A 57,671-nucleotide genomic window follows, 5' to 3' on the forward strand; every position below is an offset into this window, starting at 1 on the left:
GAAGGTACGGTCAAACGCATCATTCCAGATAGCCATACCGACTTTATTTTTTCGGTAGCGGCAGAAGAATATGGCATCATTCTTTGCATCATTATCATGATGCTTTTTGCATTCATCGTCATTCGTGGGCTGTCCATAGCTCTTCGTGAGCGCGATGCTTTTACACGTCTGGCCGTGTCGGGCATTGTGATCCTGTTTGGTTTCCAGTCAATTATTAACATGGCTGTCAATCTGCATCTGATGCCTGCAAAGGGTATGACGCTGCCATTTATCTCCTATGGTGGTTCATCGCTTGTTGCGATTGCGATCACGATGGGGATTTTGCTGGCTTTGACACGCCGTCGCCCGGAAGCGCGCATGACACATACGCTCAATATGGGCGCTGATATGAACAGGCGCATTCCGGTATAGAGCGCCATGCGCCCATCAGGGTGCACAAAGGTCGCTCTAACGATTTAATTATGCAGCGGTGAGGGAAATATGGGCAAAGGCGTAATCATACTGGCTGCCGGGGGGACTGGTGGTCACCTGTTTCCAGCCGAAGCGCTGGCGCATGAATTGAAGTCGCGTGATTGGGATGTGCATCTGGCAACGGATGCGCGTGCACAGCGCTTTGCCGGGGCTTTTGCGCAAGACCATGTGCATGTGATCCGTTCTGCGACCATTGCCGGGCGCAATCCGATTGCATTGGCGCGTACGCTGTGGTCGTTGTGGCAGGGCAATCTCGACAGCCGTAAACTGTTTCGCAGGCTGAAGCCGAAGCTTGTTGCTGGCTTTGGCGGTTATCCAACATTGCCGCCGCTTTATGCTGCCAGCAATATGGGTATTCCGACGATGGTGCACGAGCAGAATGCGGTCATGGGGCGTGCCAATAAGGGATTGGCTTCACGTGTTAAAGCTATTGCCGGTGGCTTTCTGCCGGAAACGGGCGGCACTTTTGCTGACAAGATTGTTGCGACCGGCAACCCGGTTCGCCCGCCAGTGCTTGCCGCCGCCAATACAGCTTACAAGCCAGCCAAAGAAGGTCAGCGTTTCCGGCTTCTGGTCTTTGGTGGCAGTCAGGGTGCACAGTTTTTTTCAAATGCAATCCCTGAAGCGATTGCGCTTTTGCCCGAAAGTGAACGTGCAAGACTGTTGATTACCCAGCAAGCGCGCAAAGAAGATGAAGCGGCTGTTCGTGCAGCCTATCAGAAGCTTCGCATTCTGGCAGATGTTGCGCCGTTCTTTAACGATATGCCAGCACGCATTGCCGATGCACATTTTGTTATTTCGCGTTCGGGGGCTTCGACCGTTTCGGAAATTGCAGCCATTGGCCGCCCGGCAATGCTGGTGCCTTTTCCCCATGCGCTGGATCATGATCAGGCGGCAAATGCAGAAGCTCTTGCGAGCGCTGGTGGTTGCGAAGTTGTGCGACAGGCAGAGCTTACCCCTCAGCGGCTGGCCGAGATCATCAGTGCCGCAATCAGGGAACCGGAACGGCTCGAACAGCAAGCGAAAGCTGCAAAAAGCGTTGGTAAGCCTGATGCTGCACGGTTGCTTGCCGATCTGGCAGAGGCTATTGCAGCGGGTAAATCAGTTCAGGAATTCAAAGAAGGAAATCGGCCATGAAAATGCCGCTCAATATCGGGCTTGTCCATTTTATCGGGATTGGTGGCATTGGCATGAGCGGCATAGCGGAAGTGCTGCACAATCTTGGTTATAAGGTTCAAGGGTCGGATCAGTCTGACAGCGCCAATGTGCAGCGTCTGCGTGAGAAAGGCATTGAGGTCTTTGTTGGTCACAAGGCTGAAAACCTTGGCGATGCCGAAGTGATTGTTGTCTCGACTGCCATCAGGAAAACCAACCCGGAACTGGTGGCAGCGCGTGAAAAGCTTTTGCCGATTGTGCGCCGTGCTGAAATGCTGGCGGAGCTTATGCGCTTTCGTCATGCAGTTGCCATTGGCGGCACCCATGGCAAGACCACGACGACATCAATGGTTGCGGCATTGCTTGATGCCGGGCATCTTGATCCGACTGTGATCAATGGTGGTATTATCAATGCCTATGGCACCAATGCCCGTATGGGTGAGGGTGACTGGATGGTCGTTGAAGCGGATGAAAGCGATGGCACATTTCTGAAACTGCCAGCCGATATTGCGGTTGTAACCAATATCGACCCGGAGCATCTCGATCATTATGGCAATTTTGACAATGTGCGTGCGGCTTTTGCGCAATTTGTCGAAAATGTTCCGTTTTATGGTCTTGGTGTGATGTGTCTTGATCACCCGGAAGTGCAGGCTCTGGTCAGCCGTATCGAAGATCGTCGTATTGTGACCTATGGTCAGAATCCGCAGGCGGATGTGCGTTTTGTAAACCATCGCATGGAAGGCGCTGTCAGTGTTTTTGATGTGCTGATTCGTTCGCGCAAAGGTGAAACAACCGAAATCAAGGATCTGCGCCTGCCGATGCCGGGCTTGCACAATGTGTCCAATGCAACGGCCGCTATTGCTGTTGCGCATGAACTGGGCATTTCAGCGGATGGTATCCGCCGTGGACTTGGTGCATTCGGGGGCGTGAAGCGCCGCTTTACGCATACGGGTTCGTGGAATGGTGTAGAGATTTTCGATGATTATGGACATCATCCTGTTGAAATTCGCGCAGTGCTGCAAGCTGCGCGTGAAGCAACCAGGGGGCGAGTCATCGGTATTGTTCAGCCGCATCGCTATACACGTTTGCACAGCCTGTTTGATGAGTTTTCAGCATGTTTTAATGATGCTGATACGGTCATTGTTGCGCCTGTTTATACGGCGGGCGAAGACCCGATTGAAGGGGTGAATTCGGAAGCGCTTGTCTCGCGTATCAAGACAGCAGGTCATCGTGATGCTCGCTATGCCAGTGGGCCGGAAGTTTTGGCGCCATTGGTTGCATCCATTGCAAAGCCGGGTGATTTTGTGGTCTGTCTGGGGGCGGGTACTATTACCCAATGGGCTTATGCACTTCCGAAAGAACTGGCTGAACAGGGTAAAAAGTGATGGAAAGCGGCGAAGCGCTTCTCAAGAAGCTCGACGGCAGATTGTCGGGTCTGCGTGGCAAAATGATGCCGGATGCGGGTATGGACAAGATTACATGGTTTCGCGCCGGTGGTCCCGCACAGGTTCTGTTCCAGCCCGCTGACGAAGAAGATCTGTCCGCTTTTCTGAAAGCTGTGCCAGAAGAGATTCCTCTTATGGTTGTGGGAATTGGTTCCAATCTTCTGGTTCGTGATGGCGGGATTCCGGGTTTCGTGGTGCGATTGTCGGCCAAAGGTTTCGGCAATGTGGAACGGGTTTCTGGGACGCAGCTGAGGGCAGGGACGGCATCGCCAGACAAGCGTGTGGCGGCAGCAGCCCTTGAGGCTGGTCTTGCGGGTTTTCACTTTTATCATGGGATACCGGGAGGCATTGGTGGCGCCTTGCGCATGAATGCGGGTGCAAACGGGGTTGAAACACGCGAGCGCGTTGTGGAAGTGCGGGCGCTCGATCGTAAGGGCGAACTGCACATACTTTCCAATGCCGATATGGGCTATGCCTATCGTCATTCCTCAGTTTCGCCCGATCTGATTTTCACATCGGTGCTTTTTGAAGGGGTGCCGGGAGACCGGGAAGAAATTCAAAAAGCAATGGATGAAGTACAGAAACATCGTGAAACGGTGCAGCCTGTACGTGAAAAAACCGGTGGTTCAACTTTCAAAAACCCGGAGGGCACCTCTGCCTGGAAAGAAATCGACAAGGCAGGTTGTCGTGGTTTGCGTGTCGGTGGGGCGCAGATGTCCGAGATGCATTGCAATTTCATGATCAATACCGGGGAAGCAACCGGATATGATCTTGAAATGCTGGGTGAAACAGTTCGCGCTAAAGTTTATGAGAATTCAGGCATTCGCCTTCATTGGGAGATTAAGCGGCTTGGCTTGTTCCGTGAAGGGCAGGAAGTGAAAGAATTCATATAAAAAGTCTAATTTTAAGAAGCCCGGATTTCCCACTGAAATTCCGGGCTTTTTTGCGCTTATTGAGCGCTCGGTAAGTTGTTCCCCTTTTGATAGGGGCTTGCCATGGAATCAACTCTCTGATTCTTTAGGGTTAACCGTACAGTGATTTGATTCGTCAGGGTTTTCCTGACTTGGGTGCTTGCTGCGTAGTGTGGCCGGGCTACCCTGATTCTGTTTTTTGATTCGAGCACAGGGGATGTGCAGAGGGGATGACTGACATGGCTGGACAAGGTGCCGGAAAGCATGTTGCTGTTTTGATGGGTGGTTTCTCATCGGAACGTCCTGTCAGCCTCTCGTCTGGAGCTGCCTGTGCAAAGGCTCTCGAAGAGTGCGGCTATCGCGTTACAAGCGTTGATGTTGATCGCAATGTTGCGAGTGTTCTGGCTGAATTAAAGCCTGATGTGGCGTTTAATGCGCTGCATGGGCCGTTTGGCGAAGATGGCGCCATTCAGGGTGTGCTCGAATATCTCCAGATTCCATATACGCATTCCGGTGTGCTGGCCTCGGCGCTTGCCATGGATAAGGATCGCGCCAAAAAAGTTGCGGCTGCGGCCGGTGTTGCTGTTGCGCCTTCGCTTTTGTTAAACCGTTTTGAGATTGGCGCCGAGCATCCGATGGAGCCGCCTTATGTGGTGAAGCCAGTGCGTGAGGGGTCCAGCTTCGGTGTTGTGATCGTTAAGGAAGATCAGGCGCATCCGCCGCAAATAATCAGCTCGGCTGAGTGGAATTATGGGGCGGAAGTTCTGGTTGAAAAATATATTGCCGGTCGTGAACTGACCTGTGCTGTGGTGGGTGATCGCGCAATGGATGTGTGCGAGATCATTCCGGTAGGGCATCAGTTCTATGATTTTGATTCAAAATATGTGCCAGGTGCATCAACTCATGTGTGTCCGGCAAAAATTTTACCAAATATTTACCAAAAAATACAAACAATGGCCCTTACGGCGCATCGGGCAATCGGGTGTCGGGGCGTAAGCAGATCAGACTTCCGTTTCGATGATCGTTTTTCTGAAGAAGGCGAAGTTATCTGGCTGGAAGTGAATACCCAGCCGGGAATGACTCCTACATCGCTTGTGCCTGATATCGCGAAGGCCGCAGGTATCTCTTTTGGTGAATTGTTGAGTTGGATGGTGGAGGACGCGTCTTGTTTGCGTTAAACGGCAGATCTCATGAATACAGGCGCTCGGGCGCGATGCGTGATGCATCGGGTGCAGCCTTTGTTCTGCCGCGCTTTCTGCGCAAGCCGTTCCGCTTTGCTGTCCGTTTGTTTCAGGGCAATATCAATATTCCGCGCTATGCCGGCACAATTGGCATGCTTGGATTTCTTGGTGCAACTGGCATCTATGGCATGGTTCTTGGTGGTCATTCCGAGAATATGGTCAAGGCAACGGCTTCCACGCTTGGTTTTGCAATCGAGGAGGTAAAGGTTGTCGGTAATAACGAGACCTCCGATATTGATATTCTGGGCCAGCTTGAGCTGGATGGTGAAACGTCTCTGGTTGGTCTGAGCGCCGAGGCTGCGCGTCAGGCTATTGCTCGATTGCCATGGGTTGAAAGCGCGGAAGTGCGCAAGGTTTATCCTGGCACGCTGCTGGTGTCTCTTGAGGAGCGCAAGGCTTTTGCCATCTGGCAGAATGGTCAGGAACTGTCGTTGATCGATTCTGCCGGTGACGTCATTGTTCCGTTTCGCCGGGGACGTCATAATTCCCTGCCGCTTGTTGTGGGCGAAGGTGCCGAAAAGCGCGTTAAGGGTTTTGTGGACGAGGTTGCGGCTTATCCGGCATTGGCCGGAAAGGTTCGCGCCTATATTCGGGTCGCTGATCGTCGTTGGGATATTTTACTTGAAAACGGCGTCCGTATCATGCTGCCGGAAAATGAGCCGATGAAGGCTCTCGCCGAAGTCGAAAAGATGGATAGAGAAAAACATCTTCTTTCGCGTGACATTGTATCCGTCGATATGCGGCTTGATGATCGCGTTACAGTGCAATTGACGGCAAGCGGTATGGAGCAGCGCCAAAAATTTCTGGCCGATCGTAAAAAAGAGTTAGCCCGCACGGGGAAACGCGTATGAGTATTCTGGGCGGAAAAAGTTCATCCCAAACTGGAAGTGCAGGGCGCAAGGTGCGCCTTCTAACGGTTCTGGACGTTGGTTCGAGCAAGGTTTCCTGCGTCATTGCGCGTTTGCGTCCGCATGAAGCCGGTGTGCTGTTGCCGGGTCGCACGCATCGTATGGAAGTGCTTGGTATTGGCCATCAGCGTTCGCGCGGCGTGAAGTCCGGCGTTATTATTGATCTTGATGCGGCTGAACAATCTATCCGTCTTGCCGTTGATGCTGCCGAACGTATGGCTGGTCTGACGGTCGATAGCCTTATCGTCAATATTTCTGCGGGCCGTCTCAAGAGCGAAACTTTCAGCGCGAGTGTCAATCTCGGTGGTCATGAGGTTGAGCAGGCGGATATTCGCCGTGTTCTGGCCGCTGGCGCCAAGCAGGCATTGGCAGCAGAACGTCATCTGGTGCATTCGTTGCCGGTTGGTTATACACTTGATGGTGAGCGTGGTATTCGCGATCCGCTCGGTATGCTGGGCGACAGCCTTGGCGTTGATATGCATGTATTGACGGCGGATGCTGCGCCTTTGCGCAATCTGGAACTTTGCATCAATCGTTGCCATCTGTCGGTCGAAGCAATCGTTGCGACGCCTTATGCAAGCGGCCTTGCAGCTTTAGTGGGTGATGAAGCTGAAATGGGTGCCGCCTGCATCGATATGGGCGGTGGCACGACCACGATTTCCGTCTTTTCTGAAGGCAAGTTCATTCACGCTGATGCTGTTGCTATTGGCGGCATGCACGTTACCATGGATGTGGCGCGCGGCTTTTCAACACGTATGGAAGATGCTGAGCGTCTCAAGGTTATGTATGGTTCGGCATTGCCAAGTGCGGCTGATGACCGTGATCTTATCTCTGTTCCGCCCATTGGCGATGACGAGCGGGATGTACCAAATCAATATCCGCGTTCTGTTTTGACGCGAATCATCCGTGCACGAGTGGAAGAAACGCTGGAACTGGTTCGCGACAGGCTGAATCAGTCGGGCCTCGGACATATCGTTGGCAAGCGCGTGGTTCTGACAGGTGGTGCAAGCCAGCTGCCGGGCATGCCTGAAGCTGCCAGACGGATACTTGCAAGGAATGTGCGTATCGGGCGCCCGCTGGGTGTAGCGGGACTGCCCGAGGCGGCTAAGGGTGCGGCTTTCTCCGCGACTGTTGGACTTCTGATCTACCCACAGGTGGCAGGTATTGAAGAGCGGTCGGTGAAAGCGGCTTCCTCCGGTCTTATGACTGGTACGGGCGGGCGAATTCAACGTGTCGGCCAATGGCTGAGAGAGAGTTTTTGAGTACACATTGAGTGATTTGATTGCGTGGTGTGGGCGTAAGCATCAGCGTAACAACCAATTAGCACCGCGGCGGCGAAGCGGTGAGAGGCTTAAGAGGAACGAGAACCATGACCATTAATCTACAAAAGCCGGACATTACCGAGCTGAAGCCTCGTATCACCGTATTCGGTGTCGGTGGCGGTGGCGGCAACGCGGTCAACAACATGATCAATGCCGGTTTGCGCGGTGTGGATTTTGTCGTTGCAAATACGGATGCCCAGGCTTTGACGATGTCGAAGTCCGAGCGCATGATTCAGCTTGGTGCTGCTGTTACCGAAGGCCTTGGCGCCGGATCGCAGCCGGAAGTTGGTCGTGCGGCCGCTGAAGAGTGCATCGATGAAATCGTCGATCACCTCAATGGCACGCATATGTGCTTTGTTACTGCCGGTATGGGTGGCGGCACCGGTACGGGTGCGGCTCCTGTTGTGGCACGCGCTGCGCGCGAACGCGGTATCCTCACCGTTGGCGTCGTAACAAAGCCTTTCCATTTTGAAGGCGCTCGCCGCATGAAGACGGCTGAGCTTGGCATTGAAGAACTGCAGAAGAATGTCGATACGCTTATCGTCATTCCAAACCAGAACCTGTTCCGCATTGCCAATGACAAGACAACCTTTGCCGATGCTTTCGCTATGGCTGATCAGGTGCTCTATTCGGGTGTTGCCTGCATCACCGATCTTATGGTCAAGGAAGGTCTTATCAACCTCGACTTTGCTGACGTTCGCTCGGTTATGCGTGAAATGGGCAAGGCAATGATGGGCACTGGCGAAGCTTCGGGCGAAGGTCGTGCAATGGCTGCTGCTGAAGCTGCAATTGCCAATCCATTGCTCGACGAAACTTCAATGCGCGGTGCACGCGGCCTGTTGATCTCGATCACGGGTGGTCGCGACATGACGCTGTTTGAAGTTGACGAAGCGGCAACCCGTATTCGCGAAGAAGTCGATCAGGATGCCAATATCATCCTCGGCGCTACATTTGATGAAGGACTTGAAGGCGTTATTCGCGTCTCTGTTGTTGCCACCGGCATCGACAAGCAGATCGGAGATGCGGCGCCTGCGCCGCTGGAATTTCGCCAGCCGGTAAAGCCTGCTGCACAGACCAAGCCAATGGCTCCGCATGGCGCTCTGCGTCCTCCGGTTGCCGAACAGCCACGTCAGGTTGAACAGCCTGCTCCGGCTGCACAGTCGATGGAAAGTGACGTTTCTGCTGCCACTTCAGCGCCTGCAGCTTCTGCTGCGCCTGAATTTCGTCCGCAGAGCCGCATTTTCCAGGCACCAGCCGCAGAAAGCTTTGAACGTGCACCTGTTGCCCGTCCAGCCGCTCCTCAGCCGCAGATGATGCATAATCAGGCAGTTGCTCAGGCGATACAGCCGCAGGCTTATCAGCAGCCACAGCAGATGCATGCAGAACCGGCTCGTGAGCCTCGTCCTGCGCCGCGTATGCCAGCTGTTTCTGATTTCCCGCCTGTTGCACAGGCTGAAATCAATGCACGCCGTGCAGCACCTCAGCAGCCTGTTCAGGAAGAACGCGGACCAATGGGCCTGCTTTCCCGCCTGACACGTGGTTTGACCCGTCGTGAAGAAGAGCAGCCTGCTGCACGTCTTGAACCGGCTCAGCATCGTGAACCTGCAATGCGCCAGCCTGAACAGCGCCGCCCGATGCAGCAGGATGCTTCGATCTATGCTCCACGTCGTGGTCAGCTTGACGATCAGGGTCGTCCTCAGCCACGTGCGGCTTCGGAAGAAGATCAGCTCGAAATCCCGGCGTTCCTGCGCCGTCAGTCGAACTGATCAGCGCTGGTTATTTGAATTGAAAAGCCGCAGGGAGCTCCCTGCGGCTTTTTTATTGGGTATTTCGTGATGCTTTGTAAGAAAGCGTGATTTTGATTGGCTGAAGGCACTTATTATTTATAGCTAAATGTTTGCATGTCGATGTCTGTGTTACGCAAATTTTGATTGCTGAGATGCATGAAGCAGGGCGCAGTATCGAGCTTTTATATGAAATAGATTGGATCCGTTTTGAGCGTTTATCAAAAGACAATTGGTCGTGTGGTGACTTTATCCGGTGTTGGTGTCCATGGCGGCACGCACGCAGCGGTGACATTCATGCCGGCTGATGCCAATACGGGAATCATCTTCCAGCGTTCCGACATTGAGGATGCGCCTTCAATCCGCGCCCATGCATCAGAGATTGGCGCAACCGATCTTTGCACGGCTCTTGGGCCGAAAGAAGCCAGAATCAATACTGTTGAACATCTGATGGCTGCCATTGTTGCACTTGGTATCGACAATCTGATTATCGAAGTCGAAGGACCGGAAGTGCCAATTCTGGATGGGACTTCTGCGCGTTTTATCGATGCATTCGACGAGGCTGGCATTGTTATTCAGACCGCCAAACGCCGTTTCATTCGTATTTTGAAAACCGTTCGTGTCGAAGCAGGTGGGTCATGGGGTGAGTTTCAGCCCTATTCAGGCACGCGCTATGAGGTTGAGATTGATTTTGAAACCCCATTGATCGGGCGACAGAAATACGCGAATGACATCAATGAAGAGGTGTTTCGCACGGGCATATCGACAGCACGCACTTTTGGCTTCATGAAAGATGTGGAACGCTTGTGGGCAGCAGGCCTTGCTCTGGGTTCATCGCTTGATAATTCACTGGTGATTGGTGATGATAATTCAGTGATTAATCCGGGTGGTCTGCGTTTTACGGATGAGTTTGTACGCCATAAGACACTGGATGCTGTGGGCGATCTCGCGCTTGCCGGTCTTCCATTTATCGGTTGCTTTCGCTCCTATCGGGGTGGTCACAGGTTAAATGCTGAAACGGTAAAGGCTTTGCTTGCTGATAAGTCGAATTACGATATTGTTGAGGCAAGTGGTGTGCGACGAAATGCAGATAACTCTGACTTTGTTGCAATTCGACCGAATATTTCGGCGCCCTGGGCGCTTTAAAGATATGAGAGCGGGTTTTGGGGTTTATGGCCATAATTGGGCCGTGATCGACGGGTTTTGTTCAAGGTGAGTCGCAATATTCACGTAAATTGATAGGCTGAGCTATTTAACGGGTTTGCTATGGCAATTGGTTTGCATTGATAAAGCCTTGGGTCGTTCCAATAATACCATTTTGTGATGATTGAGCAGCTAGACGATTGCCGATTACGCCAGCATGTGGTTTATGAACGACCAAAACAGCTTCGGCTATGTTAACTATGTGCTGATGCTGATGTATTGGGATGGATGGAGATAAGCACAGCTAGGGCTGTTTGCTTGGTTCCTTACAGAAAAGACGTTGCCAGATGGCCGGAGACCGTATGACGAGTTCGAATTTCCCGGTGAAGACGAAAACCGCGCTGATTGCCAGCGCTCTTGCCGTTTTTGTTCCACTTGCGGGATGTGCCAGCAAAAATGACGATATCGATCTGACCAAATATGTTGAGACGATTGATCCGGCGGATAAGCTTTACAATGAAGGCCTTGCCAATCTTGATGCAGGCCGTCTGGGTGAAGCTGCAAAGAAATTTGCCGCTGTTGATCGTCAGCATCCATATACTGAATGGGCGCGTAAGTCGCTCGTCATGGCTGCATTTACCAATTATCGTCAGGGTAATTACCAAGAAGCGATCAATATGGCTAAGCGTTATAATACGCTTTATCCAACATCGCCGGAATCGGCCTATGCCTATTACATCATTGGTCTGAGCTATTTCCGTCAGATTCCTGATGTGACGCGCGATCAGGCGGCCAGCCGCCGCGCCATTGCTGCGATGCAGGAAGTGGTCGATCGCTTCCCGGATTCTGAATATGTTGATGACGCCAAGACGAAAATTCGTGTTGCACGCGACCAGCTCGCCGGCAAGGAAATGCAGATTGGCCGTTATTATCTTGAGCGCAAGGAATATCTGGCTGCGATCAAGCGCTTCCGTCTGGTGGTTGAGGATTATTCCAACACCCGTCAGGTTGAAGAAGCACTGGCACGTCTGGTCGAAGCCTATTATGCGCTTGGCCTGACATCTGAAGCGCAGATGGCCGCATCTGTACTTGGCAAGAACTTCCCGGACAGCCGCTGGTATAAGGATAGTTACAAGCTGTTGCAGAGCGGTGGTCTTGAGCCCCGCGAAAATGGTGGTTCGTGGCTGGCCAAGGCTTCGGCAATGATCACGGGTGGCGGCGCGTAAGCCGATACCCGCATGCTGTCGCACCTCTCAATTCGCGATATTGTTCTGATTGAAAGGCTCGACATCGAGTTCAAAGCCGGCTTGTCTGTGCTTACAGGCGAGACCGGAGCAGGTAAATCGATCCTGCTTGATTCGCTCTCACTCGCACTTGGTGCGCGTGGTGATGCTTCTCTGGTTCGCCATGGTGCGGATCAGGGGCAGGTGACAGCCGTGTTCGATGTACCGGCTGGGCATCCGGCACGAAAATTCTTAAGTGAGAATGGTTTTGAGGATGATGGCGACATCATCCTGCGGCGTCTGCAGATGGGAGACGGGCGCACCCGCGTTTTCATCAATGATCAGGCGGCAAGCGTTGCATTGCTGCGTGAGCTGGGCAAGCGTCTTGTTGAAATTCACGGACAGCATGATGATCGGGCGCTGATCGATACTGATCTTCACCGAACATTGCTGGATGCTTTTGGTGGTCTGGATGCCGAGGCAACAATTGTTCGGGAGCATTATAAAGCTTGGCGGGATGCTGAAAATGCATTGTCGAAGCATCGTGCGCGTGTTGAACAGGCGGAGCGTGAGGGCGATTATCTGCGTTCATCGGTTGAAGAACTGACCAAGCTCGATCCGCAGCCGGGCGAAGAAGAAGATCTTGCTGAACGCCGTGCGATCATGATGAAATCGGAAAAGATTGCCGGTGATGTGAATGAGGCGGGCGAGCTGCTTTCTGGCAATGGTTCGCCGGTTCCAACCCTTGCAAGTCTTGTTCGTCGGTTAGAGCGCAAAATTCCTGAAGCGCCACATTTACTTGAGCCTGTTTGCAAGGCGATTGATGAAGCCCTCAATAGTCTGGCCCTGGCACAGGATGGCATTGATCATGCCATGCGTGAGATTGATTTTGATCCACGTGTTCTTGAGCAGGTTGAGGAACGCCTGTTTGCACTGCGGGCGGCTGCACGTAAATATTCGGTTTCTGTTGAAGGCTTGCCTCAACTTCGTGACAAGATGGATGCTGATCTTGCTGATCTGGATGCAGGCGCAGAAAAGCTGATCCAGCTTGAGGAACAGGCAGCCAAAACACGTGCATCTTATGATGCCGCGGCCAAGGTTCTGTCTGAACGCCGCATGGAAACGGCAGAGCATTTGAAAGCCGCTGTTATGGCCGAACTTCCGGCTTTGAAACTGGAACGCGCGGAGTTTATCGTGGAAATGACCACCGACAGCAATGCGCGTGCTGCTGAAGGCATTGATACGGTTGAATATTGGGTTCGTACCAATCCGGGCACCCGTGCGGGTCCGATGATGAAGGTTGCGTCCGGTGGTGAGCTTTCGCGCTTCCTGCTTGCGTTGAAAGTGGCACTCGCTGATCGAGGCTCCGCGCCGACGCTTGTGTTTGATGAGATCGATACGGGTGTGGGTGGAGCGGTTGCTGATGCAATTGGTCAGCGTCTTGCGCGGCTTTCTTCACGTGTGCAGGTACTCTCGGTTACGCATGCGCCGCAAGTGGCAGCACGTGCCTCAACGCATTTCCTGATCGCGAAATCCGCAACCAATGAAGATCGCATGTCTACATCGATCCGTTCGATCGGTGTCGATGAGCGGCAGGAAGAGATCGCACGCATGCTGGCTGGTGCCAGCATCACCGATGAAGCGCGTAAAGCGGCTGAGCGGTTGCTTGCCGAGAATAGTGCGCTTGTCTTCTGACAGGATCATGTCGGGTGAGTGTATGCGCGGCTCGTTTTCTTGGTTATGTTGGGCAAAATTGAATCAGCAGGTTTTGCCACATATATGTCCGATATCTCCGTTGAAAAACTGACCGAACTTGAAGCTGCCGCAGAACTGGAGCGGTTGGCCCATGCAATTGCGCATCATGATGCGCTTTATCATGCCAAGGATATGCCTGAAATTTCGGATGCGGATTATGATGCACTGAAGCGACGCAATGATGCAATTGAAGAGCGTTTTCCGCATCTTGTTCGTAAAGACAGTCCATCCTTGCGGGTTGGTGCGGCACCGGTTTCCAAATTCGCGCAGGTGGTTCATGCGCGGCCGATGCTCTCGCTTGGCAATGCGTTTTCGGATGAGGACGTGCAGGATTTTGTCGGCAGTGTTTATCGCTTTCTCGGACAATTGCCGGATAATTCCATTGCCTTTACAGCCGAGCCGAAGATTGACGGGCTTTCCATGTCGATCCGCTACGAAAATGGTGTTCTGGTGAGTGCTGCAACCCGTGGCGATGGAACTACGGGTGAAAATGTAACGGCCAATATCCGTACTATCAGCGAAATTCCGAATAGGCTTCCTGCGGGTGCTCCTGCGGTCGTTGAGGTGCGCGGCGAGGTCTATATGGCCAAGAGCGATTTTCTCGCGCTTAATGAGCAGATGCTTGCTGAAGGCAAACAGACCTATGTCAATCCGCGCAACACTGCGGCAGGATCATTACGGCAGCTGGATGCGAAAGTGACGGCGAGCCGCAAGCTGAGGTTTTTTGCCTATGCCTGGGGTGAAATGTCGGAAATGCCAGCCGATACACAGCATGGTATGGTCGAGATGTTTGCCAATTGGGGCTTTCCGGTCAATCCGCTTACAAAACGATTACAGAGTGCGGATGAGCTGATTGCGCATTACCGCGCCATTGGTCTTGAACGAGCTGAACTCGATTATGATATTGACGGCGTGGTTTACAAAGTGGATCGGCTTGATCTGCAAAACCGGCTTGGTTTTCGCTCGCGCAGTCCGCGCTGGGCCATTGCGCACAAGTTTCCGGCGGAGCAGGCAACGACGATTCTGCGCGGCATCGATATTCAGGTTGGACGCACGGGTGCGTTAACACCGGTGGCTCGCCTTGAACCGATTACCGTTGGTGGGGTGGTTGTCACCAATGCCACACTGCATAACGAGGATTATATCAAGGGCATTGGTCTTAAAGGTGAGCGTATCCGGGCGGATGATCATGACATTCGTATTGGCGATACGGTGATTGTACAGCGTGCAGGCGATGTCATTCCGCAGATCGTAGATGTGGTTGTTGAAAAGCGTCCTGCTGATGCGATGCCGTTTCATTTTCCGCATGAGTGCCCGGTTTGTGGCAGCCATGCCGTGCGCGAAGAGGGGGAGGCCGTTTATCGCTGTACGGGTGGTTTGACTTGTGCTGCACAGGCGGTCGAGCGTATTCGCCATTTTGTGTCGCGCAATGCGTTCGATATTGAAGGACTTGGCGAAAAGCAGGTCGAGTTTTTTTTCCATGCCGAAGATGACAGCCTGAAAATCAAATCACCTGCGGATATTTTCACGCTGCAAAAGCGACAGGAAGCATCGCTCTTCAAGAAGCTTGAAAATATTGATGGTTTTGGTGCAACTTCAGTTAAAAAGCTCTATGACGCGATCAATGACCGGCGCGAGATTGCACTGCATCGCTTCCTGTTTGCTCTTGGTATCCGGCATGTTGGTGAAGTGAATGCCAAGCGTTTTGCGAAGGCATATCTGAGCTATGAAAACTTTGCCCATGCTGCGACGATAGCTGTTCCGCCAAAGCAAGGCGAGCGTAGCGATAAGGGTAACGAGGCCTGGCAGGAGTTGATTGCCGTTGAAGGTATTGGTGCGATTGTGGCGGAAGCCGTGGTCGATTTTTATGCCGAGCCGCATAATCAGGAAGTGCTGAATGCGCTTTTGGCTGAGGTGACGCCGCTGGATGAGGTGGCACGCGTGGCAACCGGTTCACCGGTTGAAGGCAAGACCGTGGTGTTCACTGGTAGCCTTGAGCGTATGTCACGTGATGAAGCCAAAGCCATGGCAGAGCGCCATGGTGCAAAGGTGGCAGGTTCTGTTTCCAAGAAGACTGATCTTGTCGTTGCAGGGCCGGGAGCGGGATCGAAGCTTGCGAAGGCATCGGAACTCGGCATTGAAGTGATCGATGAAGATGCGTGGCTAACCTTGGTTGGAGAAGGCTGATGGCGCCTTTCAAAGGTTTTGGTGACAAGGCTATTCCATTTCTCAAAGCATTGGATTTTCATCAGAACCGTGAATGGTTTGTTGAAAACAAAGACCTGTTTGAAGAGCATCTGAAAGAGCCGCTTGGCGATCTGATCGAAGAACTGACGGTGCGTTTTGACAAAGCCGGTTTGCCGTTCAAGGGTGATCGTGTGAAGTCGCAGTTCCGCATCAAGCGAGACACGCGCTTTTCCAAGGATAAGGCGCCTTATAATCGGCATTTATCAGCACTTTTGTCCAGATCTGGCACCAAATGGGACGAGAGCGGTTGCTTCTATGTCTGTATTGGTCTGCCCGGCGTTCGTGATTGCTATGCTGGTGTTGCGTGGTGGGGAGTGAGGAAGAATTGCTCCAGGCTATACGTGAAGCGATTGTTGAAAAGCCTGATGAATATCGTGATATGGTGGCAAAGCTCAAGAAAAATGGTTTGAAAATCAGCGATCACGAGCGGTTGAAGCGCACGCCGCGCGGATTTGAAACTGTGAGCGATTCCGATCTTCTTGAAGCAATTCGCAACCGGCATTTTGCTGTTCGTCTGGACATAGAGCCGGATAGCATTACCCGTGCAGACCTTGCTGATCGGCTATTCAAATTTGCTGAACAGTCGCGTCCGCTGATCGACTGGATCAGAAAGATCGAAGCTAGCGTTCCCAACTTGTCAGATTAGTGTATTTCAATTTGGCATAAAATTTCCTAAGCACTCTGTGTGTGAGGAGTGCTGTTTGTGGATCAGGGTTTTCGGCTAAGGTCAGCCTCAGGGGGGAATGACTTCTGGGGTGGTGTCAAACGTGGTTTGCCGGTCGTTGCAGCTGGCGCACCGTTTGGCCTGTTGTTTGGCGCGGTGGCAATCGATAATGGCTTTACCATTGCTGAAGCCATTTTTATGAGCGGAACGATTTATGCCGGTGCCAGCCAGATGGTTGGTCTTGATCTTTTCGGCCAGAAGATCGCGCCATGGATGATTGTGCTCTCGATTTTCGCGGTTAATTTCCGCCATGTGCTCTATTCAGCAACCGTCGGGCGGCGCATCCGTCATTTTAGTTTCCTGCAGAAAGCTGTTGCTTTTTTCCTGCTGGTCGATCCGCAATATGCTGAAGTGGAAATTCGTGCCGAGGCTGGCCGGAAGATAAGCTTCGCGTGGTATATGGGGCTTGGTCTTACGATCTATGTTTGCTGGTTGCTTGAGACGCTGATTGGCGCATTGTTTGGCAATCTGATTTCCAATCCATATGCCCTTGGGATCGACTTTTTGCTGCCGATCTATTTCCTGGGCATGGTTATGAGCTTTCGCCACCGTGAACACTGGTGGCCTGTGGTGGTGGTGAGTGCTGTCTGCGCGATTGTGGTTTACAAATTTGTTGGGTCGCCATGGCATGTGACGTTTGGCGCTGTGGGTGGTGTGATACTGGCTGCCGTTCTCGCAAAACCACAAACGGAGGCATAAAGCCATGTCCACAACGATATGGATTATTCTTGCGGCCGCGATCGGTACCTATCTCACCCGTATTGGCGGGCATCTGATCTTATCGCGTTTTGAGCGGGTGCATTATCGTGTTGAAGCAGCGCTCAATGCTGTTCCTGCTGCTGTTTTGACGGCAATTGTTGCAGCACCCGCATCGGATCATGGCTGGCGTGAATTGCTGGTGCTTGTTTTCTGTGTTCTGCTATCATTGCGGGTAAGCATGATGACGATGTTTTTTGCAGGCGCAGCATTGTTGATCGCGCTGCGCCATTTCTTTCCGGCTTAAATAGTGGAAGTTGCGGCTTTGAGCCACTTGGCCTGTGCCTCATCCAAGTGCGTGATAAGCTTTTCACGCACGCTGGCATGATAGGCATTGAGCCAATCCAGCTCTTCCTTTGTGAGCAATAATTTATCGATCAGGCGGCGGTCGATAGGGCAGAAGGTCAACGTTTCAAAGCTCATCATCGGAAGCTCACCGCCTGCTGGCACTTCTGCTTCTTTCACGATGATCAGGTTTTCGATGCGGATGCCGTAAGCACCTGGTTTGTAATAGCCGGGTTCGTTGGAAAGAATCATGCCGGGCAGAAGTTCCTGAACACCTCTTCTGGAAATATTCTGCGGTCCTTCATGCACTGACAGATAGCTGCCGACGCCGTGGCCGGTGCCATGCCCATAGTCAAAACCTTGCTTCCAGAGCGCGATACGTGCCAGTGCGTCGATATCCTGTCCGCGTGTGCCTTTTGGGAAACGCGCTGTACTGATCGCAATCATGCCCTTTAAAACGAGTGTGAAAGAGCGGATCGCCTCGGGTGCAATGGTGCCGATTGCAACTGTGCGGGTAATGTCGGTTGTGCCATCGCGATATTGCGCACCGGAATCGATCAGATAAAGCTCGCCGTCGTTAAGTTTACGGTTTGTATCGGTATTGACGCGGTAATGGATGATTGCACCATTCGGTCCAGCACCGGAAATTGAATCAAATGAAATATCTTCAAGTGGCATCTGGAAATCGCGGCCAGCCTTGTCACGGCTTTGTTCCAGTTTTTGGGCAGCCGATATTTCATCAATTGTGCCGGGCTTTTCACCATCAAGCCATGACAGGAAATTGACCATTGCCACGCCATCGCGTTCATGGGCTGCGCGGGAACCGTCAAGCTCTGCCTTGTTCTTGATCGCGCGGGGCAGGCGGGCAGGATCCTGACCATGAATGACGTGACCGCCTGCAGCTTCCACGGCAAGGCGCAGCTTTTCGGCAGCCAGTGCCGGATCGAGCAGAATGGTTTCGCCTCTTGCTGCACGCGCACTCAGATGACCTTCAAGCGCGGCAGGCTCGCAAAGTCTGGAAAGCTGCGTAAGATAGGCGCGGGGCTCAATGGCAAGTTTGCGCTCATCGATGAACAGTTCCGGTTCGCCTTCTGCGGGGATGATAGCAAAACTGAGGGGCAGAGGTGTGTTGGAGACGTCTTTGCCGCGGATGTTAAACAGCCAGGCCACCGATGACGGGTCTGTTAGAACCGTGGCATTGGCGCCGGCTGCGGCGACTGCCTTTTGCATGTCTTTCAGCTTGTCTTCTGCTTCGCGACCCGAGAAACGTGCTGGCTGAATAGTGACTGGTGCAAGCGGCGCTTCCGGCTGGTCATCCCATATGAGGTCGACCAGATTATGGGCAAGTGCTACCAGCTTTCCGCCCTGATTTTCCAGAGCTTCGCGCAGTGCTTGCGTCTCGGAAATCGTGTGCAGCCACGGATCAAAACCAATTGTCAGGCCTTTGCCATTTTCGCGAAGCCAGCTTGCAGGTGGATTTGTGACGAGGCTTTCATAAGAAAAGACATTGGCATCGGTTTGATTGCGGACCTGCAATTCATAACGACCATCGATGAAAATATAGGCCTTATCCTTGAGGATAAGGGCGCTGCCTGCCGAACCGGTAAAACCTGTGAGCCAGCCAAGGCGCTGAGCTCGGGGCGGCACATATTCACCCTGATGCTCATCGGCACGCGGCACAAGAAAACCATCAAGCCCTTGTTCGGTAAGCTTCTCGCGCAGCAAAGCGACCCGGGGTGCGCCATTGGCGGGATCGGTGGTGACATCAAAAGTCTGAAAAGCCATGAGCGTAACTCGCAATATATAAAGGAAGCATCGTTATTTCAGATGGCCACTATTTGAGATGAATTGTAACCCAGCCTTCGCGATGGAAAGTTTTTTGATGGGTAAGACCTTGTGCCTGATAAGCGGCAAGAACCATATCATGCTGGCTGTCGAGAATGCCGGATAAGATAATAGAGCCGCTTGATGCCAGATGCGATTTCAGCGATGGGGCAAGCTCAATCAGTGGATTGGCAAGAATATTTGCAACAATCAGATCAAACGGAGTGTAAGAGCGGAAAATCGCATGGTCAAAGCCTTCAGCGGTTGCCGTGACGACGTGTTCGCTGACATTATTGAGGATTGTGTTTTCAGCCGCAACGGTGACAGCAATCGGATCAATATCGGTTGCAAGAACGGGGATCGGAGCGAGCTTGGCGATTGCAATTGCCAGCACTGCACTGCCCGTTCCAAGATCAAGAGCATTGGTCGGGTGCTCACGCTCAACCACTTCTTCAATCATTTCGAGACAGCCGGCTGTCGTTCCGTGATGGCCGGTGCCAAATGCAAGACCGGCATCAATCAGGATCGGGATTTCATTGGGCTGCAACTTGTCGCGATCATGCGATCCATGCACGAAGAAGCGTCCTGCACGAACTGGCTTCAGGCCTTCGAGCGAGTGGGTGACCCAGTCAATATCGGGTAGTTCTTCGGTTTCAAACTTGCCTGCGCCGACCAGTTGATCAATGCGTGCTGCAAGCTTATCCGCGTTATTTTCAGTGTAGATGGAAACTTCGAAAATCTGGCGGTCTTCATCGATTTCGGTGATGGCGACGGGCAGGCCGTCATCCTCGAGTGCAACTTCGAGGATGTTGTAAATTTGTTCGGCTTGCGTCTTGTCGGCCGAGAAGAAGAGACGTGACTGGGGCATGGATAATGAGCTTTCAAATCAAATTGAAAGCCATGTTTACCCGTTTGTGCGGGTTTTGGCCAGATTCTTCAACTTTTCCAGAGCAGTATCCGCGTTCTCCTGATAGGCGATGGTGCCCCGGAAGCGTCCACCCTTATCCAGAAGGAATACGGAGGCTGTGTGGTCGACCGTATAATCGCCGTCTTCGGTCGGCACTTTCCTAGCATAAATGTGGTATGACTTGACCATTTGTGCAATATTTTCAGCTGTGCCGGTTACGCCGATAATGCGATCAGATACGTTGCTGACATAGGTCTTCATGATATCCTGAGTATCGCGTTCTGGGTCGACGGAGATAAAATAGGCTTTAATATCAGATGCTTCTGGACCAAGCTGTTTGAAATAGCCGTCAAGCTCATAAAGCGTGGTCGGGCAGACATCCGGGCAATGGGTGAAGCCAAAGAAAATAACAGAAGGCGTTTCGTGCAGGTCTTTTTCTGTGAAAGGCTGACCGTCCATGGCAACGAGATTAAACGGACCGCCGAAAGGCTGATCAGCAGAATTGCGGTCACGGATCATATTGAAGCCGGCTGCGCCAACAATCACAATGATGAAGGCGAAGATGAAGATGGGCAGGAATTTTTTCATGTCCAGTCAACCTTGAATTTTGTTTCATATTTATCGCGCATTAGGGTCAGGATCCATTAATTTGATGAGAATGGCATCTGAAATGACCAGATATGCTAGGAGAGACGTGAGGGCCGGGGTTGTTCCCCCGGTTGAGCGGCTCGACGAAGCAGATCACCAAGTCATTTCGATGTCCGAAGGATGTGGTCCATCCGCCCGGTCTACTTCGTCGGAAAGTCTTGAAAATGAACCACATTTCCTTCGCCTTTCCTTCTCGTATCCAAACGGATGGCCTCACACCATTCCCGTCAAATTAATGAGTCCTGACCCTAAAGACCGCTCTAACACTTTAAACTATTCCAAGTTTAAGGAATTATGCAAAAGCGCACAGTTGGTTGTTTATATCGATCTGCGACCGGAAAGCGCCTGGATTCTGACTCTGTTGAATTCGCTCATCCTATATTGGATCGATAGAGCCAGTCCAGCATATTACAAAGATTTCAGAAAGTTTTGAAATAAAATAAGTTCATTGTGTTGTTATGCACAGGGGCTGCAAGGGAAAATAAGTCACAGATTTTGCTCATCTTATCATCATTGGAAGGGGGGCAATTTATAGGGATTCCGTTACCGGGATGCATATGCTCTATTAGCCTTTTTGAGTAAGGAGTTACCATGTTTTCTAAAACATCATTGGTTTTTGCTGGTTTGGTTATGTGTTCGGTAGTTTCTGGCGCAAATGCGGAAGCGCAAAAGCCTGTATTCAAGATGAGTGGAGATCAATTTAAACGTATTTCTAATACGACTACTCTGATTAATGGAAATGCAGTGATCGAGATGGGGAAAACAGAGATTAAAGCTGATAAGGCAAAAGTTGTTCTCAATAAAAATAAAGTAACTGTTTATACTGATACAATTGTCGCTACAGGTAAGAAATAGGGTCCTGACCCTAGTTCGACGGGAACTGTTTTGAGGTAAAGCCTCAACGGAGTGCGAGCCGTATGGCTATTGCTTGCCATGTCGCGAAATAGCAAATTTTCACGGCTTGCGCATATGATATTGCCGCCACCTCTGCCTTTGTGCCTGATTGCACAAGGCTATGTGGCGGCTTTCAAATCAGAATGGCATAACAACAAGCATCCGAATAATGTTGTTAACTACAACTAAGCCGATGCCGCTAATGGCTAAAGTGGAAATCAGCTGGTCCATGACGCCCTCCCTGCCCAATGGGACCAATATACTACTTTAGTATAATATTGCAAATCACTGACAATATTCACTATGCTTCGTTGTACCCCGGAATACTATTCAGGGCGTATAACAGCTTGTTCAGCCGTCGCCTTCGGGGGGCGGCTTTTTGTTTGGAGAAAGCATGGTGAGGCGGCGGTGTCGGTGCAGCGATTATAGGATGAAAAGATAGGGGGCTTGAAAGTAAGAAAATTCAGTAATACCAATTTATTAGAACTATTGATATGATTTCAGAAAGCTTTGAGATGACGCAGGGAGAAGACCTCCGTTTCCATAATAGCGAGCCGCGCATTCATTCGACCGCGCAGCTTAAATCAAGCAAGCTTGGCCGCTACGCCGATATTGGTGAGCGGGTGATTTTGCGCGAAGTGACGGTGGGTGATTTCAGTTATTTCGAGCGTAATGGTGAGGCCATTTATGCTGAGATCGGAAAATTTTGCTCAATAGCCGCTAATGTGCGGATCAATGCGCTGGAACATCCGATGGAACGGCTGACCACCCATAAGGTGAGCTATCGTCCGAACGAATATTTTCGCTATCTGGGTATTGATGGTGCGTTTCGCACCAGACGACAGGCAAAGCGTGTCACCATTGGCAATGATGTCTGGATTGGTCATGGAGCGGTGATTACACCGGGCGTCAGCATTGGTCATGGAGCAGTGATCGGCGCTAATGCCGTTGTTACAAAGGATGTAGCGCCTTATCATGTTGTCGGTGGTGTCCCGGCACATATCATTCGCAAGCGCTTTGATGATGAAATCATTAAACGATTGCTGGCCTTATGCTGGTGGGACTGGCCGGTGGAAAAGCTTTATGAGGCAGTTCCTGACATTCAGACGCTGGAAATCGAAGTATTTCTGAAAAAATGGGCTTGATGAGTATTGCTCTCTTGCAATGCCTGATTTGCTTCTCCACTTTTCTAATGGAAGTTGTTGGAGAAAACGAATGTCCGGAATGAACAGGTTTGTGGGATTGCTTGTTGCGCCAATCATGCTGCTTGGCGCCGCTGTTGCCGCATCGGCAGAGGAGGTTGGCAAGGTTGGGGTCGATTGGCTGGGCAACGACATTGTGGTTGATGCAGTGCAAGATCCAAAAGTGCAGGGCGTGACCTGTTATCTGGCATCGTTTTCACGGGGCGTTATCGACCGTTTGCAGAAGGGTAACTGGTTTGAAAACCCGTCTAATGCTTCGATTTCCTGCGAGCAGTCCGGTCCAATTACGATTGGCGACATCAAGCTTGGCAAGGGTGGCGAGCGGGTCTTTGCGGAACGCACCAGCCTGATCTGGAAGAAGCTGGTTATCACCCGTATCTATGACAAGAAGAATAATACGCTGCTTTATCTTGCCCATGCAACACAGGTTCAGGACGGTTCGGCCAAGACATCACTGTCGACCGTTCCACTGTTCAAGGACAATGTGAGCTGGGAAAAGGGCAGGCCGGAGTAATCTCCGGCTTGCACGGTTACGTTGATCTAAGCACGCTGGACAAAGCTGTCGAGAACACGCTTTTGACCGGCTTTGTCAAAATCAATGGTGAGCTTGTTGCCATCGATTGTTGCGATTGTTCCATTGCCGAACTTGATATGGAATACGCGGTCGCCGACGAAATAGGCTGATGGTTTGTCGGCCACTGATTTTGAGACCAGTTCGCCGTCAATCATGCGGCCTTTGACAGAACCACGACCGGCTCCGAAGCCGGAATCCGTTTCGCCATAGCCTATACGCTCAACATTGGCACCTGAGCGAGAGCCCCAGTTGTTGCGGGTGGCCTCCGAACGATTTTGCTGCGCACGCTGCCAGCCGGGAGTCGAATAAGAGTTCTGAAACGGGTCAGCTTTATCAAAACGTGACTGTCCATAACCACTATTGCCATAGCCGCCGTAATTGCCTTCCATTTCCGCCACTTCGACATGGGGTTCGGGCAGCTCTTCTAAAAAGCGTGACGGAATGGTCGACTGCCACATGCCATGAATGCGGCGGTTGGAAACAAACCAGATATGCAGGTTCTTTTTCGCTCGTGTGACGCCCACATAGGCGAGGCGGCGTTCTTCTTCGAGACCGGAGCGACCGCCTTCATCAAGTGCACGCTGATGCGGGAAAAGTCCTTCTTCCCAGCCGGGAAGGAAGACGGTTTCAAATTCAAGTCCCTTGGCCGAATGCAGCGTCATGATATTGACGGCGTCCATATCTTCATTTTTTTCGGCATCCATGACAAGGGCGACATGTTCCAGAAATCCGCGCAGACTTTCATAGTCTTCCATCGAGCGGATGAATTCCTTGAGGTTTTCAAGCCGTCCGGGTGCTTCTGCCGATTTGTCATTCTGCCACATATTGGTATAGCCGGATTCATCAAGAATTGTTTCGGCAAGCTCTGTATGGGGCGTGTTGTCGATCAGTGATTGCCAGCGGCGGAAATTATCCACCACTTCACGCAGCGCTGAACGTGGCTTGGGCTTCAGCTCCTGCGTTTCAACCAGATCGCAGGCTGCTGCAAACATGGAAATGTCACGTGAGCGTGCATAGTCATGGATCAAGCGGATTGCTGCTTCACCAAGCCCGCGTTTTGGCGTGTTGATAATGCGCTCCAGCGCCAGATCATCTGCCGGTTGGGCAACAACACGCAGATAGGCCATGGCATCGCGGATTTCGAGGCGTTCATAAAAACGTGGTCCACCGATAACCCGGTAATTCAGGCCCAGTGTTACAAAACGATCTTCGAACTCACGCATCTGAAAGGATGCGCGTACAAGGATCGCCATATTGTTGAGCAGATGTCCGTGACGCTGCGCCTGTTCGATTGCTTCTCCGACCGCACGGGCTTCTTCTTCTGAATCCCATGCAGCATGGATTTGTACTTTTGGATCGTCGGGATTGGGGGCTTCGGTGAACAGGGTTTTGCCAAGCCGACCCTCATTATGCGCAATCAGATGCGCGGCAGTTCCCAGAATATGCGCGGTAGAGCGATAATTGCGCTCAAGCTTGATCACAACTGCGCCCGGAAAATCCTTGTCAAAGCGCAGAATATTATCCACTTCCGCGCCGCGCCAGCCATAGATCGACTGATCATCATCACCTACACAACATAGGTTGACTTTGTTTTCGCTCACGCCGAATTCGCTATGCTCATCGGCTCCGCGGGGGCCTCGCATCGGCTCGGACGCCCTATCGGGCTGTATGGGTGCGTGTCCGGCTTGTGTTGCAGGGAGGGGGGCAGGGGTTGTTGCAGGTGATGTTACAGGGGTTGTTGCAGGGGCTGTAGTTCGCGATTTTGGCCTTTGAGCCAGAAGACGAAGCCACATATATTGCGCCGTGTTGGTATCCTGATACTCGTCCACCAGAATGTAACGGAACTTCGCGTGATATTCGCGAAGAATGTCCGGGTGATTGCGGAAGATGCGGATCGGGTGCAGCAGAAGATCGCCAAAGTCGCAGGCGTTCAATGTGCGCAGGCGTTCCTGATAGGCCTGATATAGTTCTCGCCCCTTGCCATTGCCAAATGAACGCGCATCACCTTCCGGGATGTCTGACGGGCTAAAACCCTTGTTCTTCCAGCCGTCAATCATATTGGCGAATGTGCGTGCAGGCCAGCGTTTATCGTCCAGACCTTCGGCCTGAATTAGTTGCTTGATGAGGCGGATTACGTCATCTGTATCGAGAATGGTGAAATCTGAAGTGAGATGCACCAGTTCCGCGTGGCGGCGCAGCAGTTTTACGCCGATGGAGTGAAATGTCCCAAGCCAAGGCATGCCTTCCACAGCACCACCAACCAGATGGCCGATGCGCTCTTTCATTTCGCGTGCAGCTTTGTTGGTAAAGGTGACAGCGAGAATCTGGCTTGGATAGGCAAGGCCAGTGGTCAGAATATGCGCGATGCGGGTGGTGAGCACGCGGGTTTTACCTGTGCCTGCACCGGCAAGAACCAGAACCGGACCTTCGGTGGTCAGAACAGCCTGACGTTGCTCAGGGTTCAGCCCTTTGAGATAATCAGGTTCGACGCGCTGCTGATTGCGGGCAGCCATGGCACGCGCAGCAATTCCGCCAGCCGCAGAGGGGCGGTCGGCAGGTGTTTCATCGCCGAAAAACGGCATTTCATCAGGGAAATCGGACATTGCACCGAATGTAGTGATTCTTGGGGGAAAGACCAGTAAATTACTCAAGCTGGGTGACGCGACGGTCCGTAAAATTGAGGCGATGTGAAGCAAGGGCTTCAACAAGGCCACGCATTTCCGGCTCACGTTGCAGCAGCTCATCAAGTTCTGTCATCTGGTTCATGGCGATCAGACGAAGAATATCATCGCGGATCGTGCCGTCATCGCGGCGCGGAAGATGTGCAACCGGCTGGATGAGTTCGAGCCTGGTGCCTTTAAGACGTGCTCGCAGGCTTTTTTCGTCTGCGTCAGAGGTTTCAACAAAGGCATAAAGACCCACGCCCTTGGCAGGCAACGAATAAAGCGCGAGAGCAACGTCTTTCACACGTGGATCTGACTTGAGGGCAGCGATGATGGCCGGGCCTTCATTGTCGATACGATCGCCGGTGCCTTCACCATCCGACCAGCTGAAAATCCCGCGAGTGATAAAGTTATATACTTTTTTGCCCGTGGCGAGCCAGATACGCGATGGCAGCGAACGACGCGCCAGAATGCGCTTTTCAGTTGGCGTCATCAGATCCGGTGCAAAGGCACGTTTCTGCTTGATGAGGTGTCGAAAATCTTCATAGGACAGCAGACGATAAAACGCACCGCGCCGGCGATGCACGCTTGCGAGCTGAAAATCGATGACGGCGGCTTCGCCTTCCGGTGTCATCAGCCAGTTTTGCGGCTTGGCCAGATCGTTGTGGGTAACACCCATGCGGCGCATATCACGCAGGATACGATGGGCTGTGCGATACCATTTCAGTTGCGCGGGTCGCGCAAGATGCAGTGGCGTGCCTTCCGTCCATGAACGATAAAGACCGTCTTTGTCAGTATAGAGAAGCTGTGGAACGCCTTCGATGCCGCGCACGGTTTTCAAGCCGCGAATTTCACGCCGCGCCAGAATCCATGCCAAAGGCCGTGACCACCAAGGGGCAGCACTGACAACACGACGGATAATGCGGGTCTCGGGATCGCCAGCAAAATAGCCTGCGCGGGTTTCGGAAAACACATCGCGTTTGAACACAGCGGTTTCCACAAATTCCGGTATGCGGTCGCCTTGTGCGGGTACATCAATATTCGGATTCTGAGCCATGAAGTTCCACTAGCCGCTTGTGCTCGATCAATCAAGTTTGATGGTACTGTTGAGTGGTTGCAATCATGTGATTGTGGGCGCAAAAGACTATAATCATTGTTTGGGGAGAAGATGGATCATGGCGCAAAGCGACGATATCAAGCAGATCATCAGGCAGGAACAAGCGCTGATTTTCAGATCATTTGATGAAGATGATGCATTTTCACTCGGTTACAATATACGTGAGCTGGCTGTGAAGCAGCAGCTTTCAGTCGCTATCGATATTTCGCTTTGGGATCGCCGTCTGTTTTTTGCAGCAACAGCGGGAACGACATCAGACAATAGCGAATGGCTGCGCCACAAATTCAATGTCGTGCGCAGATTTCATGTTTCAAGCTATCGGCTTGTTCTGGAACAAGACCGCGAAGACAAGATATTTGCCGCGCACAAGGCGCTGGATGTGGCTGATTATGCTCTGGCAGGCGGTGGCTTTCCTATCAATGTGAGAAAAGTGGGGGTGATCGGGGCAGCGATTGTGTCAGGTCTTCCGCAGTGCGACGATCATAATCTCGTTGTGCGGGCCATTGCCGAACATCTGGAGCAAGATCCTGTCGCGCTGGCCTTGGCCGATGCCTTATTTCGTGATTCATATCAGCCTGTTGAATCGTCTTTTTAAGAAGGGGATTCAATGTCGCGGCTGAATCAGTCGCGACACGGGTAATTTGCCTTGTTATCGCCGGATCGATCCCGCTATGTTGCATCGATAAAAATCGCGTGATTCAGCGATTGTGTCATGTTGCATATATCGGAGTTTTGTTTGGGCCGCATATTCGTCATCGTCGGTGGATTTCTGGTGCTGCTTTTAACGGCGGCGCTGGTGGTGCCGCCATTTGTCGACTGGAGCGGCTATCGCGCCGAGTTTGAGCGTGAGGCAAGTCAGGTACTTGGCCGTCCGGTTCATGTGGCTGGTGATGTCAGTGCGCGGCTGCTGCCGTTTCCTTCGGTGGCATTTTCTGATGTGCGTGTAGGTGCTGATGTTGAGCATCCGGTGATGAGCGTCGATACGTTTTCCATGGATGCGGAACTGATGCCGTTTCTGCGCGGCCAGTTGCTGATTTTCGATATGCGTGTCGAGCGCCCGAATGTGGTTATCTCACTCGATAAGGATGGCAAGGTTGATTGGGCGATCCGTCCTTCCACACCCCTTGATCCGGCACAGATAAAAGTTGAAAGGCTTTCGATTAGCGATGGAAGGGCGACGCTGGTTGATCGGGTCAGCGGTCGTTCATATGAAGCAACTCAAATCAATGCTATCATGTCAGCAAATAGCCTTGCCGGGCCTTGGCAGGCGAATGGTACAGTTGAAATTGATGGGCAAAAGCTGGCGCTTGATTTGAACAGTGGAGAGGCTCGGCCTGACGGTTCATTGCGGCTGCGTGCACGTATTGCACCTGAAGCCGTGCCTGCATCATTCGAGACTGATGGTGACATTACGCTTGATGATGGTCGTCTGAATTATGCCGGTCATTTCTCACTGCGCTCGGCTGATATGATGGGAGCCGCTTCCAGGAATCAGAAGGCACCCACGCAGAAGCCATTTTTCAGTGACCTTCGGCTCAGCGGCAAGTTTACCGCTAACAGGAATCGTTTTGATGCGAGTGAGTTTCGCATGGAGCAAGGTCCGGCTGATCAGCCATATGTGGTGAATGGTAAGGCACTGATTGATTATGGTGATAAACCGCATTTTGAAATCAGTGCCGATGGTCAGCAGATATTCTGGGGGCCAGTTGAGGGGGCACAGGATCAGCAGCCGGCTCCCATTGCTGAAGGTGACAGGCTGGCAACTGTGCGGCGTATGCTTGAGCAATTGCCCATACCGGGAATGCCCGGCAGCGTTGATCTGCGTTTACCGGCAGTTATTGCTGGCGGGACCACAATTCGCTCCGTTACAATCAGCGCAGAACCTGATGGCAGTGGTTGGAATATCAAACAGTTTGAAGCGGATTTGCCGGGGCGAACGAAGGTAGAGGCCAAGGGCAGGCTGTCTGTTGGGCGCGATTTTGGCTTTGAGGGCGATATGCTGGTTGCTTCGCGTCAGCCTTCGGGTCTTGCTGCGTGGCTGAATGAGATGGTCGATGAATCTATCCGCCAACTCGACAGTGTCGGTTTCTCGGGCAAGGTAGATTTGCGTGAAACCATGCAGAGCATTGACAGCCTTGAAGTGGGGATGGGCAAGACAACGCTGAAAGGAACTTTTCTCCGGCAAGTGGCAGGTTCTGCCGAGCCGGCGATTACATTGCAATTGCATGGTGGTGCAGTTGATAGCACTGCATTACGGGCATTTATCGGGTTTTTCTCTGGCGGGCACGGCGTGACATCACTCGACGGGCAGGCGCTTGATGTCGTATTTAAAGCTGGGCCGGTTCAGTATGAGGATATGGAAGCTGCAAATGTTGATCTTGCAGTCCGTATTCATAATGGGAATTTTGATTTTGACCGGCTGATGATCAATGATGTTGCGGGTACAACACTCACTGCAACGGGTCGTTATGAGCCTTTTGTCAGGACGCCTTCTGGCAGGCTTGATGCGACTTTGCTTTCGGCTGATCTGTCACATTTTCTGTCGCTGGTTGCGCATCGTCATCCGCAGATTCCGTTTTTTCGTTCTCTTTCGGAACGGGCTGATAATTATCCGGGTCTGTTTGAGGATACGCAGATCAATATTATTGCCAATGCCATTGCGCCCTCTGATCCTGATATAGAACCAGCACCTGTCAGTGGAAATGCCAAAGGAGCACGCGCGATAGAGGTGCCTGCTAAAATACCTGCCAAGGGGGGTGAAGCATCATTTAGCGTGACAGGCAAAGCAGGTGGGATGAAGTTTGATCTGTCTGGCACCACCAGCGGCGGCAGTGCAGAAAATGATCCGATGCAAATGCAGCTTAACGGCACAGCAACATCCATGGACGGCGAGAGCGTGCTTGCTTTATTGGGTGTTCCGGCATTACCGCTGGGGCTTGCTGGCGAGTTGACTGCCGATTTGACAATGCAGGGTGCGCCAAGTGCCGGTATGCGCACGCAACTCAGATTGACTGCGCCTGATGGAACCGCTGTTGCAGATGGTATTTTGTCGATGGTCGGTGGGGATATTGCAGCAAGTGGCAAGGCTCAGATGAAGTCTGCCGATCTGCAACCCTTTATCGCAACTGCGGGCTACGTGCTTCCCGGATTTGGTGCGGGCTTGTCTGCTGATTTGTCCAGTGATTTCCAGTTTGCCAAAGGCTTGCTTCGTTTTCCCAATCTCAATGGCAAACTCGGTGGCGATGATATATCGGCGCGGATCGAGGCAAATTTTTCCGATAGTGGCCTGCCACAGATCAAGGGTGATGCAAAACTTTCTTCCATTGAACTGGGAAGCCTTGCAGCAATCATACTTGGCCAGGATGCGCTTGAGCCGTCTTCACCGCGCAAGGTATCAATCTGGCCTGACAGTCCTTTTGCAACACGCCCGTCTTTGCCCTTGCTGATGGATATAAAGCTTTCTGCGGCGCAAGCTGATATGAATGGCTTTGGATCGATGAGCGATTTCACGGCCCGCATTCAGAAGACTATGGATGGGCTGGCGCTTAATGAGCTGACCGGGCAATGGGCCGGTGGTTATCTGGTTGGCAATGTTTCCCTGCGTAACAATGATAAAACGGCTCTGCTTTCTTCTGATCTCAAATGGAGTGGTGCGCGGCTTGAGGATTTTTATCATTTGCCTGATGGTGACGCTCCACTGGATGGGACGCTGAAGGCTAATTTGACGCTCAATGGCAGCGGCTCGAATGTTTCAGAACTGGTGGCATCCCTTGCAGGCTCAGGGAGCATGGATGTCGAGAATTTTGCCATTAACGGGCTTGATCAGACGGCTTTTCAGTCAATGTTGAGCGCTGCTGATCAGATGGCGGATCAGCCGGCATCTACCACACAACTGGATGCCAAGGCTTTTGGCCTGCTGGCTGACAAGGCAATTGGTCATGGACGGTTTGCTGCGGGAAACCCACGCTTTGATTTTACTATTGCGGGTGGCGTTGTGCGGTTTGCCCCTATAAAGCTTGGCTCAGCTGATGCTACATTGAATGGCGATGTGCAGCTTAATCTTTCCACATTGGGCTTTAGTGGAGAGGGCAGTTTTTCTTATACGAAACCGGACATTTCACAGCCTGCAAATACAGCAAGCCTTCATTATGCAATCGGCGGCACCTATGATGAACCCAAGGTTCAATTTGATCGTCAGCCGCTGGTACAGTTCTTGACGCAGCGTGCATTGGAGCGTGAACAGGAACGGGTTGAGGCGATGCAGGCCAGTATTATGGAGAAGCAGCGCCTTAGACGTCAACTTGACCTGCTGGAGCTGAATGCCAAAGAGCGTGAGCGCTTGAGGATTGAAAAAGAGGCGCGTGAGCAGGCAGCCAAAAATGTACAGGAAATGCAAAAACCTGCCAAAGAACCCAATCTGCCCTCGCAACTTAATGGGCAGGGTGGGCAGTCGCTCGGTGAATTCCTGAAAGAGCTTGAGCAGGCACCGGGGGCTGCACCAAATATTCAGCCTTGAGGCGGAATCCTTGATTTCAGCCAGTCAAGGATGTGGAGCCTCAGGGCAGAGGAGAGGTTGACGCTGCGATCACGCTGTTCGTCTATCTCGGTCACAAGATATGCCACAGAGATTTGCCGCGTTTTTGCAATTTCTTCAAGTTGTTCAAAGAACGGGTCTTCAAGCGTATAGCTTGTTGCGTGGCCGCGAATGTTGACAGAGCGCTTCTTGAGGCGAGACAGGCCGCTCAATCTTCTGCGTCCTGCTTGCTGACAGGTTCAAGCCTGTTGTTTTCCAAGAAGCTATTGGTCTTACGTGCTTTTTCTTTTGCAAAGCTTTTTTCAGCCTTTGTCTGGCCAAACAATATACGATTTTGGCTCGCTTGCTCTTCCCGGGAGGCGCGTGCCTTGTTCTTTTTGAACTGGCGCAGATTGATAATTTCACTCATGGATATCTGCCATTGCTTTGATCGGGTGCCGATTTATTTGTCTGGCGATTTTGGATTGGTCAGCCACCAGATAAGCAGTGAAATTAGCACGAGCAGAAGCAGCCCGAAAGTCATCTGCCAGAGTGGGAAATTTGGTGTGTCTTTTGCAACGAAAAAACCGGCTATAATGCCACTGAACCATAAAACGATCTGAGCAATAATACGCAGCATGTTGAAGCCTGTCCTGATGGGTTCTCATTATGCTCATTATTATGGAGCAATTGTTTATATGCTTTGATTGAAGTCAAGAATAGGTGACTGATGTAAAAAAACACCGGCAGAATGTTCTGCCGGTGTTTTTGCATTGAATGAAACCATTGTTTATTTTTTACGGAAAGAATCGAGCGAAACGACATCTGCTGATGGTTTGGCTTCGGTTTCCTTGTCTTCAGAGGACGATTCGGCTTTTGCCTGTCCCTCATCCTTATCAGCAGCTTTCTTGCGCGATCTGGATTTGGGCTTGGCTTTTTCAGATGCATCGTCTGGCGCAATCAGTTCAATAGAAGAGACGTTGTCACCTTCATCATTATCACTTGTTGGCTGCAGAACGGATACATCAAATTCAAGTTCAAAGTTTACAGACGGGTCGTAAAAACCGCGAATGGCAGAGAACGGGATTGTCAGTTTCTCTGGAATGTCACCAAAAGATAAACCAATTTCAAACAGCTGATCAGTGACGACCATGTCCCAGTATTGATGCTGCAACACCACTGTCATCTGCTCAGGATATTTTTCCTTGAGACGAGACGAGATGCGCACACCGGGCGCTCCGGTGAGGAACGTGATGAAGAAGTGATGATTGCCAGGCAAGCCAGTCGCTGCCACTTCCGCAAGAACCTTGCGAATGACGCCACGGAGGGCTTCCTGTGCGAGAATATCGTAACGGATGAGATCCTGAACCATAAATTGCTTATCCCACGGATTCGCAGGTTGATGTCAAGTTTGTTCTCTTATGAATCTAAAATATATCAGGAAAAAAGCACATCCGGTCAGAAGTGACAATAATTATGCACGCGTGCCAAAGGCCATTAAAAAGGTCCGCACTCCGTTGATTGCACTTTTTTCAATAACAGAGTCGTTAATCGGCTGGCCGGTCAGCTGATGATAGTGAATATCGGCATTGATGAGTGCCAGATAATGGCGTGCGGCAAGATCGGGGTCCTCAATGGCCAGATTTCCGGCCAATGCCAGACGTGCCAGATGTGCGGCGATTGCAGGCACGGCCTGAGCCGGCCCTTTATTGCCACATATATTAGCACGCAGTGGCAGGGCGTCTTCACCGGACTGAAATAGCTTGCGCAAGAATATGGTCGATGAATCATGCACGCAATTGCGGCTCATCCTGATCGAGAAAGCGATCAAATTCTCTTCAAGGTTTTCGCCGGATTGGGGAAAGGTAGCAAGAACAGCGAAAAGGCTGGATGACATCCTGTCGAACGCATCATCAACAACTGCTGCAAGCAGCGCTTCCTTGTCTCTGTAGTGGTTATAGATTGTCTGACGCGATACGCCTGACTCTGTGGCAATCAGATCAATGCTGGCGCCCTGAAAGCCATCCCGGTAAAAAACACGTGCGGCAGCACAAAGAATGAAGTCTCGCTTCATGCATTGACCTGGCTTTAATCCCGGACCTTGCTTCAACCCCGGACCTGGCTTTAACCCCGATTGGGCGGACGAAGATGTTTCCCCTTCGTAAAGAGGGGAATGCCTGTCTGCCATAACGGCACTATCGAGCATGTCAGTAGGTTTCATATTTACAACATAAGGCGACTTGACGGTTTGGACAATACTGTCTAATTTTACACTCGTGTCAAAACAGTTATTGTAATTCGTCCATTATGGGGATGGCTGCACGTTTTTGAGAGATTGCGATACCCGGTTGGGGGCTGGTGAAGTCGTATTGATCTTTAAATTATGCAGCATAAACATGTGGATAGTTGCCAATCTGCAATTTTTCATCCCGGTTTGCCCGTCTTCCCAAGCAATGCGCCGGTGTCAAAGTTGTAACAGGCGACTCACGAAACATTGATGAAAGTATGCCCCCAATGAGCTCAAGTCTCGTGCGCAACGCGATTATTCTTGGTCTTCTTTCGGCAATCGGCCCGTTTGCCATTGATATGTATCTGCCTGCTTTGCCAACGATTGCAACCGATCTTCATGCCGAGACGGGTGCCGTGCAGATGAGCCTTCTGGCGTTCTTTATTGCTTTAGCCATTGCGCAGCTTTTTATAGGACCGCTTTCGGATATGGTAGGCCGCAAGCTTCCGCTTTATGCGGGGCTTGTATTGTTTGCATTTGGCAGTATTGGATCGGCGCTGGCGACCAATATCGATATTCTGGTGTTGTTTCGTTTCATTCAGGGGTTGGGCGCTGCGGCAAGCTCTGTCATTCCGCGAGCGATTGTCCGTGATCTTCATACGGGTGTCGATGCAGCAAGGCTGATGTCATTGCTGATGCTTGTCTTCTCTATTTCGCCTATTCTTGCACCTTTGAGCGGGTCGGTTCTTATCGATTTTTTCGGCTGGCGCGGTGTTTTCTGGGCAGTGCTGATAGCTGCAATAATCGGTATTGGGCTTGTTGCAATATTTCTTAAAGAAACGCGCGGCAGTGAGGCCCGGCTTGACAGCAATATCAGCAGTGCACTGGCAGGTTATGGGCGGTTGATCAAAGATCGCTATTTTATGGGGCTGACCTGTATTGGTGGCTTCGGCATAGCTTCGTTTTTTGTTTATCTTGCGAATTCGTCATTTATTCTGATCGACCATTACGGTCTTAGCCCCAGCCAATATGCGATTGCGTTTTCGGTCAATGCAGTTTCTTTTTTCACAGTTTCGCAGCTCAATGGGGTGCTGGGTGCACGTTTTGGATTGCGACGTGTGATGCAGGTGGCCGTATCGGGCTTTGCAGCCGTCATGCTTGCAATGTTTGTTACGGTTCTGCTGGGCTATGATGGCCTTTGGCTGATCGCCGGGTTCCTGTTTATTGGTTATGGTTTTCTGGGGCTGGTAATACCGACCACAGCTGTGCTGGCACTTGAAGATCATGGTGAAATCGCCGGAACGGCATCGGCACTGCTTGGAACCTTGCATTTTGTTATTGGCGGCATTGCAATTGGTATAACCGGCACATTTTTTGATGGCTCTGCCCAGCCTATGATCGGTGGCATTGCAATCTGTGCAGTTATTGCATTTTTGCTGAGTCTGACGGTGTTTGCAGGCAAAACGCGATCAGCTGCCGAAGCTGCAACAATATAAGGAAACGAAGTGGAGGCTTCTGTTGCCAGGTGCCTCCGAACCCCGCCTCAAGGTGCTAACCAGAAGGACTTAGGTTGGGTTTCCCGCACCGCAATTAAGCAGCGAGAGCGTAACCCTGAGCTTTGTTGTCATTTGCAACTACTCAATTGACCCGATAACGGTGGTATCATGCCGAGCAAAAGAGCGATCTTTACACCCTTGTCGATCCTATTTCGCCCCCGCCACAGCGCAACTTGCGTTTAATGCTTCTTGCGTTGTGGTGGAGGCGCCGGGTACCGCCCCCGGGTCCAATAGGTTTATTACATCGTCCATTTATCGCCATAGTCAGCTTGCGCTGACGCAACGTATATAGGCGTCCTTTTTCATGATTGGAAGGGGGACATTATAATTTTCAAATTGTTGACAGGGGAGCATCTTCGTTTTTTGCTTTCATTTTTCATTGACAGCCAGTCTGGGCTGGTCAATCCTCATTATGGGATCGGTGCATGTCGGGCAGGAAACATAATCTTCCGGCAGTACGAAGGTTTAATGGGGTAGATACCCAATCGAAGGAGAGTGGATTTATGAGTGATTATCTCGCGGATGTCCGTCGTTATGACGCTGCTGCTGATGAAGCTGTTGTTGAGAAGATTGTTAAGCATCTCGGTATTGCATTGCGCAATCGCGATTCCTCTCTTGTTTCGGCAACCGATCCTGAAGAAATGAAGCGCGTACGTGACAGCTGGGTTCATAAGAAGCTTGGTGTTGCAGATGAAGCCAAGGCGGTTGAAGTTGTCGATCACGTTGCTGAAGTCATGAAGGGTGATCGCAATAAAGGCCGCGTTACCTTTTATTATCTGGTTGCCAAGCAGCTTGGCAAGCTCGGCGACCTCTAGTTTTCGTCCACAGATGAGAATAGAAACCCCGGTGTCATATGCTGGGGTTTTTCCTATATTGGGTCAAGACGAATCGGCCCGGAGAATATCCCCATGCGCACTTATCTTGATCTTCTCCAGCACGTGCTCGACAATGGGGCGGATCGTGGTGATCGCACAGGGACGGGTACGCGGTCGGTCTTTGGCTATCAGATGCGCTATGATCTGGCTGAGGGATTTCCGGTTCTGACCACCAAGAAGCTGCATTTGCGCTCAATCATCCATGAGCTTTTGTGGTTTCTCAAAGGTGATACCAATATTGCCTATCTCAAGCAGAACGGTGTTTCGATCTGGGATGAATGGGCCGATGAGAACGGTGATCTTGGCCCGGTTTATGGCTATCAGTGGCGCTCATGGCCAGCACCTGATGGCCGCCACATTGATCAGATCGCTCAACTTTTGAAGATGTTGCGCGAAAATCCTCATTCAAGGCGTTTGATTGTATCCGCATGGAATCCGGCGCTGGTCGATGAAATGGCCTTGCCGCCATGTCATTGCCTGTTCCAGTTCTATGTTTCAAACGGCAAGCTATCTTGTCAGCTCTATCAGCGTTCGGCGGATATTTTCCTGGGCGTTCCGTTTAATATTGCATCCTATGCGCTGTTGACGATGATGATTGCGCAGGTGGTTGGTCTTGAGCCAGGCGATTTTGTGCATACGCTTGGGGATGCACATATTTACTCCAATCATTTTGAGCAGGCGCGATTGCAACTGACCCGCACACCAAAACCTTTGCCGAGAATGCATATCAACAGACAAGTGAAAGACTTGTTTGCCTTCCGTTTTGAAGATTTTGAGCTGGTCGGTTATGAAGCCGATCCAACAATCAAGGCGCCGATTGCGGTGTAAATGACCATGAGCAAAGTTGTTGTTTCGATTGTTGTGGCTGCGTCTGAAAATAATGTCATTGGCCGTGACAATGATATGCCCTGGAAGCTTTCTACAGACCTTAAGCGGTTTAAGGCATTGACCCTTGGCAAACCTGTCATAATGGGTCGCAGGACTTGGGAATCCATTGGGCGTCCTTTGCCGGGGCGACCTAATCTTGTGGTGAGCCGTGACACAGCTTTCAAAGCGGAGGGTGCGAGCGTTGTAAACTCGCTTGAGGCGGCGATTGAACTGGGGCGCAAGCTTGCGACCGAGTCGGGAGTGGATGAAATTTGCATTATCGGTGGCGGGAAAATTTATGCGCAGGCATTGCCGCTCGTTGATCAAGTGCACCTGACGCGCATTCTGGCAACAATTGATGGTGACACTTTTTTCCCTGCAATCGATTCGGAAATATGGCAACAAGTCAGTCTGGAAGAAGTGCCTGCGGGTGAGAAAGATAGTCACCCCACGCGCTATATCCGCTATGATCGGCGGGATATGTAAATTATAACGCAGGAAATTTGCTGCTTCACGTTGAAAGCGGCCCTCGCGATGCCTATAAAACGGTAACATTAGTTGATGGCGGGAAGCTGAACAGGTTTTCCGTCTCCCGGACGAGAGGTGAGGATGCCCTGGAGTAATCAGAATGGCGGCGGCGGTGGCCCATGGGGTGGCGGCGGCGACAATAATAATAATGGCGGCAAAGGCGGCGGCGGTCCTTGGGGGCAGGGGCCAAAAGGTCCACGCAATAGCGGCCAGAATACGCCTCCTGATCTTGAGGATATTCTTCGTAAAGGGCAGGATCGTCTGAAAAAAGTATTTCCGGGCGGCGGTGGCGGCAAGAGCGGCAGCAATCGCGGTGTGTTCTTCCTCATTGGTGCGGTGGTGCTTGGCCTTTGGCTTTACCAGTCCGTCTATACCGTGCAGCCAGACGAACTTGCTGTCGAACTTGTCTTTGGCAAGCCAAAGGCCGAAGTTTCCGAGCCTGGTTTGCATTTCCTTTTCTGGCCGGTCGAGACGGTTGAGAAGGCTCAGATCGTTGAAAAGCAGATCAATATCGGTGGTCAGGGATCGCGTAATGCAACGCAGGGCCTGATGCTGACCGGGGATCAGAACATCGTCAATGTTCAGTTCTCGGTTCTCTATCGTGTTTCCAACCCGCGCGATTATCTTTTCAATGTGGAAAGCCCTGATGACATGGTTCAACAGGTGTCAGAGAGTGCAATTCGTGAAATCGTTGGTCGCAGACCTGCGCAGGATGTGTTCCGTGATAATCGTGCCGCGATTGCCCAGAGCGTTCGTGAGATTATTCAGGCAACGCTTGATCGTTATAATGCCGGTATCCAGATCAATGCAGTTTCTATCGAGGATGCAGCACCGCCGCGTGAAGTGGCCGATGCGTTTGATGAAGTGCAGCGTGCTGAACAGGATGAAGATCGCTTTGTAGAAGAGTCGAACCAGTATTCAAACCAGAGGCTTGGTCAGGCGCGCGGTGAAGCAGCCCAGCTTCGTGAAGAAGCCGCAGCTTATAAGAATCGTGTTGTGCAGGAAGCGGAAGGTGAGGCTCAGCGCTTTACCTCTGTCCATGAACAATATGTGAAGGCGCCGGAAGTGACGCGCAATCGTCTGTTCCTCGAAACCATGGAAGAGGTGCTCGGCAGCACCAAGAAGGTTATCGTGGAAGCGGGTAAGGATGTTGTTCCATATCTTCCTTTGAGTGAACTTATGCGTCAGCAGCCGCGTTCGGGTGCAAATGATGCAACGACGAATAGCGGAGGTAACTAATCATGGCCAGTAACAGGCTTCCGTTTATTGTCGGCATTATTGCCGTTGTTGCTTTTGCTATTTATTCGTCGATCTTCATCGTCAATGAACGCCAGCAGGCAATTGTTCTGCGTTTTGGTCAGATCGTTGATGTGAAGACCGATCCGGGCATTTATTTCAAATTGCCGTTCGGTTTTCTTGATGCCGATACGGTTCAGTTGATTGATGATCGTTTGCTGCGCTTTGACCTTGACGATATCCGCGTTCAGGTCTCGGGCGGCAAGTTTTATGACGTTGATGCGTTCCTTGTTTACCGCATTACCGATCCGCGTAAATTCCGCGAAACGGTTTCGGGTAGCACTCTTCTTGCAGAACAGCGTCTTCGTACCCGTCTGGATGCTGCATTGCGTGGCGTTTATGGTCAGCGTGGCTTTGAAGCCGCTCTCTCCGAAGAGCGTGGCGATATGATGCGTGAGGTTGCCAACCAGCTTCGTGCTGATGCGACATCGCTTGGCATTACGATTGAAGATGTTCGCATTCGTCGTACAGATCTGACGGCGGAAGTTTCGCAGCAGACCTATGATCGCATGAAGGCAGAACGCCTTGCGGAAGCCGAGCGTCTGCGTGCACGAGGCCGTGAAGCAGCACAGCGTATTCGCGCTATTGCTGATCGTCAGGTTGTTGAAGCTCTCGCTGAGGCGCGTAAGGAATCAGAAATCCTTCGCGGTGAAGGCGAAGCGAAGCGCAGTGAGATTTTTGCTGAATCTGCATCAAAGGATCCTGGCTTCTATGCTTTCTATCGTTCGATGGCTGCATACCGCAAGGCCCTTGAAACGCCGGATACAACATTGGTTATTTCGCCGGATTCGGAATTCTTCAAGTTCTTCCGCGATGCTGGCGGGAAACTCCCAACTCCGTCGCAGTAAGAGAGATTATCGCAGATGAGCGATTTTCTGGCCGCCGTAGGACTTCTCTTCGTATTTGAAGGGCTGCTCTACGGCGGCTTTCCTTTGATCGCCAAAAAGCTTGCACGCGATGCATCTGAGGCACCTGAAAGCATGTTACGCATTGCCGGGCTTTGCGCATTGGCAATCGGCGTCTTTATAGTCTGGCTTGTCAGGGGATAAGCCAGTTCATTTATTATATTTCTGCTCTCCACCCTATGCGGGGCCGTAAACAGGCCGTATTTTGCAGCGATCTAATCTTTTCGCTTTCTCATGCATAAAGAAACGGAGCGGAGTTTCATGGCAATTGCATCCAAGGCGGGTTTTGGCCGCACCCTTTTAGCAAGCGTTGCTCTTGGAGCGATTTGTCTTACTGGGACAGTTGCAATTGGTGTTTCTCCCTCTTTTGCTGAAGTGACAGCGCCTATACGGCAAGGGCCAGGCTCTGTGGCCGATCTTGCCGAAGGTCTGCTTGATACGGTGGTGAATATTTCAACATCGCAGACTGTCAAGGACGATGACGAGGACGATGGCGCTGTGCCAATGCCGCAAGTGCCGGAAGGGTCTCCGTTTCAGGAGTTCTTTAACGACTTTTTCAATGAAAAAGATGGTGACAAGAAAAGTGACTCACGCAAGGTGCAGTCGCTGGGTTCGGGTTTTGTGATTGATGCCGAAAAGGGTTTCATTGTTACCAATAATCACGTCATTGCCGATGCTGATGAGATCGAAGTCAATTTTGTCGACGGTTCCAAGCTGAAAGCGGAACTGGTTGGCAAGGATATCAAGACGGATCTTGCCGTGCTGAAAGTCGATCCGGGTAAGCGCCAGCTTAAATCTGTCGAATTTGGCAATTCTGATAAGGCCCGGATTGGCGACTGGGTGCTGGCAATCGGTAATCCGTTTGGTCTTGGCGGTACGGTCACTGCCGGTATTATTTCTGCCCGTAAGCGTGATATTCAGTCCGGTCCTTATGATGATTTTATCCAGACGGATGCATCCATCAATCGTGGTAATTCCGGTGGACCGTTGTTTGATATGAACGGCAAGGTGATCGGTATCAATACGGCGATTTATTCGCCGTCAGGTGGATCGATCGGTATTGGTTTTGCTATACCGGCTGAAATGGCCGTTGGTGTTATCGATCAGCTTAAAGAGTTTGGTGAAGTCCGCCGCGGCTGGCTTGGCGTTCGTATCCAGCCTGTGACCGATGATATAGCACAAAGTTTTGGTCTGAAAGACGCCAAGGGTGCCCTTATTGCGGGGCTGATTGAAAATTCAGGCGCAGATAACAAGGCTATCCAGGCGGGGGATATTGTGATCCGCTATGATGGCAAGCTGGTCGAACGTGCACGCGATCTACCGCGGCTGATTGCTGAAAGTGCTGTTGGTGATGAAGTTGAGGTCGTTGTTATACGCGACGGCAAAGAGCAGACTGTCAGGGTCAAGCTCGGTCGTTTGATCGAGGACGATAAGAGCACTGAAGAAGCAATCGAAGATCAGGCTCCTCCACCAGACATGGAGGAGGGGGAAGAAGGGCAGGAAGCGCCCGAGATTACAGAGCCTGATAGCCAGAAGAACGAGCAGCAAGAGCAGGTTGCGCTAACGGTTCTTGGCATGAAGCTTGCGGCAATTGACGATGATGTCCGCGGTGAATTTGGTATTGCTGAAGATGTCGAAGGCGTCGCTGTTCTTCATGTCATACCCGGATCGGCTGCGGGTGAAAAGCGCGTTGAAACGGGTGATGTGATTGTTGATATCGGTCAGGTTACGGTCAAGACGCCTGATGATGTGAAAAAGCGGATCGATGCGTTGCGCCGCGAGGGCCGAAAGAACGCATTGCTGATGCTGGCCTCGCGTTCTGGCGAGTTACGATTTGTGACAATCCGTATCGATTAAGCTTGAATGGTGTTGAAATGTAAAAGGCGCCGCAGAATATTGCGACGCCTTTTTGATAGGTTCTTAATCCCTTAAGGGATTTGGTTCTGAATATGATTCAGACAATCTATTCGACAAAATCCGATTTGCGATAGCCTTGAATATAGAGAAGCGCAGTGAGATCGCCATGGTCAATGCGCATTTTGGCCTGTGCTGCGACTGCTGGCTTGGCATGAAGCGCAACGCCAGTTCCGGCAAGCTGGATCATGCCGAGATCATTGGCACCGTCGCCCACTGCGATTGCATCTTGTGGTGTGAGACCAAGACGCTCCGCGATTTCAAGCAGTTTTTCGACCTTTGCCTCACGCCCGAGAATCGGATCTGAAACCGTGCCGCTTAGATGGGTGCCATCATGCAGGAGCGTGTTGGCCCGGTCTTCATTGAAGCCGATCATCTCTGCAACGCGTTTTGTGAAGGATGTGAAACCACCGGATACAAGTGCTGTATATGCACCGTGTTTGCGCATGGTGCGCACCAGTTCAACGCCACCTGGCATCAGCGAAATGCGGGTTGAGATAACCTTGTCGATAACCGTGAGGGGCAAGCCTCTGAGAAGTGCAACACGTTCACGAAGAGCGGGTTCAAATTCGATTTCGCCATTCATTGCCCGGGCAGTAATGGCGGCAACATGTTCACGCAGGCCTGCTTCTTCTGCGAGTTCATCAATGCATTCCTGCTGGATCATGGTGGAATCCATGTCTGCAATCAGAATTTTCTTGCGTCTGCTGTCCTGTTCCTGCACCACGACATCAATTGGTGAACCATCAAGGCTATTTCGCAATGCGAGACTGGCTTCTTCATGGCTGATTGTGGATGGCAGTGCTATGTCACAGGCAATGCCATCGGCCAGCCAGTAAAGTCCGGTTGCATTCACTGATGCCGCGGCTTTAATCCCGAGTGAAGGAACAAGCTGTTCTTTGGCCGGGTTGGCAATCAGTGTAGCAATAAGGGGAACGGATCGAGACATGAGGAGCATTTCCTGCGATGAGTGAAGCGGCAAAGGGTGCAATCTTGATAGCTGGACCGACAGCCAGCGGCAAGTCGGCTCTTGCTCTTCATTTGGCAAAGAAGACCGGTGGTTTCATCGTAAATACCGATTCCATGCAGGTTTATGATGTGCTCAATCTTTTGAGCGCCCGTCCGCAGGCTGATGAATTGCGTGAAGCTGCGCATTATCTTTATGGCCATATTTCTCCGTCTGTCTCTTATTCGACCGGCAAATGGTTTAATGATGTGCAGGCGTTACTGTTGCGCCGTGATCTTAAAGGCCGCACACCGATCTTTGTTGGTGGTACGGGATTGTATTTTCGTGCTCTTTTGGGTGGACTTTCACAAATGCCGGAAGTGCCGGTTGAGGTGCGTGATTATTGGCGCAACCGAATGAGCATGGAAGGTGCGGAAGCTCTTCATGCCATGCTCCTGAAACGTGATCCTGAAATCGCCGTCACCTTACGCTCTACTGACACTCAGCGCATTGTGCGGGCTCTGGAAGTATTTGAGGGAACCGGTAAATCTTTGCTGCACTGGCAGCAAGCAACAGGAACGGCCCTGGTCGATAATGCGAGTGCAACCAGGATTGTGTTGTTACCCGATCGAAAATGGCTGGGTGAGAGGATTGCGCAGCGCTTTAATTTTATGTGGGATCATGGTGCGCTTGAAGAAGTGCGTGCATTAATGGCGCTGAACCTCGATCCGGCGTTGCCGGCGTTAAAAGCGATTGGCGTGCGTGAGATTTCAGCGTTTTTTGCCGGTGATATGACGCGTGAGCGAGCCATTGAGCTTTCTGTTATTGCCACGCGTCAATATGCCAAACGGCAATCGACATGGTTCCGAAACCAGCTTGATGAGAGCTGGATGAGGTATAATTCCAGTGATGAAGCGCTTGAAAGGCAATAATCTTATCGAGAAGACCTGTTATATATAAGAAAATATCGCATTTTGTGCATTTTCGCGTTGACTGTGCGATTTTCGCTGATTAGTCTCGCCGCCATGAACAGAACAGCTCTTATTCTTGTGGTACGTACGCGCATGGGCAGGATGGTGTAACCATCCGGCGAAAGCTCCCATGCGCGAAAGACAGGCTCCCTCGGGGGCCTTTTTTGTTATCCAAACACCAACGAAATTGAATATGTAAAGCAGACGGGAAGTGACGACGATGACGGCAGCAAAAAGCGAGGCGGCAACGATCTCCGCAGGACAACGTGAAATGACCGGCGCGGAAATGGTCGTTCAGGCCATGATTGATCATGGCGTGGAACATCTTTTCGGCTATCCGGGCGGTGCCGTACTTCCGATCTATGACGAAATTTTTCAGCAGGACAAGGTTGAACATATTCTGGTTCGTCATGAGCAGGGCGCAGGCCATGCTGCTGAAGGCTATGCGCGTTCAACCGGCAAGGTTGGCGTTATGCTGGTAACATCGGGTCCGGGTGCCACCAATGCGGTCACACCGTTGCAGGATGCCTTGATGGACTCGATTCCGCTGGTTTGCATTTCCGGTCAGGTTCCGACATCGTTGATCGGCTCGGATGGTTTTCAGGAAGCGGACACCGTCGGCATCACCCGTCCTTGCACAAAGCACAATTGGCTGGTTCGGGACGTCAATGATCTTTCGCGTGTTCTGCACGAAGCGTTTCATATTGCGTCTACGGGTCGTCCGGGTCCGGTTCTGGTTGATATTCCAAAGGATATTCAGTTTGCGACCGGCATTTATACGCCTCCGCAGACCGCGCCACGCACCAGTTATCGCCCAACCATTGAAGGCGACAAGGCGGCAATTGCGCAGGCTGTTGAAATGTTGTTGAGCGCCAGGAAGCCTGTTATTTATTCCGGTGGTGGCGTTATCAATTCCGGGCCAGCCGCAACAAAACTGTTGCGTGAACTGGTTGAGATCAGCGATTTCCCGATCACATCAACCTTGATGGGACTGGGTGCCTATCCTGCATCGGGCAAAAACTGGCTTGGTATGCTGGGCATGCATGGCACTTATGAAGCCAACATGACGATGCATGATTGCGATGTCATGCTGTGCATTGGTGCGCGGTTTGATGACCGTATCACGGGCCGTCTTAATGCTTTCGCGCCGCATTCGCGCAAGATTCATATCGATATTGATCCATCGTCCATTAACAAGAATGTTCGCGTTGATGTGCCGATTATCGGTGATGTCGCCCATGTTCTGGAAGATATTGTTCGCCAGTTTCGCGCTGCCTCCAAAAAGCCGGATGCAAACGCGATTGGTGCATGGTGGGAGCAGATTGACCGCTGGCGTGCGCGTCAATCGCTGGCCTATACATCGAACAAAGACATTATCATGCCGCAATATGCATTGCAGCGCCTGAACGAACTGACGAAAGGTCGCGATACCTACATTACGACTGAAGTTGGCCAGCATCAGATGTGGGCAGCGCAATTCATGGATTTTGAAGCGCCAAATCGCTGGATGACATCGGGCGGTCTTGGCACCATGGGCTATGGACTGCCAGCGGCTCTGGGTGTTCAGATTGCTCATCCTGATGCGCTGGTTATCGATATTGCGGGTGATGCATCGATCCAGATGTGTATTCAGGAAATGTCGGCTGCCATTCAGTATAATGCTCCGATCAAGATATTTATTCTGAATAATCAATATATGGGCATGGTTCGTCAGTGGCAGCAATTATTGCATGGCAATCGTCTGTCGCATTCCTACACGGAGGCAATGCCAGATTTCGTCAAGCTTGCAGAAGCTTACGGCGCCCATGGCATTCGTTGTGACAAGCCAGCCTTGCTTGATGATGCAATCATGGAAATGATCGAAGTCAACAAGCCGGTTATCTTTGATTGCCGTGTTGCCAATCTTGCCAATTGCTTCCCGATGATCCCGTCTGGCAAGGCGCATAATGAAATGTTGTTGCCTGATGAAGCGACTGATGAAGCTGTTGCAAATGCTATTGACGCCAAGGGCCGTTCCCTCGTCTGATCCGGAGTAAAAAACATGAATGCACAAAATCTAGCATCCGGCTCGGCATATTTCATTGCAGCCGATACCCAGACACCAGAAACGCATACGCTTTCGGTTCTCGTTGATAACGAACCGGGTGTTCTGGCTCGCGTGATTGGCCTGTTTTCTGGCCGTGGCTATAATATTGAAAGTCTCACTGTTTCTGAAACAGAGCATGAGCAGCATCTGTCACGTATTACGATTGTAACGCGTGGCACGCCCAGCGTACTTGATCAGATACGGCATCAGCTTGAGCGTATCGTGCCGGTGCATCGGGTGGTCGATATGACTTATCGTGCTGCCGAGCTTGGTCATGAACGTCCGATCGAGCGTGAGCTTGCGCTGATCAAGGTTGCAGGCAAGGGGGAGGCTCGTGCCGAAACGCTGAGGTTGACTGATGCTTTCAACGCGAAGATCGTGGATGCGACAACCGAGCATTTTATTGTCGAGATTACCGGGAAAACGGCCAAGATTGATCAGTTCATTTCGCTGATGAAGCCGCTTGGTCTGGTGGAAATCTGCCGGACTGGTGTGGCTGCAATGAATCGTGGTCCACAGGGCTTATAGACTGATTATAGGCTGATGAATTGAAAGAGCCGGCGCAGCAATCTGGTTGCGCCGGTTTTTATGTCGGCATTTTGATCACGGTTTGATCTTGTCTTTGAGTGCCGAATCCTGTCTGAACAGGGAATGCAGTTTTCACCGGAACAGGATCAGGCTTTAAAAGCCGTTGGCAAGTGGCTGAAGGAAGGGCGTTCACCTATCTTCAGACTGTTTGGTTATGCCGGAACAGGCAAGACCACACTTGCACGTTATTTTGCCGAGCATGTGGATGGCGATGTGCAGTTTGCAGCCTTTACCGGCAAGGCAGCGCAGGTACTGCGTTCAAAGGGGGCAAACAATGCCCGTACGCTGCATTCGTTGATTTATCGCCCACGTGGTGAAGAAGCCATTGAGGATGAAACGACCGGCAAGACATCAATTGCGCCGACCTTTTCGCTCAACAGGCAAAGTCCCGTTGCCAAGGCTGCACTGATTGTTGTTGACGAATGTTCCATGGTGGATGAGCAGCTTGGCCGCGACCTGATGACATTTGGAACACCTATTCTGGTGCTGGGTGATCCGGGTCAGTTGCCGCCGATTTCCGGTGGCGGTTTCTTTACAGAGCATGAACCGGATTATCTGCTGACCGAAATTCATCGTCAGGCACGTGATAATCCGATCATCCGTATGGCGCTGGATGTTCGTGAGGGCAGGGAACTCAGCTATTGCGATGAGGGCCGTGCAAAAATCATTTCCAAATCTGAGGTCAATCAGGATCTGGTGCTTTCTGCCGATCAGGTTCTTGTGGGGACTAACCGCACGCGCAAGCGCTATAATCAGCGTTTACGTGAGCTGAAGGGCTTTACTGCCGATTATCCGCAGGCAGGTGACAAGCTGGTCTGTCTGCGCAATGATCCTGCCAAGGGCTTGCTGAATGGTTCTCTGTGGAAGGTGATGACCTCATCCAAGGAGACTGTCAAACCCGGTATTAATCTGCTGGTGTCACCGGAAGATGAAGATCGTGGTGTGGCCAAGATCAAGCTTCTCAAAGCACAGTTTGAAGATCCCGATGCTGAAATTGCCTGGCAGATTAAAAAACGCTTTGATGATTTTGATTATGGCTATGCGCTGACTGTACACAAAGCTCAGGGCTCGCAGTGGGATAATGTTGTCCTGTTTGACGAAAGTTATGCTTTCCGCGACACCCGCGAACGCTGGTTGTATACAGCTATAACCCGCGCGGCAGAGCAGCTTACAATCGTCAAATAATTATTGGTCAGCGGGTTTGGCATTTAGCCATTCCCAAGCTTGCGGCTCCTCTTCGGCTTCAAAAGTCTTCATTTCGATGGAGAGGAATGGCTGCATCAGAGTAACGCTTGCCTGCACCCATAATGGTCCGCCGACAATTGCGTAACGCCGCAGATGGCGCAGTGATTTTGCTCTCATTGACAACATGCTTTCTGAAAAAGCAGATCCCCAATCAACGCCCTCATAGCCGGTCAGCCGAATGAGCAAGTCGATTTCATCATGACCTTCATAGGCTGCATCAAGCAGGCCATAAAGATTTTCGAGGGCAGCATCATCCAGATGCCCCTCAATTGCGAAGGCAAATACATCTTCACGATTGGTTGGAATGCGACGAACGACAGGAACGTCTTCATTACGCATCAGGATCTCCATTTTCTGAATATTGGCTTTGTCAAAATGTTATATGTTTTATTCGCCTAAACGCTTTCGGCATGGCAAAAGTTGCGTTTCGATGAGTAAAATTTCAGCGATCAATATATTGATGATTCATTGTGGTGTGCGAGCGGAAAGTACTGACATTTTTTACCAGTGCGGGATATAAAGCCATATCCTTATCTGTGGGAGCTATGCTCTATGCCTGCAAAACTGTCCGTCAATCTTAACGCTATAGCTATGTTGCGCAATCGCCGCGATCTTCCGTGGCCAAGTGTAACCGGGCTTGGTCGGGCAGCTCTTGCAGCCGGTGCTGCTGGTTTGACAGTGCATCCGCGTCCTGACCAGCGTCACATTCGTTTTTCTGATCTTGGCGAAATTCGTGCGCTTATTGATGATGAATATCCGCAGGCAGAGTTTAATATTGAAGGCTTTCCGACAGAAGCATTTCTTGATCTTGTTGAGAAACATCAGCCTGAGCAAGTGACGCTGGTGCCTGATGATCCGATGCAGGCGACGTCTGATCATGGCTGGGATTTTGAAACCAAATCCGATTATCTGGCTCCTATTGTCCAGCGTTTGAAGGCAAAGGGGATGCGTGTGTCGCTGTTCGCTGATCCTGACCCGATCGGTTATGAAAAAGCCAGGGCCATTGGTGCGGATCGTATTGAACTTTATACCGGACCCTATGGCGCGACCTATGATGACCCTGCTGCTGCAGCACGCGAACTGGGCCGTCTTGGTAAGGCTGCTGATGTTGCAACGACACTTGGGCTTGCAATCAATGCCGGGCACGATCTGACGGTTGCTAATCTGCCAGCGCTGGTTAAACAAGTGCCACAGCTAAGCGAGGTCTCCATCGGACATGGCTTGACTGCAGATGCGTTGATGTATGGTATGCCGGTTACGGTCAGTCGCTTTATTGCTGCGCTGGCCGGATAGGGATGCATAAATGCATGGATGCTTATCCACTTATGCCAAATATGCATTTGTGGGTGAGCATAACATTGTATAGACCGCGCATCTGATATTTTTGGACTGGAAGACTGGGTACGCAGGATCATCGAGAAACTGCCTCTATCCGGTCTAACCGGATGGGCACTGATTTTTTATTCTATAGCCAGTGTTTTTAATTGGCTGGCATTTTTTGGCGAAGCTTTTTCTTTTCTTTTTTCTTCAGATATAAAATTACGATCTCGTGAGGTGTTTACACATGAGCAGCGAGCATAGCGACCAGAACCAGCCGGTTGCTGATAAGGTACAGGCGGGTTCTCAGAACACGCTGCCGGTTGGTGTTACTCCCGAAAACGGCACTGCCTCTGAAGAAGATGATCATTCCAAAGACAGTATGAAAGTTCTGGTGCTGGGCGCATTGGGGGTTGTCTATGGTGATATTGGAACCAGTCCGATTTATGCATTTCGCGAGGCATTGCATGCAGCGACATCGGATGGATTTCTGGCCCGAAGCGATATTCTTGGTGTCGTTTCCCTGATCTTCTGGGCGCTTTTGCTGGTTGTCACGATCAAATATGTGATCTTCGTTCTGCGTGCCGACAATAATGGTGAAGGTGGTATTCTTTCTTTAATGGCACTGGTGCGTGCTGCCCTGAAAGGGCGGCCCGATGTCATTCTGGCTGCGGGTATTTGCGGTGCGGCACTGTTTTTTGGTGATGCAGTTATTACGCCCGCAATTTCGGTGCTCTCTGCTGTGGAGGGGGTGCAGATTGTTGCACCTCATATGACGCCCTTTGTAGTGCCGATCACACTGGTTATTCTGGTGGTGCTGTTTTCTATCCAGAGATATGGGACAGGAAAGGTTGCGATTGTTTTCGGGCCGATTATGGCGGTGTGGTTTCTGGCGCTTGGTGCTTCGGGCCTTTGGCACATCTTTGACGATCCGACGGTTATGGCGGCGCTCAATCCCTATTACGCGTTGCGTTTTCTTGTGGTCAGTCCCGGTGTGGCCTTTGTGACCGTTGGGGCGGTTTTTCTGGCTATGACGGGTGCCGAAGCGCTCTATGCCGATCTTGGCCATTTTGGGCGCAAGCCGATTGTGCGGGCATGGCTGTGGATTGTGTTCCCGTGTCTGTTGCTCAATTATTTCGGGCAGGCGGCATTCGTGCTTTCCCATGGTGAAGCGGCTGCTTTGCCTTTTTTCCAGATGATGCCTGAATTTGCGCTCTGGCCGATGGTGTTGCTTGCAACTGCTGCAACCGTGATTGCCAGTCAGGCGGTTATCAGTGGCGCGTTTTCCGTTGCGCGTCAGGCGGTGCAGCTAAATATCCTGCCACGTCTGGAAATTCAGCATACATCCGAAAAACTGCACGGGCAGATTTATATTCCGCGCGTTAATCTGCTGCTTGGCTTGACGGTGATCATTCTGGTGCTTGGGTTTGAGAAATCCAATAATCTGGCTTCGGCTTACGGTATTGCCGTGACCGGCAATATGCTGGTGACAACCGGATTGCTTTATTTTGTCATGACACGCATCTGGCACTGGCGTGTCAGTCGCGCATTGCCGATTATTATCGGCTTTCTGATCATTGATCTCCTTTTCTTCAGCGCCAATATTATCAAGGTGCAGGATGGTGGCTGGGCGTCGATGTTGTTTGCCGCAATTTTGGTAATCATCATGTGGACATGGGTGCGCGGCACGCGCCATTTGTTCCAGAAAACACGCAAGGCGGAAGTGCCGCTCGATCTGATCGTTGAGCAGATGAACAAGCGCCCTCCGATTATTGTTCCGGGCACGGCTGTGTTTCTGACAGGTGATCCCAAAAGTGCTCCAACTGCACTGATGCATAGTCTCAAACATTATAAGGTTTTGCATCAGAACAATGTGATTTTGACTGTGGTGACGGCTTCCAAACCATGGGTTTCAAGTGCTGACCGGGTGCGTGTCTCGCAATATAATGAACGTTTCATGCAGGTGAAACTGACTTTTGGCTATATGCAGCAGCCCAATATCCCGCGGGCATTGGGGCTTTGCCGCAGACTGGGATGGCAGTTCGATATTATGACGACATCATTTTTTCTGTCGCGTCGCTGGCTGAAAGCATCCGTACATTCGGAAATGCCGCTCTGGCAGGACAAGTTGTTTATTCTGCTGGCAAGGACCGCATCCGATGCAACGGAATATTTCCAGATTCCAACGGGGCGGGTTGTGGAAATCGGAACACAGGTGAATATCTGAGGTTTTGGCGATAAAATCTCTAAGGGCGTCTTCTCAGGAATTGATTCCAGAAGCCGCCCTTTCTTTTTGAATTTGCTGGTTTCTTTTTAACGTCCGCCGGTTCGTTCGGATCACAATTCTAAAATCTGCATGCGCTTTAAAAAATCCTGCTTGACGATAACGATATCCCGGACTAATAAACGGAACCGTACCGTACGGTACAAGGTGGAGGGATTAATCGGTGGCTGATATACGCGAAGAATTGCAGGCTCAGAAACAGCCGTCTTTTTCGCCGCGTCAGAACGAAGTTCTGGAGCAGGCGTTGCGCCTTCTTGTTGAGGGCGGAGATCGCGCTTTGACAACGGCAAGCATTGCCCGTGCCGCTAACTGCTCCAAGGAAAGCCTCTATAAATGGTTTGGTGACCGTGATGGTTTGCTGACTGCGATGGTCCGCTGGCAGGCATCCAAGGTTCGTGTCGTGCCCGTGGCGCGTGAGAAGCTGGATGCGGAATCGCTGTTTTCAAGTCTTGAGCATTTTGCCCGTGACTGGTTGCTGGTTCTGTCGGGGCGTACATCGGTTGCCCTGAACCGCCTTGCCGTCAGTCATTCTGCCTCTGGCAAGTCTGGATTGGGAGAGATCGTTCTCTCAAACGGTCCGGTTGCCATGGCCAGGCGTCTCAAGCCGGTCCTTGAAATGGGACAGGATGCGAAGCTTCTGGCTTTTGATGATATCGACGAAGCTTTTCGTGCATTTTTCGGGCTGGTTGTCCGCGATATGCAGATCCGGTTGCTGCTTGGCGACCGGCAGGAACTGACTGATGCGGAGGTTATCCGGGACGCCCGGCGGGCCACCAAGCAGTTTTTCGCTCTTTATGGAGCTTAGTTTTCTGCGGATACGAGGATGCTGCAGAGTAATCTGAATGAAGGGAATATTAAATGCGCGTTTATTATGATCGTGATGCAGACGTTAACCTGATCAAGTCGAAGAAGGTTGTGATCGTCGGTTATGGCAGCCAGGGTCGCGCTCATGCGCTGAACCTCAAGGATTCCGGTGCTGCCAATGTGCGCATCGCGCTTCGTGAAGGTTCGGCGACCGCCAAGAAGGCAGAAGCTGACGGCTTTGAAGTCATGAATGTTGCTGATGCAGCCAAGTGGGCAGACCTTTTGATGATGGCAACGCCTGATGAACTTCAGGCTGACATCTACAAGGAACATATTCAGGACAATATCCGTGATGGCGCCGCGATTGCTTTTGCCCACGGCCTTAATGTTCATTTTGGTCTGATTGAACCAAAGAAGTCCGTTGACGTTGTCATGATCGCACCAAAGGGTCCGGGCCATACGGTTCGCGGCGAATACCAGAAGGGCGGCGGCGTTCCTTGCCTTATCGCTATCCATCAGGATGCTTCGGGCAATGCCCATGACCTTGCTCTGTCCTATGCCTCCGGCGTTGGCGGCGGTCGTTCGGGCGTGATCGAAACCACTTTCAAGGAAGAATGCGAAACCGATCTGTTCGGTGAGCAGGCAGTTCTTTGCGGTGGCGTTGTTGAACTCATCCGCACTGGTTTTGAAGTGCTGGTCGAAGCTGGCTACGCACCGGAAATGGCTTACTTCGAGTGCCTGCATGAAATGAAGCTCATCGTAGACCTGATCTATGAAGGCGGCATTGCGAACATGAACTATTCGATTTCCAACACTGCTGAGTGGGGCGAATATGTCACTGGTCCACGTATCATCACTGCTGAAACCAAGGAAGAAATGAAGCGCGTTCTGAAGGATATTCAGACCGGCAAGTTTACTTCCGACTGGATGCAGGAATATCGTGCAGGTGCAGCACGCTTCAAGGGTATCCGTCGTAACAATGACAACCACCAGATCGAAGAAGTTGGTGAAAAGCTGCGTGGCATGATGCCATGGATCGCCGCGAACAAGCTCGTCGACAAGGCACGCAACTAAAAATCTGCGATATACAGGCTTTCGCTGTCTGCAAATGGCGCTTTGTTACGCTTACCTAGGCTCACATACTTTATGTATGCCCGCTCCGGTTCTCACAAAACACCATTTTCGAGTAGAGCGCCGTGCGCCCGAATGGGCGCACAAAGGTCGCTCTAATTTTAAAATAGGCGCATCAACTTATCCAAAAATCGAAAATGATTTTTGGGTCGATGCGTCGGCGAAAGACCTGAATCTTGCTAGATTTTGGGTGTTCGATGATCAGATAAAAAGAGGGGCGTTTCTTACGCCCCTTTGATGCATAGGGCTTTCGTCGTGTGAAACGTGGCGCACGAAAAGATCGCCTGATGCTTTTGGAATTTATGTTGTGTACGTCTTTTGGCCAAAACAATTCAGAATATCCTTATTCCATGTAAGCATGGAAAGAGGTGTTCTCGTTAGCAAGAAAATGCGCTATCGCTAGAGCTTTATCTGGCAAAGTTTGAGGGGGCTTTGCCTCCATTGTAGTGAGGAGATTTCCGGTGCTGGACTGGGAAACTGTATTTGCAACGCGCTCGAAGCGTATGCGCGCTTCGGAAATCCGTGAGCTTCTGAAATTACTGGAGCGCCCGGATATTATTTCCTTTGCTGGCGGTATTCCCGATCCGGCATTGTTCCCGCATGCTGAATTCCAGAGCGCTTATCAGGATATTTTTAACGGTCCTGAAGCCAATGCAGCTCTGCAATATTCAGTATCTGAAGGCTATAAGCCGCTGCGCACATGGCTGGTGGGCGAGCTTGCTAAGATCGGCATTCCCTGCACTGAAGAAAATGTTTTCATTACGTCCGGTTCGCAGCAGGCGCTTGATTATCTCGGCAAGCTGTTCATTTCGCCCAATGATACGGCTTTGGTGGCTGCGCCTACCTATCTTGGTGCTTTGCAGGCATTCAATGCCTATGAGCCGACCTATGATATTCTCTCACTCAATGGAAACCGTACGCCGGATTCTTATAAGCAGCATGCGAAAGATGCTGGCGGTCAGGTAAAATTTGCCTATCTTTCGGCAGATTTCAGTAATCCAACGGGTGAAACGGTTGATCTTGCAGGCCGTAACAAGCTCATAGCAGATGCAGATGAGCTTGATATTCCGATTATTGAAGATGCAGCTTACCAGTATCTGCGTTACAATGGCGAAGCCGTTGCACCGATCTTGTCGCTGGATATTGCACGCAATGGCGGCGACATTGAAAAGACCCGCACGATCTATTGTGGTTCGTTTTCCAAGACCCTCGCACCGGGTCTGCGTGTTGGCTATGTCGTCGCTTCGCAGTCGGTTATCCGTAAGCTGGTTTTGATGAAACAGGCGGCTGATCTTCATTCTTCGACGATCAATCAGATTGCAATTCATCGCGTGGCTTCAACCGGCTTTGAAAACCAGGTTGCAAAGCTGCATGGTGTTTATAAACACCGTCGTGACAAAATGCTGGAAGCGCTGGCAAAATATATGCCGGAGGGCACAGACTGGACCAAGCCAGAAGGCGGTATGTTCATATGGGTTACGCTGCCAAAAGGGATGGATGGTGCTGCACTGCTTGCAGCATCTATTGAAAGCGAGAAGGTGGCCTTTGTGCCGGGTAAGGCATTTTTTGCCGATGCCAGCGGCGCGAATACCCTGCGTTTGAGCTATTCCTGCGCCAATGATGAAATGATCGATGAAGGCATTATGCGTCTGGGACGCCTGATCCGCACACATTTCAAGTCGGATGCAGCATAAGGATATCGTTTCTTTTAAAAAAAATACCGACCAAGATATTGATCGGTATTTTTTGATGGTCTTTTTTATTTAGGTATTACTTGTAATTCCAATATCCGTATTCTTCTCTATATTTTATCATGCGTGAAGATTTTCGCGTGATCATCTTGAATTGAAGGATTTATAGTGATGATTAATATAGCACGTTTTATAGCTGCATTTGCAATTGCTGCTGTTCCTCTGGCATCACAGGCAGCATCCCTGCAATCACAACCTTTAACGAAGCATGCAGCAAGTCATTCTGTCAAAAAGAATAAACCTGTTGCGAATATTGATAATAGTAATAAATATAAAAATAATATGAATAAAAGCAGTGTGTCTAAAAAATAATATCTAGATTGTAATATTAAAATTTATATTGTTTGTTTTTATTGAAATGGTGAATTGCAACCTGTGCGCGGGCCCGCCAAAGGTTGGTATGTGTTATCAGAACTACGATAGCTTCGATAATGGTTTGAGCACCATTGAATATGATTGCTGCTGGGGCCGAGAGTTGTAACAGGTTGACGATTGGATGGGCGAACCTCAAGTGGATCGCCATTCTTATAAATCGGGATGCCTTCTCGTGAGATATAATTGCCGCTGTCACGGCAGCCCACACCATAGCATTTTCCAGACCCTGCTTTTGGCTGATAGGAGCGCGGCAATCCGCCAGTAATGGCTGGAGTGCTTGGGCGCAAGGATGGCACGTAAGGTGTGTTCAGCTCAATCGCGACAGCGCTGCCAGCAAAGCTTGCTGTAAACAGCCCTGTACAAAATGCGATCCAGCGTATTTTTTCAAGCATGATCAATGTTCCGGTGTTCAGGAATTATATGGCTGTTTTTCTGATCAAAACCAGTGTTGCTGTATTTTTTGAAAAGAACCACTTGCCAATTCTGACGCAAGTCGCGAAATTGCGCAGACATGTTTACAATAGCCACATTTAATGTCGAAAATCTGATGCGCCGGTTTGATTTTTCCGGCTTTCGCAATGAATTGTATCAGGATCGCTCGCTCAAGCTCTTTGAGATCAATGATGAAACACAATATCGTCTGCTGGAGCAGGCGCGGGCGATTGCCCATGCTGACGATACAAGGCAGATGACGGCTCTGGCTATCGCTGAAACGCGGGCCGATGTGCTTTGTTTGCAAGAGGTTGATAATCTGGCAGCGCTTAATGCGTTTGAATATGGCTATCTTTTCAAGATGGTCGGGCAGGGTTATCGCAATAAATATCTGATCGATGGCAATGACAGTCGCGGCATTGATGTGGCCGTTATGGCGCGTGACACAACGCGCGATGGTCAGCGTATTGAAGTGCTGGAAGTGACCAGTCACGCGCATCTGACCTATAAGGAGCTTGATCTTTATCAGCCCGTGCTGGCGGAGCTGGGGCTTGAGCCGGGGGACCGCATTTTCAAGCGCGACTGCTTGTGTCTTGATCTGCGTATTGACGGCAAGCCGCTGACACTTTTTGTGGTGCATTTGAAATCAATGGGTGGTTCTCGCAATGGTCTTGACGGGCGTACGGCATCCTATCCTGTAAGGCAGGCCGAAACACGTGCGATACGCCATATTATCGAAGAAAAGTTCGGTGCGAATAAGACGGCGAATAAACGCTGGCTTATTTGTGGTGATTTTAATGATTATCGTGAGCGGATCATTATCGAAGGCGATGAATGGAATGGTTATCAGTTTTCGCCCGTGAAAGAAGCGGCCAGCGCACTTGATACTCTGTTGAGTGATGGTTTTGCCATCAATCTTGTGGAGCGCCGTCCTGAAATGGATCGCTGGACGCTTTATCACACTCGCGGACCGCAAGAGCGTCATCTTTGCCAGCTTGATTACATTCTTGCATCGCCTGCACTGGCAGACAAAAATGGCGGTGCGATTCCTCAAATTATCAGACGTGGACAGCCCTGGCGTACGGTTTTTCCTCCAGAACAGGAGGTGGAGCGTTATCCACGGACAGGATGGGATCGCCCGAAAGCCAGCGATCATTGCCCTGTTTCTGTGACGCTGAACATTGTTTGAGGTAGCGGATGCATCATGTGAAAGAAAATACGGTTTATGAAATTGACCGTGTTGATGTTGAAGTTTTGCCGGGAAGTCTTGATTATGGGCAGGTGCATAAGCTGGCTATTGCTGAAAACTGGCAGCGGGAATGCCAGCTCAATCCGACTTTGTTTGATGGTGAGATTTATCTGGCACCTGAAGCAAGGCTGGAAGGGCGTTCCTTTGCAGCGAGTTTTTATCGTACCAGTTTTGCAACGCTGATGTATTGGCGCAAGGATACCCAACCGGTAAAGCCCTGGCATATTTTTGGTGTGGGTGTCATGGTCTCTGCTGATGGGCATCTGATGGCTGCACGCATGAGTTCGCATAATGCGGTGGCCGGTCGTGTCTATTTTCCGGCAGGCTCAATAGACGATAATGATATTGTTGACGGACGCGCGAATTATGAAAACAATATGGCTCGCGAAGTCTTTGAGGAAACAGGTGTAAATCTTGGTGATGCCAGGAGAGAAGAAAAAATCCATCTGGTAATGGCTGATAGAAGCATTGCGCTTTTTCGTCGTTATTACTTCGATCTTTCAACTGCCGATCTGTTGAAACGAATTGAGACCAATCTTGCTTTACAGGCAGTGCCTGAGCTTGCGGAAATCATTCCAGTTACGAAGGCAGGTGCGATGGGGCAAGCTACGC

The 57,671-nt window shown here is 51.1% G+C and carries 52 protein-coding genes, 1 other RNA gene and 1 pseudogene (2 of these 54 only partly in view); 40 read left to right on the forward strand and 14 right to left on the reverse strand.

The window, feature by feature from the left end; all coding sequences use genetic code 11:
* The 15 genes and pseudogenes from ftsW to FHY56_RS03875 form a co-directional block, all read left to right on the forward strand.
* Nucleotides 1–411 carry the 3' portion of a putative lipid II flippase FtsW gene (gene ftsW / locus FHY56_RS03805; RefSeq protein ID WP_140903839.1) on the forward strand. 747 nt of this gene lie to the left of the window's left edge, so only the last 411 of its 1,158 coding nucleotides appear in the window; its start codon lies beyond the left edge, outside the window; it ends in the stop codon at nt 409–411.
* Between the two features lie 69 nt (nt 412–480).
* Nucleotides 481–1,608 carry an undecaprenyldiphospho-muramoylpentapeptide beta-N-acetylglucosaminyltransferase gene (gene murG, locus FHY56_RS03810; protein ID WP_140903840.1) on the forward strand — a complete coding sequence of 376 codons (1,128 nt, stop codon included), beginning with the start codon at nt 481–483 and terminating at the stop codon, nt 1,606–1,608.
* Nucleotides 1,605–3,011, forward strand: coding sequence for a UDP-N-acetylmuramate--L-alanine ligase (gene murC / locus FHY56_RS03815; RefSeq protein WP_140903841.1), 1,407 nt, complete (start codon nt 1,605–1,607; stop codon nt 3,009–3,011). The genes murG and murC overlap by 4 nt, the downstream gene beginning before the upstream one ends.
* The gene (gene murB, locus FHY56_RS03820; protein WP_140903842.1) at nt 3,011–3,964 is read left to right on the forward strand and encodes a UDP-N-acetylmuramate dehydrogenase; all 954 of its coding nucleotides are present in this window, start codon (nt 3,011–3,013) and stop codon (nt 3,962–3,964) included. Before murC ends, murB begins: the two co-directional genes overlap by 1 nt.
* Before the next feature lie 257 nt (nt 3,965–4,221).
* Nucleotides 4,222–5,160, forward strand: a complete 939-nt coding sequence (locus FHY56_RS03825) for a D-alanine--D-alanine ligase (RefSeq protein WP_140903843.1) — start codon at nt 4,222–4,224, stop codon at nt 5,158–5,160.
* Entirely contained in the window at nt 5,148–6,074 is a 927-nt protein-coding gene (locus FHY56_RS03830) for a cell division protein FtsQ/DivIB (RefSeq protein WP_140903844.1), read from the forward strand. Before FHY56_RS03825 ends, FHY56_RS03830 begins: the two co-directional genes overlap by 13 nt.
* Complete coding sequence (gene ftsA, locus FHY56_RS03835; protein WP_140903845.1) at nt 6,071–7,393, forward strand: cell division protein FtsA; 1,323 nt, start codon at nt 6,071–6,073, stop codon at nt 7,391–7,393. Before FHY56_RS03830 ends, ftsA begins: the two co-directional genes overlap by 4 nt.
* Before the next feature lie 107 nt (nt 7,394–7,500).
* Nucleotides 7,501–9,219, forward strand: coding sequence for a cell division protein FtsZ (gene ftsZ, locus FHY56_RS03840; RefSeq protein WP_140903846.1), 1,719 nt, complete (start codon nt 7,501–7,503; stop codon nt 9,217–9,219).
* A 228-nt stretch (nt 9,220–9,447) separates the two neighbouring features.
* Nucleotides 9,448–10,383, forward strand: coding sequence for a UDP-3-O-acyl-N-acetylglucosamine deacetylase (gene lpxC, locus FHY56_RS03845; RefSeq protein WP_140903847.1), 936 nt, complete (start codon nt 9,448–9,450; stop codon nt 10,381–10,383).
* Nucleotides 10,384–10,742: 359 nt separating this feature from the next.
* On the forward strand, nt 10,743–11,606 hold the full coding sequence (locus FHY56_RS03850) for an outer membrane protein assembly factor BamD (RefSeq protein ID WP_140903848.1): 864 nt from the start codon (nt 10,743–10,745) through the stop codon (nt 11,604–11,606).
* A 12-nt stretch (nt 11,607–11,618) separates the two neighbouring features.
* The gene (gene recN / locus FHY56_RS03855) at nt 11,619–13,298 is read left to right on the forward strand and encodes a DNA repair protein RecN (RefSeq protein WP_140903849.1); all 1,680 of its coding nucleotides are present in this window, start codon (nt 11,619–11,621) and stop codon (nt 13,296–13,298) included.
* A gap of 84 nt (nt 13,299–13,382) precedes the next feature.
* Nucleotides 13,383–15,545: an NAD-dependent DNA ligase LigA gene (gene ligA, locus FHY56_RS03860; RefSeq protein WP_140903850.1), complete on the forward strand. Its 2,163-nt coding sequence runs from the start codon at nt 13,383–13,385 to the stop codon at nt 15,543–15,545.
* Nucleotides 15,545–16,251, forward strand: a pseudogene (locus tag FHY56_RS03865) (DUF2461 domain-containing protein). Before ligA ends, FHY56_RS03865 begins: the two are co-directional and overlap by 1 nt.
* A gap of 57 nt (nt 16,252–16,308) precedes the next feature.
* Complete coding sequence (locus FHY56_RS03870) at nt 16,309–17,028, forward strand: AzlC family ABC transporter permease (RefSeq protein WP_140903851.1); 720 nt, start codon at nt 16,309–16,311, stop codon at nt 17,026–17,028.
* Nucleotides 17,029–17,032: 4 nt separating this feature from the next.
* Nucleotides 17,033–17,332: an AzlD family protein gene (locus FHY56_RS03875; RefSeq protein WP_140903852.1), complete on the forward strand. Its 300-nt coding sequence runs from the start codon at nt 17,033–17,035 to the stop codon at nt 17,330–17,332.
* Here the strand turns inward: FHY56_RS03875 and FHY56_RS03880 are convergent.
* Genes FHY56_RS03880 through FHY56_RS03890 form a run of 3 tightly spaced genes read right to left on the reverse strand, consistent with a single transcriptional unit; the run spans nt 17,329 to nt 20,689 of the window.
* Nucleotides 17,329–19,155, reverse strand: a complete 1,827-nt coding sequence (locus tag FHY56_RS03880) for an aminopeptidase P family protein (protein WP_140903853.1) — start codon at nt 19,153–19,155, stop codon at nt 17,329–17,331. The two genes, FHY56_RS03875 and FHY56_RS03880, sit on opposite strands and share 4 nt — an antisense overlap.
* 49 nt (nt 19,156–19,204) lie before the next feature.
* Complete coding sequence (locus FHY56_RS03885) at nt 19,205–20,062, reverse strand: 50S ribosomal protein L11 methyltransferase (protein WP_140903854.1); 858 nt, start codon at nt 20,060–20,062, stop codon at nt 19,205–19,207.
* Between the two features lie 36 nt (nt 20,063–20,098).
* Complete coding sequence (locus FHY56_RS03890; protein ID WP_140903855.1) at nt 20,099–20,689, reverse strand: SCO family protein; 591 nt, start codon at nt 20,687–20,689, stop codon at nt 20,099–20,101.
* A gap of 651 nt (nt 20,690–21,340) precedes the next feature.
* Here FHY56_RS03890 and FHY56_RS03895 point away from each other — a divergent pair.
* The 3 genes from FHY56_RS03895 to FHY56_RS03905 all read left to right on the forward strand — a co-directional run bounded on the left by FHY56_RS03895 (nt 21,341) and on the right by FHY56_RS03905 (nt 23,359).
* On the forward strand, nt 21,341–21,604 hold the full coding sequence (locus tag FHY56_RS03895) for a hypothetical protein (protein ID WP_140903856.1): 264 nt from the start codon (nt 21,341–21,343) through the stop codon (nt 21,602–21,604).
* Nucleotides 21,605–22,158: 554 nt separating this feature from the next.
* A complete protein-coding gene (locus tag FHY56_RS03900) occupies nt 22,159–22,788 on the forward strand; it encodes a DapH/DapD/GlmU-related protein (protein WP_140903857.1) in 630 nt (209 codons plus the stop codon).
* Between the two features lie 70 nt (nt 22,789–22,858).
* A complete protein-coding gene (locus FHY56_RS03905) occupies nt 22,859–23,359 on the forward strand; it encodes a CreA family protein (protein WP_140903858.1) in 501 nt (166 codons plus the stop codon).
* A gap of 26 nt (nt 23,360–23,385) precedes the next feature.
* On the opposite strand, the gene FHY56_RS03910 is transcribed toward FHY56_RS03905, so the two are convergent.
* Both FHY56_RS03910 and FHY56_RS03915 read right to left on the reverse strand, forming a co-directional pair.
* Complete coding sequence (locus FHY56_RS03910) at nt 23,386–26,022, reverse strand: ATP-dependent helicase (RefSeq protein ID WP_140903859.1); 2,637 nt, start codon at nt 26,020–26,022, stop codon at nt 23,386–23,388.
* 40 nt (nt 26,023–26,062) lie between these two features.
* Nucleotides 26,063–27,139, reverse strand: coding sequence for a serine/threonine protein kinase (locus tag FHY56_RS03915; RefSeq protein ID WP_140903860.1), 1,077 nt, complete (start codon nt 27,137–27,139; stop codon nt 26,063–26,065).
* A gap of 118 nt (nt 27,140–27,257) precedes the next feature.
* Between FHY56_RS03915 and FHY56_RS03920 the strand changes: the two genes are divergently transcribed.
* Together FHY56_RS03920 and FHY56_RS03925 are read left to right on the forward strand one after the other, a co-directional pair.
* Nucleotides 27,258–27,794, forward strand: a complete 537-nt coding sequence (locus FHY56_RS03920; protein WP_140903861.1) for a heme-degrading domain-containing protein — start codon at nt 27,258–27,260, stop codon at nt 27,792–27,794.
* A gap of 141 nt (nt 27,795–27,935) precedes the next feature.
* Nucleotides 27,936–31,715 (forward strand): AsmA family protein, encoded by a 3,780-nt coding sequence (locus FHY56_RS03925; RefSeq protein ID WP_140903862.1) that lies wholly within the window; start codon nt 27,936–27,938, stop codon nt 31,713–31,715.
* Here FHY56_RS03925 and FHY56_RS03930 read toward each other — a convergent pair.
* The 5 genes from FHY56_RS03930 to FHY56_RS03945 all read right to left on the reverse strand — a co-directional run bounded on the left by FHY56_RS03930 (nt 31,706) and on the right by FHY56_RS03945 (nt 33,933).
* Nucleotides 31,706–31,945: a ribbon-helix-helix domain-containing protein gene (locus FHY56_RS03930; RefSeq protein WP_140903863.1), complete on the reverse strand. Its 240-nt coding sequence runs from the start codon at nt 31,943–31,945 to the stop codon at nt 31,706–31,708. The genes FHY56_RS03925 and FHY56_RS03930 overlap by 10 nt on opposite strands.
* Nucleotides 31,942–32,142 (reverse strand): DUF4169 family protein, encoded by a 201-nt coding sequence (locus FHY56_RS03935; RefSeq protein ID WP_140903864.1) that lies wholly within the window; start codon nt 32,140–32,142, stop codon nt 31,942–31,944. The genes FHY56_RS03930 and FHY56_RS03935 overlap by 4 nt, the downstream gene beginning before the upstream one ends.
* Before the next feature lie 33 nt (nt 32,143–32,175).
* Entirely contained in the window at nt 32,176–32,352 is a 177-nt protein-coding gene (locus FHY56_RS17870; protein WP_168927578.1) for a hypothetical protein, read from the reverse strand.
* A 150-nt stretch (nt 32,353–32,502) separates the two neighbouring features.
* A complete protein-coding gene (locus FHY56_RS03940; RefSeq protein ID WP_140903865.1) occupies nt 32,503–33,084 on the reverse strand; it encodes an SspB family protein in 582 nt (193 codons plus the stop codon).
* 102 nt (nt 33,085–33,186) lie between these two features.
* A complete protein-coding gene (locus FHY56_RS03945; RefSeq protein ID WP_140903866.1) occupies nt 33,187–33,933 on the reverse strand; it encodes a TetR/AcrR family transcriptional regulator in 747 nt (248 codons plus the stop codon).
* A gap of 293 nt (nt 33,934–34,226) precedes the next feature.
* Between FHY56_RS03945 and FHY56_RS03950 the strand changes: the two genes are divergently transcribed.
* A complete protein-coding gene (locus FHY56_RS03950; protein WP_140903867.1) occupies nt 34,227–35,435 on the forward strand; it encodes a multidrug effflux MFS transporter in 1,209 nt (402 codons plus the stop codon).
* A gap of 8 nt (nt 35,436–35,443) precedes the next feature.
* On the opposite strand, the gene ssrA is transcribed toward FHY56_RS03950, so the two are convergent.
* Nucleotides 35,444–35,813, reverse strand: a transfer-messenger RNA (tmRNA) gene (ssrA, locus tag FHY56_RS03955).
* A gap of 185 nt (nt 35,814–35,998) precedes the next feature.
* On the opposite strand from ssrA, the gene FHY56_RS03960 reads away from it, so the two are divergent.
* From FHY56_RS03960 to FHY56_RS03990, 7 genes are all read left to right on the forward strand, one after another.
* Nucleotides 35,999–36,310: a DUF2853 family protein gene (locus FHY56_RS03960; RefSeq protein ID WP_140903868.1), complete on the forward strand. Its 312-nt coding sequence runs from the start codon at nt 35,999–36,001 to the stop codon at nt 36,308–36,310.
* A gap of 93 nt (nt 36,311–36,403) precedes the next feature.
* Nucleotides 36,404–37,198 (forward strand): thymidylate synthase, encoded by a 795-nt coding sequence (locus FHY56_RS03965; protein WP_140903869.1) that lies wholly within the window; start codon nt 36,404–36,406, stop codon nt 37,196–37,198.
* A 6-nt stretch (nt 37,199–37,204) separates the two neighbouring features.
* Nucleotides 37,205–37,723: a dihydrofolate reductase gene (locus tag FHY56_RS03970; RefSeq protein WP_140903870.1), complete on the forward strand. Its 519-nt coding sequence runs from the start codon at nt 37,205–37,207 to the stop codon at nt 37,721–37,723.
* Nucleotides 37,724–37,846: 123 nt separating this feature from the next.
* Nucleotides 37,847–39,004 carry an FtsH protease activity modulator HflK gene (gene hflK, locus FHY56_RS03975; RefSeq protein WP_140903871.1) on the forward strand — a complete coding sequence of 386 codons (1,158 nt, stop codon included), beginning with the start codon at nt 37,847–37,849 and terminating at the stop codon, nt 39,002–39,004.
* Between the two features lie 2 nt (nt 39,005–39,006).
* The gene (gene hflC, locus FHY56_RS03980) at nt 39,007–39,909 is read left to right on the forward strand and encodes a protease modulator HflC (protein ID WP_140903872.1); all 903 of its coding nucleotides are present in this window, start codon (nt 39,007–39,009) and stop codon (nt 39,907–39,909) included.
* Between the two features lie 15 nt (nt 39,910–39,924).
* Nucleotides 39,925–40,110 carry a DUF2065 domain-containing protein gene (locus FHY56_RS03985; protein ID WP_140903873.1) on the forward strand — a complete coding sequence of 62 codons (186 nt, stop codon included), beginning with the start codon at nt 39,925–39,927 and terminating at the stop codon, nt 40,108–40,110.
* A gap of 117 nt (nt 40,111–40,227) precedes the next feature.
* On the forward strand, nt 40,228–41,823 hold the full coding sequence (locus FHY56_RS03990) for a Do family serine endopeptidase (RefSeq protein ID WP_140903874.1): 1,596 nt from the start codon (nt 40,228–40,230) through the stop codon (nt 41,821–41,823).
* A gap of 106 nt (nt 41,824–41,929) precedes the next feature.
* Here FHY56_RS03990 and serB read toward each other — a convergent pair whose 3' ends face one another.
* Complete coding sequence (gene serB, locus FHY56_RS03995; RefSeq protein WP_140903875.1) at nt 41,930–42,829, reverse strand: phosphoserine phosphatase SerB; 900 nt, start codon at nt 42,827–42,829, stop codon at nt 41,930–41,932.
* 17 nt (nt 42,830–42,846) lie between these two features.
* Here serB and miaA point away from each other — a divergent pair, with 17 nt between their 5' ends.
* From miaA to FHY56_RS04015, 4 genes are all read left to right on the forward strand, one after another.
* Nucleotides 42,847–43,758, forward strand: coding sequence for a tRNA (adenosine(37)-N6)-dimethylallyltransferase MiaA (miaA, locus tag FHY56_RS04000; protein ID WP_140903876.1), 912 nt, complete (start codon nt 42,847–42,849; stop codon nt 43,756–43,758).
* A gap of 259 nt (nt 43,759–44,017) precedes the next feature.
* Nucleotides 44,018–45,823 (forward strand): acetolactate synthase 3 large subunit, encoded by a 1,806-nt coding sequence (locus tag FHY56_RS04005; RefSeq protein ID WP_193556757.1) that lies wholly within the window; start codon nt 44,018–44,020, stop codon nt 45,821–45,823.
* Between the two features lie 15 nt (nt 45,824–45,838).
* Nucleotides 45,839–46,411 (forward strand): acetolactate synthase small subunit, encoded by a 573-nt coding sequence (gene ilvN, locus FHY56_RS04010; protein WP_140903877.1) that lies wholly within the window; start codon nt 45,839–45,841, stop codon nt 46,409–46,411.
* 123 nt (nt 46,412–46,534) lie between these two features.
* A complete protein-coding gene (locus FHY56_RS04015; protein ID WP_140903878.1) occupies nt 46,535–47,656 on the forward strand; it encodes an ATP-dependent DNA helicase in 1,122 nt (373 codons plus the stop codon).
* Here FHY56_RS04015 and FHY56_RS04020 read toward each other — a convergent pair whose 3' ends face one another.
* On the reverse strand, nt 47,657–48,055 hold the full coding sequence (locus FHY56_RS04020; protein ID WP_140903879.1) for a SpoIIAA family protein: 399 nt from the start codon (nt 48,053–48,055) through the stop codon (nt 47,657–47,659).
* A 213-nt stretch (nt 48,056–48,268) separates the two neighbouring features.
* Here FHY56_RS04020 and FHY56_RS04025 point away from each other — a divergent pair, with 213 nt between their 5' ends.
* The 6 genes from FHY56_RS04025 (at nt 48,269) to FHY56_RS04050 (ending at nt 55,315) form a co-directional block, all read left to right on the forward strand.
* A complete protein-coding gene (locus FHY56_RS04025; RefSeq protein ID WP_140903880.1) occupies nt 48,269–49,009 on the forward strand; it encodes a pyridoxine 5'-phosphate synthase in 741 nt (246 codons plus the stop codon).
* Nucleotides 49,010–49,415: 406 nt separating this feature from the next.
* Nucleotides 49,416–51,260, forward strand: coding sequence for a potassium transporter Kup (locus tag FHY56_RS04030; protein WP_235889423.1), 1,845 nt, complete (start codon nt 49,416–49,418; stop codon nt 51,258–51,260).
* A 220-nt stretch (nt 51,261–51,480) separates the two neighbouring features.
* Entirely contained in the window at nt 51,481–52,122 is a 642-nt protein-coding gene (locus FHY56_RS04035; RefSeq protein ID WP_140903882.1) for a TetR/AcrR family transcriptional regulator, read from the forward strand.
* 53 nt (nt 52,123–52,175) lie between these two features.
* Entirely contained in the window at nt 52,176–53,195 is a 1,020-nt protein-coding gene (ilvC, locus tag FHY56_RS04040) for a ketol-acid reductoisomerase (RefSeq protein WP_140903883.1), read from the forward strand.
* 518 nt (nt 53,196–53,713) lie between these two features.
* A complete protein-coding gene (locus tag FHY56_RS04045) occupies nt 53,714–54,946 on the forward strand; it encodes an aminotransferase-like domain-containing protein (RefSeq protein WP_140903884.1) in 1,233 nt (410 codons plus the stop codon).
* Between the two features lie 168 nt (nt 54,947–55,114).
* Nucleotides 55,115–55,315 (forward strand): hypothetical protein, encoded by a 201-nt coding sequence (locus FHY56_RS04050; protein ID WP_140903885.1) that lies wholly within the window; start codon nt 55,115–55,117, stop codon nt 55,313–55,315.
* 38 nt (nt 55,316–55,353) lie between these two features.
* On the opposite strand, the gene FHY56_RS04055 is transcribed toward FHY56_RS04050, so the two are convergent.
* Nucleotides 55,354–55,770: a BA14K family protein gene (locus FHY56_RS04055; RefSeq protein ID WP_140903886.1), complete on the reverse strand. Its 417-nt coding sequence runs from the start codon at nt 55,768–55,770 to the stop codon at nt 55,354–55,356.
* Between the two features lie 119 nt (nt 55,771–55,889).
* Here FHY56_RS04055 and FHY56_RS04060 point away from each other — a divergent pair, with 119 nt between their 5' ends.
* Together FHY56_RS04060 and FHY56_RS04065 are read left to right on the forward strand one after the other, a co-directional pair.
* Nucleotides 55,890–56,999: an endonuclease/exonuclease/phosphatase family protein gene (locus FHY56_RS04060; protein WP_140903887.1), complete on the forward strand. Its 1,110-nt coding sequence runs from the start codon at nt 55,890–55,892 to the stop codon at nt 56,997–56,999.
* Nucleotides 57,000–57,007: 8 nt separating this feature from the next.
* Nucleotides 57,008–57,671 carry the 5' portion of an NUDIX hydrolase gene (locus FHY56_RS04065; RefSeq protein ID WP_140903888.1) on the forward strand. 50 nt of this gene lie beyond the right edge of the window, so only the first 664 of its 714 coding nucleotides appear in the window; its start codon is at nt 57,008–57,010; its stop codon lies off the right edge, out of view.

The organism is Brucella gallinifaecis (assembly GCF_006476605.1).
GTDB lineage: Bacteria > Pseudomonadota > Alphaproteobacteria > Rhizobiales > Rhizobiaceae > Brucella > Brucella gallinifaecis.

Bases quoted from the DNA above. Each gene is read 5' to 3' on its own strand.
- murG (WP_140903840.1), top strand. From the start codon at position 481: ATGGGCAAAGGCGTAATCATACTGGCTGCCGGGGGGACTGGTGGTCAC.
- murC (WP_140903841.1), top strand. From the start codon at position 1,605: ATGAAAATGCCGCTCAATATCGGGCTTGTCCATTTTATCGGGATTGGT.
- murB (WP_140903842.1), top strand. From the start codon at position 3,011: ATGGAAAGCGGCGAAGCGCTTCTCAAGAAGCTCGACGGCAGATTGTCG.
- FHY56_RS03825 (WP_140903843.1), top strand. From the start codon at position 4,222: ATGGCTGGACAAGGTGCCGGAAAGCATGTTGCTGTTTTGATGGGTGGT.
- ftsA (WP_140903845.1), top strand. From the start codon at position 6,071: ATGAGTATTCTGGGCGGAAAAAGTTCATCCCAAACTGGAAGTGCAGGG.
- ftsZ (WP_140903846.1), top strand. From the start codon at position 7,501: ATGACCATTAATCTACAAAAGCCGGACATTACCGAGCTGAAGCCTCGT.
- FHY56_RS03850 (WP_140903848.1), top strand. From the start codon at position 10,743: ATGACGAGTTCGAATTTCCCGGTGAAGACGAAAACCGCGCTGATTGCC.
- recN (WP_140903849.1), top strand. From the start codon at position 11,619: ATGCTGTCGCACCTCTCAATTCGCGATATTGTTCTGATTGAAAGGCTC.
- ligA (WP_140903850.1), top strand. From the start codon at position 13,383: ATGTCCGATATCTCCGTTGAAAAACTGACCGAACTTGAAGCTGCCGCA.
- FHY56_RS03875 (WP_140903852.1), top strand. From the start codon at position 17,033: ATGTCCACAACGATATGGATTATTCTTGCGGCCGCGATCGGTACCTAT.
- FHY56_RS03880 (WP_140903853.1), bottom strand. From the start codon at position 19,155: ATGGCTTTTCAGACTTTTGATGTCACCACCGATCCCGCCAATGGCGCA.
- FHY56_RS03885 (WP_140903854.1), bottom strand. From the start codon at position 20,062: ATGCCCCAGTCACGTCTCTTCTTCTCGGCCGACAAGACGCAAGCCGAA.
- FHY56_RS03890 (WP_140903855.1), bottom strand. From the start codon at position 20,689: ATGAAAAAATTCCTGCCCATCTTCATCTTCGCCTTCATCATTGTGATT.
- FHY56_RS03895 (WP_140903856.1), top strand. From the start codon at position 21,341: ATGTTTTCTAAAACATCATTGGTTTTTGCTGGTTTGGTTATGTGTTCG.
- FHY56_RS03900 (WP_140903857.1), top strand. From the start codon at position 22,159: ATGACGCAGGGAGAAGACCTCCGTTTCCATAATAGCGAGCCGCGCATT.
- FHY56_RS03905 (WP_140903858.1), top strand. From the start codon at position 22,859: ATGTCCGGAATGAACAGGTTTGTGGGATTGCTTGTTGCGCCAATCATG.
- FHY56_RS03910 (WP_140903859.1), bottom strand. From the start codon at position 26,022: ATGTCCGATTTCCCTGATGAAATGCCGTTTTTCGGCGATGAAACACCT.
- FHY56_RS03915 (WP_140903860.1), bottom strand. From the start codon at position 27,139: ATGGCTCAGAATCCGAATATTGATGTACCCGCACAAGGCGACCGCATA.
- FHY56_RS03920 (WP_140903861.1), top strand. From the start codon at position 27,258: ATGGCGCAAAGCGACGATATCAAGCAGATCATCAGGCAGGAACAAGCG.
- FHY56_RS03935 (WP_140903864.1), bottom strand. From the start codon at position 32,142: ATGAGTGAAATTATCAATCTGCGCCAGTTCAAAAAGAACAAGGCACGC.
- FHY56_RS17870 (WP_168927578.1), bottom strand. From the start codon at position 32,352: ATGCTGCGTATTATTGCTCAGATCGTTTTATGGTTCAGTGGCATTATA.
- FHY56_RS03940 (WP_140903865.1), bottom strand. From the start codon at position 33,084: ATGGTTCAGGATCTCATCCGTTACGATATTCTCGCACAGGAAGCCCTC.
- FHY56_RS03945 (WP_140903866.1), bottom strand. From the start codon at position 33,933: ATGAAACCTACTGACATGCTCGATAGTGCCGTTATGGCAGACAGGCAT.
- FHY56_RS03950 (WP_140903867.1), top strand. From the start codon at position 34,227: ATGAGCTCAAGTCTCGTGCGCAACGCGATTATTCTTGGTCTTCTTTCG.
- FHY56_RS03960 (WP_140903868.1), top strand. From the start codon at position 35,999: ATGAGTGATTATCTCGCGGATGTCCGTCGTTATGACGCTGCTGCTGAT.
- FHY56_RS03965 (WP_140903869.1), top strand. From the start codon at position 36,404: ATGCGCACTTATCTTGATCTTCTCCAGCACGTGCTCGACAATGGGGCG.
- FHY56_RS03970 (WP_140903870.1), top strand. From the start codon at position 37,205: ATGAGCAAAGTTGTTGTTTCGATTGTTGTGGCTGCGTCTGAAAATAAT.
- hflK (WP_140903871.1), top strand. From the start codon at position 37,847: ATGCCCTGGAGTAATCAGAATGGCGGCGGCGGTGGCCCATGGGGTGGC.
- hflC (WP_140903872.1), top strand. From the start codon at position 39,007: ATGGCCAGTAACAGGCTTCCGTTTATTGTCGGCATTATTGCCGTTGTT.
- FHY56_RS03985 (WP_140903873.1), top strand. From the start codon at position 39,925: ATGAGCGATTTTCTGGCCGCCGTAGGACTTCTCTTCGTATTTGAAGGG.
- FHY56_RS03990 (WP_140903874.1), top strand. From the start codon at position 40,228: ATGGCAATTGCATCCAAGGCGGGTTTTGGCCGCACCCTTTTAGCAAGC.
- serB (WP_140903875.1), bottom strand. From the start codon at position 42,829: ATGTCTCGATCCGTTCCCCTTATTGCTACACTGATTGCCAACCCGGCC.
- miaA (WP_140903876.1), top strand. From the start codon at position 42,847: ATGAGTGAAGCGGCAAAGGGTGCAATCTTGATAGCTGGACCGACAGCC.
- FHY56_RS04005 (WP_193556757.1), top strand. From the start codon at position 44,018: ATGACGGCAGCAAAAAGCGAGGCGGCAACGATCTCCGCAGGACAACGT.
- ilvN (WP_140903877.1), top strand. From the start codon at position 45,839: ATGAATGCACAAAATCTAGCATCCGGCTCGGCATATTTCATTGCAGCC.
- FHY56_RS04015 (WP_140903878.1), top strand. From the start codon at position 46,535: ATGCAGTTTTCACCGGAACAGGATCAGGCTTTAAAAGCCGTTGGCAAG.
- FHY56_RS04020 (WP_140903879.1), bottom strand. From the start codon at position 48,055: ATGCGTAATGAAGACGTTCCTGTCGTTCGTCGCATTCCAACCAATCGT.
- FHY56_RS04025 (WP_140903880.1), top strand. From the start codon at position 48,269: ATGCCTGCAAAACTGTCCGTCAATCTTAACGCTATAGCTATGTTGCGC.
- FHY56_RS04030 (WP_235889423.1), top strand. From the start codon at position 49,416: ATGAAAGTTCTGGTGCTGGGCGCATTGGGGGTTGTCTATGGTGATATT.
- ilvC (WP_140903883.1), top strand. From the start codon at position 52,176: ATGCGCGTTTATTATGATCGTGATGCAGACGTTAACCTGATCAAGTCG.
- FHY56_RS04050 (WP_140903885.1), top strand. From the start codon at position 55,115: ATGATTAATATAGCACGTTTTATAGCTGCATTTGCAATTGCTGCTGTT.
- FHY56_RS04055 (WP_140903886.1), bottom strand. From the start codon at position 55,770: ATGCTTGAAAAAATACGCTGGATCGCATTTTGTACAGGGCTGTTTACA.
- FHY56_RS04060 (WP_140903887.1), top strand. From the start codon at position 55,890: ATGTTTACAATAGCCACATTTAATGTCGAAAATCTGATGCGCCGGTTT.